Genomic DNA, 56,112 nt, shown 5'->3' with positions numbered 1-56,112 from the left:
TGGTGGGCTCATCCATCAGCAATACATTGGTGCGCGCCAGCATCAGCTTGCCGTAAAGCATGCGGCCTTTCTCGCCACCTGAAAGCACTTTTACTGATTTCTTGGTATCTTCACCGGAAAAAAGCAATCGTCCCAGCATGCTGCGTACTGACTGGTCGTCGTCACCTTGCTGGGTAAATTGCGACATCCAGTCGAACAGGTTGAGGTCTTCTTCAAACTCGTATTCATGATCCTGCGCAAAGTAACCCAGCTTGGCCTTGTCAGTCCATTTCACTTCGCCGTGCTGTGGTGTCAGGTCACCTGCCAGGCAACGCAGGAATGTGGTTTTACCGATACCGTTTTCACCGATAATGGCGACTTTTTCACCTGCTTCAAAGATCAATTCCACATCGTTGAATAATGGGCGATCAAAGCCATGGCTGACTTTCTTTAGCTCTACCGCATTACGATGCAGTTTCTCCCGGTCATCATACTCAAAGCGGATGAACGGATATTGGCGACTGGAAGGCTTGAATTCTTCAATCTTGATTTTGTCGATTTGCTTGGCACGGCTGGTTGCCTGCTTGGCCTTGGAAGCGTTGGCAGAGAAGCGACGTACAAACTCCTGCAGGTCGGCAATCTGTTGCTTGGCCTTGGCGTTATCTTTGGCTTGTTGCGCCCGCGCCTGGGTAGATGCTTCCATGTAATCATCATAATTGCCGGGATAAACTGTCAGCTTGCTGTAGTCCATATCGGCAGTATGCGTACATACCTGATTCAGGAAGTGACGATCGTGTGAGATGATGATCATGGTGCAGTCACGGTTGTTCAGCACATCTTCCAGCCAGCGGATGGTATTAATATCCAAGTTGTTGGTCGGTTCGTCCAGCAGCAGGATATCAGGATTGGCAAACAAAGCTTGTACCAGCAGTACACGCAATTTCCAGCCTGGTGCAACAGCACTCATCAGACCGTTGTGTTGCTCAATGGGTATACCCACTCCCAATAGCAACTCGCCTGCACGGGCTTCAGCGGTATAACCGTCATATTCTGCGTAAACCCCCTCCAGCTCGGCAGCGCGCATATAGTCGTCTTCCGTGGCTTCCGGGTTCATGTAGATTTCATTCTTTTCTACATTGGCTTTCCACATTTGCTCATGGCCCATCATCACTACATCGATGACACGTTGATCTTCATAAGCAAACTGGTCCTGGCGCAGAAAAGCCATACGCTCATTAGTATCCAGCGAGATATTGCCGGCGGTTGGTTCGAGTACACCAGCCAGGATTTTCATGTAAGTTGATTTACCACAGCCGTTGGCACCAATCAGGCCGTAACGGTTACCTTCACCAAACTTGACTGATACATTCTCAAATAATGGCTTGGCGCCAAACTGCATAGTGATGTTGTTGCTGATTAACACGGCGTTTCCCTAAAAAATCCTAAAATATTCTGTGTTTGATGGTACTACTTGAATGTATTGCGGATGACAACTTCATCCAGTGCAAGTTGTCCGCCACGTGGTTTGGCTGGTTGCAAGCCCTTGCCGATGGCAACAAACATTGCGGGAGTATGATCGGCAGGCAGGTTGAGCAGCTTGGCGACAGCATCGAAATCAAAGCCATCCATCGGGCAGGAATCGTAACCCATTGCCTTGGCAGCCAGCATCAGCGTGGTAGCCGCCATGCCGCAGGAGCGCATGGCTTCATCGCGCTGCACCTGTTCCTTGCCACGGTAATAGCCATCAATGGCATTCACCAGATAATCTTGAACCGGTTGATCGGCATTGCGCCAGTAGCGGCGCGGTTCCTTTTCCCAGGCCTTGAGGTCGGCAGTCAGCACGACCAGCAACGAGGCGTCCGTTACCTGTGCCTGATCCCAGCTGGCAGCCCGTACTTGTTTGCGTAGCTCGGGATCCTGTACCAGTACGAAACGCCAGTTCTGGATATTGAAGGCGGTAGGAGAGAGCACAGCCAGCGACATCAACTTTTCGATATCTGCTTCGGGCATAGCATGCGTAGCGTCATATGCTTTGACGGAGCGACGATTTTTAATGGCTTCAATGACATTCATAACAACAGCATTCCTTAATAATGCACTGCGACAATTTCCAGTTCCAGATCGCCAGCTGGACGATGCCAGATTACGCTGTCACCGACTTTCTGCCCGATCAGGGCCCTGGCTAGCGGCGATACCCAGCTGACACGATTGATGGCAATGTCAGCTTCATCCTCTCCCACAATCATGAAAGTGTGATGATTGCCGTCCTCATCTTCCACTGCAACAGAAGTACCAAACAAGACAGTATCAGCAGGCTGGGTACCCGGCTCAACCGGGATGGCAGACTCCAGTCTTGCCTGCAAATAGCGCAGATCACGATCAATCATGGCAAGACGTTGCTGGGCCACAGGGTCTTCCTTGCGCAGAGCAAGAGGTACACGCTCCTGCTCAAGCTTGCTGGCCTGTTGCTCCAGTTGTTTGAGGCCATTGGGAGTGACGTAATTGGGATGTGGGCTGAGCGGCCGTTCCGGCAAGTCTGTGCCAGCGCGCTCCAGGTCATCCTCTTTTACAAATCCACGGCTCATGGCGCACGATCCATAAAACCCTGAATTATAACCCAAACGCTGATTTCTTTGGGATTGGAAGTATCTGTGGCGGATGGTTGTGAAAGGCAAGCTGAGTTGTAGGCAATAAAAAAGCGGCTGCGAAGAGCCGCTTTCGTGCTTACTACCACCAATCTGGCTAGAAGTAATTCAGCCCCAAGGCAGCTTTTACTTCATCCGTGGTGCCTGCGGCTACTTCACGTGCCTGCTCTGTGCCTTCACGCAACAGTTGCAGGATATAGCCCTTGTCTTCGGCCAGTTCTGCACGGCGGGTGCGGATTGGTTCCAGCATTTCCTGCAACACAGCTTCCAGGCGCTTTTTCACAATACTGTCGGCCAGGCCGCCGCGGGTGTAATGGTCTTTCAACTCCGCCACGGCAGCTTTGTCGGTATCGAACGCATCCAGATAGGTAAAGGCGATATTGCCTTCCACATGGCCTGGGTCCTCGATCTTGAGGTGCAGTGGGTCAGTGTAGACTTTCTTCACTGCTTTGCTGACCTCATCGGCAGTGGCGCCCAGGTTGATTACATTGCCCAGTGATTTGCTCATCTTGGCCTTGCCGTCGATACCGGGCAGGCGGCCGATTTCCGGTACCAGAGCCTTGGTTTCCACCAGGATTTCCTCCTTGGTAGCCGGGTTCTTGTACAGTCGGTTGAAGCGGCGCACGATCTCGTTGGTCTGCTCGATCATCGGGATCTGGTCTTCACCTACTGGCACCAGTGTTGCCTTGAATGCTGTGATGTCAGCCGCCTGGCTCACAGGATAGGTGAGGAAACCGGCAGGAATATCGCGCTCGAAGTCACGCAGGCGGATTTCCTCCTTCACGGTTGGGTTACGCTCCAGACGTGCCACCGTGACCAGGTTCAGGTAATAGAAGGCCAGCTCTGTCAGCTCCGGCACCTGCGACTGGATGAAAATGGTGGAAAGCTTGGGATCAATGCCAACTGCCAGGTAATCCAGCGCCACTTCAACCACATTACGGTGGACTTTCTCAATGTCATCCATGTTGTCAGTCAGGGCCTGCGCATCGGCCAACATGACAAATTGCTTGTATTCATGCTGATAACTGACACGATTGCGCAGGCTGCCAACGAAATGTCCAAGGTGCAGGGGACCAGTCGGGCGGTCGCCGGTGAGGATAATGGATTTGGAGCTCATCTGTTCTCTATTCTTTTACATTCAAACGAGTGAGGCAATTATTCCCACTCAATCGTCGCCGGCGGTTTGCCGGAGATGTCGTACACGACGCGGTTGATGCCACGTACTTCGTTGATGATGCGGTTGGAGACTTTGCCTAGCAGGTCGTAAGGCAGTTCGGCCCAGTGTGCGGTCATGAAGTCTGTGGTGACGACTGCGCGCAGGGCGACTACGTAATCGTAGGTGCGGCCATCGCCCATGACGCCAACTGACTTCACTGGCAGGAATACGGCAAAAGCCTGTGAGGTTTTGTCGTACCAGGATTTTCCATCGACATCCTTGGTGTTGCGCAGTTCTTCGATGAAAATATGGTCGGCGCGGCGCAGCAGGTCGGCATATTCGCGCTTGACTTCGCCGAGGATGCGTACGCCAAGACCGGGGCCGGGGAAGGGGTGGCGGTAAACCATGTCGTGAGGCAGGCCGAGGGCTACGCCGAGCTCGCGCACTTCGTCCTTGAACAGTTCGCGCAATGGTTCCAGCAATTGCAGTTTCAAGGTGTCGGGCAGGCCGCCAACGTTGTGGTGGCTCTTGATGGTGTGAGCCTTCTTGGTCTTGGCGCCAGCAGATTCAATGACGTCAGGGTAGATAGTGCCTTGTGCCAGCCATTTGGCTTTGGACAGTTTGGCGGATTCTGCCTGGAATACTTCGACGAATTCACGACCGATGATCTTGCGCTTGGCTTCTGGGTCGTTGACGCCGGCAAGGTCGCCGAGGAATTTGGCGCTGGCATCGACGTGGATGACTTTGACGCCGAGGTTCTTGGCGAAGGTTTCCATGACTTGTTCGGCTTCGTTGAGACGCAGCAGGCCGTTATCGACGAAGACGCAGGTGAGCTGGTCGCCAATCGCGCGATGGATCAGGGCTGCAGCCACGGATGAATCGACGCCGCCAGACAGGCCTAGGATGACTTCATCACTACCGACTTCGTCGCGGATGCGCTGCACGGCGGTTTCCACGTAGTCGGGCATGTTCCAGCTCTGGTCGCAACCGCAAATGTCGTGCACGAAGCGGCTCAGCAGCGCTTTGCCTTGCTTGGTGTGGGTGACTTCAGGGTGGAATTGCACGGCGTAATAGCGACGGTTTTCATCTGCCATGCCAGCGATGGGCGTGGAGCTGTTGCTGGCAATGATCTTGAAGCCGTCGGGCAGGGCGGTAACCTTGTCGCCGTGGCTCATCCAGACGTCCAGTAGGCCGTGGCCTTGTTCATTACTTTTGTCCTGAATATCCTTAAGCAGGGCAGAGTGGCCCTGGGCGCGGATTTCAGCGTAGCCGAATTCGCGCTTGGCTGCATTTTCCACGGAGCCGCCCAGTTGCGCGGCCATGGTCTGCATGCCGTAGCAGATGCCCAATACCGGTATGCCGAGCTCAAATACGCTTTGTGGCGCGCGGGGCGTTTCATCTTCATAGACTGAGTTGGGGCCACCGGAAAGGATCACGCCAGCGGGATTGAATTCACGGATGAAGTCATCGCTGACATCCCAGGAATGCAATTCGCAGTAGACGTTCGCTTCGCGGATGCGACGTGCGATCAATTGGGTGTATTGGGAACCGAAATCAAGAATCAGGATTTTTTGTTGCATGAACGCTCAAACGCCTGGAATAAGGTTAAAAAACAGCCCGGCGTGCCGGACTGGTCTGTAAATTTATGTACTCCTGTGCGGCCAATCCAGCAGGCACTAAGGCCGCTGTTGCAACGAATGCCGGATTGGATGCATGGAGTGCAACTACCATGACTATGCTTAGTCTATGCGGTAGTTAGGTGCTTCTTTCGTGATTTGCACATCGTGCACATGAGATTCACTCATGCCGGCAGCAGTAATCTGCACAAATTCAGCACGGGTACGCATTTCCTCGATGGTGCTGCAGCCGACATAACCCATGGAGGCGCGCAGGCCGCCCATTAGTTGGTGGATCACAGCGAGCACGCTGCCTTTGTAAGGCACGCGGCCTTCAATGCCTTCAGGCACCAGTTTGTCGGCATTACCGTTGTTGTCCTGGAAATAGCGGTCGCTGGAGCCTTTTTCCATGGCGCCGATAGAACCCATGCCACGATAGGACTTGTAGGAGCGACCCTGGAACAGTTCGATTTCGCCTGGGGCTTCTTCAGTGCCGGCAAACATGCCACCCAGCATGACGGAGTAAGCACCGGCAGCAATTGCCTTGGAGATGTCACCGGAGAAGCGGATGCCACCATCGGCAATGAAGGGTACCCCTGTACCACGCAAGGCTTCTTCCACATTGCTCACTGCGCTGATTTGCGGCACGCCGACACCTGCCACGATGCGGGTGGTGCAGATGGAACCTGGGCCGATACCGACCTTGACACCATCAGCGCCAGCGTCAACCAGCGCCTTGGCTGCGCTTGCAGTGGCGATGTTGCCGCCAATGACCTGCACTTGCGGGAAATTCTTCTTGACCCAGTTGACGCGGTCAAGCACGCCTTGGGAATGACCGTGTGCGGTATCGACCACAATTACGTCCACGCCAGCTTCAACCAGTGCGGCAACGCGGTCTTCCGTGCCTTCACCGACACCAACGGCAGCCCCTGCGCGCAGGCGGCCTTTTTCGTCCTTGCTTGCATTCGGGTGGTCAGAGGATTTCTGGATATCCTTGACTGTGATCAAGCCCTTGAGCTCGAAATCGTCATTGATGACCAGAACACGTTCCAGGCGATGCTTGTGCAGCAGGGCCGTGGCTTCTTCCAGGCTGGCGCCTTCGCGTACTGTCACCAGACGCTCGCGAGGGGTCATGATGTTGGAAATGGCCTGGTCCAGATTGGTTTCGAAGCGCAGGTCACGGTTGGTCACAATGCCAACCACCTTTTGGCCGTCGACAACGGGCAGGCCGGAAATCTTGTGTTGGCGTGTCAGTTTCAGCACATCACGTACGGTCAGGTGAGGCTGGATGGTGACTGGGTCATTGACCACGCCGGATTCAAAACGCTTGACGCGTGAGACATGGGCTGCCTGGGCAGCAATAGTCATGTTTTTGTGAATAATCCCCATGCCGCCTTCCTGCGCCAATGCAATGGCCAGAGGAGCTTCCGTCACGGTATCCATGGCGGCAGAAATCAAGGGGATATTGAGAGTGATGGAACGGGTGAGCTTGGTGGCGAGACTTACTTCGCGTGGCAGCACGTTGGAATGTGCTGGTACCAGTAGAACATCGTCGAAAGTAAGCGCTTGTTGCAACAGACGCATAAAATATCTTTCCGGCAAAAGGCAATTATACCGGGTAGTGTCCTTGTGGTAAATCACCCTGATAGTAAGTGGGTTGATATTAAGCTGCTATGCTGCAAATTGAAAAGAGCTGCAATGCCTCTGTGTCGCGTGTCATCGACATTTTTCATGGTGATATTTTCGATGGTAAAACCTGGCCTCAGGTGTCCAGCATGGGTCAACGTGTTCTGACAGCAACTGACGGGGTTGTCTTGCGCGCCCCTTTTCTTGGTGCGGCGTCGCGGCTGGCGCGTTTACGTCTTGCTTCTTTCGGGTCCGCCAACAGTGGGCGGTAAATCTCCACCCGGTCTTGTGCCTGCAGGATATGGTCGGTTTGTACCACCTCGCCGAAAATGCCGAGCTGATTGGTATCCAGTCCGGGAAAGTGATCACTGATGCCTGATTGCAGGACAGCTTGCAGTGCCGTAGTGCCGGGCGCAACCTCAATTTTGAGGATCATCTGCTTTTCCGGCAGGGCGTGGGCTACCTCAACAGGAATACGGGTTGTCATGGTGCTACGTTGTCGGCTTGTTGCACGAAGGCTTCTACAAAAGTGTTGGCGATATGGCTGAATACCGGGGCAATGAGTTTCTCCAGCAGAAAGCTGGAAAACTCGTATTGCAGTTTGAATTCTATTTTGCAGGCATTTTCTGCCAGTGGCGTAAAGCGCCAGAAACCTTCCAGGTGCTTGAATGGACCGTTTTTCAGACGGATTTCCATGCTGGTGGGGAAGGTCTTATGGTTCTCGGTGGTGAAATGCTGTTTCAGGCCGTGATAATCAATATGCAATGTAGCAGCCGTGACAGACTCATCCCGCTGGAGCAGGTCCACGCCGCCGCACCATGGCAGGAAGCCGGGATAGGCCTCGACATTGTCCACCAGATTGAACATGTGTTCTGCAGAGTGTCCCACCAGGACTGTTTTTTCAACCTGTGCCATTCGTCTCACGATCTAGAGTAAAATGCCAATTTTAAGCCATATTTGCCGGCAAGCTGCAAACCTGTGTGAAGATTGGATGGCTCGTCCATCGCAACCGCACCAGCCGACAAATTGTTCTCACTATATAAGTATTACGCCACCATGAGTATCGCCCAGAACAAAAAAGCGTTTCACGATTATTTCATCGAAGAAAAATACGAAGCCGGTATTGTGCTCGAAGGCTGGGAAGTCAAGGCTATCCGTGAAAACCGCATCCAGCTGAAAGAAGCCTATGTCATTATCCAGCGCGGTGAAATCTACCTGATCGGTTGCCACGTCACTCCGCTGGGATCAGCCTCCACTCATGTGCGGCCGGACGCAATCCGCACGCGCAAGCTGCTGTTGCATTCCGAGCAAATTGCCAAATTGATCGGCAAGGTGGAACGTGCCGGCTATACCCTGGTGCCGCTGGACATGCATTACACCCGTGGGCGCATCAAGGTGCAGATTGGCCTGGCCAAGGGCAAAAAACAATATGACAAGCGCAACAGCGAAAAGGAAAAAGACTGGAAGCGCGAGCAGAGCTCCATCATGAAGAAATACGTCAAATCCCAGGCAAATTCCTGATTGCCGCAGCAGTCTGCCTGCGGTTATTTCTTGGCCCGGCGATACAGCCATGGCGGCACAGGCTTGGCATCCTGCCATAAACCCTGTTTATCACGCTTTGCCTGATATTCTGCCTGCGCATAACGCGAGCGATCTTCCGGCTCCTGCTCACGCTCAAAATACTTGTAATGCCAGGCCATGCCTTTCTGGACCTGCTGCAAATTGATGTCCTGACCGTTGTAAATCACTTTCCCGACTATGCGTCCGTAATCATCACGCTTGTTCCAGTCGATAGTCACCACCTTGCCATTGATGGCCCGGTTGAGCGCCACACGCGATTGCTTTCCATACGCCTGCTGCCTCTCCGGCGCATCAATCCCCAATAACCTGACCTTGTGCTGAGTATTGTTCGCTATGATAGTCAACGTATCGCCATCGGCGATATGGATAACCTTGCCGGTGAGCGTGGCAGCCAGGACAGAGGTGCTTGCCAAGCTGAAAAACACACAAATCAGCAAGCGTTGCAGACAATATATATTGGAGCGCAAGAGACGAGAGTAGGGTGTCAACATGAATCATGTCACGTGGGTGAAAGTTGGGAGACAGTATAAAGCAGATGATGTGGGAAAACTGAACCTGATGGTTGTAGCGAACAGGATTAGACTGTATTAAATAAAAAAGCCCGGAATCAGTAATCACGGGCTTTTTGAGAGGTTTTGATGTTGCTTGATATTGGAATATGGTGCCGGGGTCAATCTAACAAATCTTTGAATTCCTTGTGCTGCAATGATCTTGTTGTTTTTATTTTTTGAGTTACCCCCAAAGTTACCCCAATTTTGTCATTGTCACTCTGTTTGCTGGTGGAATATTTTTAACCTGGCAATGCATGAAGTTAGCATCAGAAATAAAAATTCCATCTGCTCTATCCATCCCGATATAACATAACCCCCTTAGTAAAACTCTGTGACTGGAAACTGATCGGGGTTCGAATTACCCGTGATAGGGGAAACACCTAGAAGGACCCGTAAAATATATACAGGTCTGGTATACACATCTATCACCTAAACCCACCAGCAACCGTTCTCAAAAATCCCCGCGCATTTATATTCTGAAGCCCAGGCTTCACACGCGTTTTTCTCTCCTTATTGATTTTTTGAGTCGGGGCAAGTCGGGGCGCTCGGGGCACCGCGTCACTACTGGGTTTCAGCCGCCCCGACTTTCCGGGGCATACTCGGGGCAGTCGGGGCAACATTGCTCAAAGCCGTGCAATGCCGTCCGTCCATTGATTGCGTTGGGTGACACAATCAAGCCTCATCATCGCTATCAAATATCTTGCTGGTGATTCTATAGCAGCGGGTATTGCCTTCACCTGGTAGCCTTTCCTTGCGTGTGTAACCTTTACCATCAGGTATAAGAATTCCCTTGTCCACCAGCAGGCGGCTGATAATACGTTTATCAAACCCCTTGCATATCTCCTGCTCGAACGTAACAGGGAACACGTAATATTCTGTATCTCTGGCTTTCCTCTCATCGCCTTCAGGGTAAGTGCTGCCACTGTATATCGGCTGTCCATTCTCATCCTTGGCATCATAGTGCCGCCTATAGCCTGCTCGGTTCACGGTCTTGGGTGCATGCTGGCTGGTGTCAGATGCAGGCCTGTCCCAATCTGTGAAACGTGCCTCACCATGCAGCTCAAAGAACTGGCGTACTTGGGCCAGCATAGCTGCCTGTTCCTGATTGCCTGCACCGCCACGCTGGGCCAGCCATGCCTTGAAGCACATGGCCGCTGCCTGGCTAGCCTCGCCTGGTTGCCAGCCGGTAATGCCCCATTGCGTGGCCAACTCACCCGCTGCACTCACTAGGCCAAAGCGCAAGGCTGCACGGTAAGCCTGCCCACCAGCATCATCAGGTAAATGGTCCTGATTAAATAACTCCTGCTCCTCCTTAATAGCCCGCTGTACCTCTGTATATTGCCCCACCAGCTTGCTGATAAAGGCCAGGGCAGGGGAGCCGTAATGCTTGACAGCCAGCTCATTCATCACCTTGGAAAATGCAGCGCCACCAGCATGGCCGTGGATCTGTTCAAACAACCCCAGCCCCTTGCCTGCATCTGCTGGAATATCCAGCAAGCGTATCTCCTGGCCTGCCTTGGGCTTCTTGCCAGCCTCTGCCATATGTTCAGCTAGCCCGGCTTCACCACTGGAGATAAACAACAAGCGCCAGGTGGCAGTATCACGCATGGCCCCGGTACGGCCCGATCTCACCTTACCGCTACCATTGGCCAGCATATAAGCCACTTCACCTGCTGCCCTGGGATCAACCTGGCTGATCTCATCCAACACCAGCAGGCAATCACTATGCTGGCTTGCCAGGGCTTCCAGGCCGTTATCGGTAGCTCGCCACCGCTGCAGGAAGTCAGCTCCTCCCCATACAGATGAAGCCACGCGTAATGCTGTGGTCTTGCCTGTAGAACTATCCCCTCGATAATGAAAGCCGCCTGATTCCATGCCTGTGACGTGCAATAACGGCCCGGCAAAGGCCGCTGAGATAGCAAACACCAGCCGGGAATTACCCGCACACAAGCCTGCCAATACTTGCCAATCCACCAGCTTGCCCCGTGTCTTGAATGTGCTAGGGGTAGCGTTCAGTGACTGATACAGGATGCGTTCATCGTCTGTTTGGCCTATGGTTCTATCCGGCATCACAAACACCTGATCATGCCAGCCGGTACGCTCTACGCATCGAGCACGTGCTGTCACATTGGCCGTCTGGATATACCGACTTAATAGATTACGGGATTTGGTGCCTTGTTCAATCAATAGGCCCATGCGGGACAATTCCCGGCGATACTCAGTACCATCCCCGGCCAGCATCTCCATCGGCAAAGCCCAGGCATGGTGTTGGCCATCCGGGTCATCAAACTCCAACAAGCGCCCCCAGCTCTCACTTTTGGCATCCCGGGTAACAGCCGTAATATCCAACCTGGAGCATATCCATAAAGGTGGGGCATCATTGCCAGTATCGGATTTGCCGTAATACCACACCCCCTGATCATTCACATGGAAGCGGCTGCTAGGCGTATCAAGTGCGTCATCCTGCATAGGTGCGGCGGCGCTGGTGGATGCGGATGGAGATGATGCAGGGGCCAGTCTATCCACCAGGAAACCATCCCCACCAGCTAACCCGTCCATACGGCCCGCCGTCCATCCACGTGCTACCAAGTCAGCGGCATCATCCTTGTCCTGTAGCCCCTCGATCATGGCCAGGTTGATATGCTGTACCGTGGTAGCACCTGCCTTGCGTAGCAGCTCATCAACAGCCTGCATGCACTTCAAACCAGCTTCATCATTGTCCCGCCATAACCAGACCTTACGCCCGGTCAGTGGGGACCAGTCCGTTTTACCGGGTGCCTGTGCACCGTTCAGCATCGTGGTGGTGACGGCGGCAGGGAACAATACAGCGGCGGCATCGGCGGCTTTCTCACCTTCACATACAATCACCAGGGCATCAGGCTTACTCTCCAGACCCGGCAGGTTGTACAAAGGCCGGGGACTATCCAGCCCTTGCCAGCGCCATTCATGCTTACCCTGGGCATTCCTGCACCATGTCAGCGGTACAAACTGTTTCCGGTCACTAGACTGGCCAGGCTCAAACCGATAGACCAGGCAAAGCAACCCACCAGTCGTATCACGGTATGCCCACTGCATGGACGGCACACCGTATCGATAATGCCGGGCTGGTGGCTTCGGGACATCAGAAGACACGGGTAACACCGCTTCCCACTCGGGCTTTTTGCTGGTGAGTGATATTTGGGTATTGCCTGCCTTGTGTTGTGGGCTGGTGGCGCGTTTCTGTGAGTCGCTTTTACCGCTATCCATCCCGAGGAACTGGGCCAGTAGCTTGGCAGCTTCCCCTTGCCCGATTCCCTCGATATATGCCACTAGCGACACTAGGTCACCGCCCTTGGCATCATCTGCAAAATCTGCCCATGCGCCGGTATCCAGGTTGATTGAAAACGAACCAGGCTTGCTATCAGCCCGCCTGGGATTCAGGGGCAAGTATTCTCGGCCTTGCTGTTTACCGCCTGGGCACCAGTGGGCCAACACGCTATCGATGCCGGCGAGGGCTGCCGTTTTGACTTGTGCGATAGAGGCCATGCTCAGCCCTCATGGCTGGGCTGGGATGCAGCTATGAAGTCGGTAGCCTCGGCAATGTCATCATGCTTATCTGCAATGCGTTTCAGGCTTTCATCTATAGAGGCCAAGTGCTTGATGATCACGGCTTGCTGGTGGCCGGTATAGCCAGCAGCCATCATGTTTAGAAGGGCGGGTATTAGGGCCTTGGAAGCATCCTTTTTATAATCCTGTACTCGCTTCAAGGCATCGCTATTGGCAACAATATCAGCAGCCTTATTCAACATACGATCTGCTAACGCAGCCGCTTCATGCTCTCCTAGAGCATTGGATGATACGGGTTGTATAGGCTCATCAAATAGGTTCATTTTGAAGCCCCTTCTGCAGCCAGCTTTGCAATCAGGTCATGAATGTCCTCGGCTTTCCATACGGTGGTATTGGCTCCCAGCTTGATAGGTGCAGGGTATTTCCCGGCTTTAACGCCGCTCCACCAAGTAGATTTACCAACAGGGATAACGGAAAGGATTTGGGGCAGGCGGACAAAGCCTGTATTGGGTAGGGTGTTTTGTAGCATCGCTGTTTCCTCAAGTCTTGCAGCATCCGATTGGGCGCCGTGCGATGCTTACTTTATAAACCGTGATTCACGGTTTGCCGGAAAGCGTGAAAATTAAAAGTATTTCTTCTTATATTTGCTCAGTCTATTTCCAATGGTGTCGAAAGCTGTTGGCGTGAAGCGACTCCAGTAAACCAGTTTATTTTCATAATCGACCTCTCTAATGACAGCTTGTTCTGATGATGTATCAGCCATATCTTCCAGTAGTTTTAATATCTGTTTTTTACCCGTATCTTTACCATGCTGTTGCATTAAATTCAGCAATATATTGCCTAATGCATCCAGGCCCTTACCTGATGACGATGAAAACTTCTTCCCCTTCTCTGCCAGTAGCTCAAGGGTATTTGTTTTAAGCTGAATATCAATTACCCATGCTTGCAACAGCAGCACCTTGATAATATCCACCTGTCCAGTAAGCTGGGAGAGGCGGCCAATTGCCATCAGCCGGTCTTGGATATCAGTCACAATTTTCCGCTGATAGGACATTCTGTATTCATAGAAAGCAGCCCGCCCAGCATCTAGCATTCCTAGCTTTGCAATTTCCGATACCTCAAAATCTTGCAATGCTTTACTAAGGCGGTTGAGATTTTTCACTAATATTAATCTTACCTCGCTGAAAAAGTTATAGTCCGTGCTGTCAGAATCTAAGCTGGTGGCGTAATAATCCAAAGAATTGAATATTTCCTGCTGATCAAACAGGCTTAGAAAAAGATTACTCGTGTAGCCTTTTAATGTGTATCCAACCCTCCTGTGTGGCGTGTCTGAATCCTGCCGTCGATCTGGGTCTTTTGACGGATATTCACCACTCCCACGACCTAGAAAAAATTCTTTACTCATAGTATTCCCATCCCGTGTTTGGCCCGGCACTGGCGCCATGCCAATACCGGGTTAGCTGGTGGTTAATCCACAATATCCAAATGCTCCAATAGCTCCCCGGATAACCTCTTGACTAGCAGGCTTAAGGCCAGGGACGAATGCAGCTTGAGCCATTCCGGGGTATTGGCATTCACTGATAGCTGTTCTTCAAGTTCATCCACCAGCAAGTAAGCAATGCTATTGATACGGCATAGATGCTGGTAGGCGTCTCGTATGTTAATAGCCGGTTGAGTATTTGGGTTAAGGAGCAAGGGCCTGTTTACTCATGATCTTTCCCTTATGCTGTCGTGATAGTGATCCACAATCTCAAGCCGGGCTTGCACATCCATAAAAATGCAATGAAGCCCCTCGCTATATCCAGGCCCGGGGATGTCAGAATCATCTCCTCTAGTGATAGCCCTGCTCAGGAATTCGATTATCTTCCGCGCCTCGTTCAGTTTGTCGCCTGAATCTATCCAACCATACTTAGCATTCAGCGTATCAGCGGGGATGTCTTGGTGAGGGGCAGACTCAGTGAGAGCGCCCGGGCATTCAGGGGTAGAATCTACAGCAGCCATGGTGAAACCTCCTACATAGGTTTGATTGTGGTTAGGGGCTGCTGGTGCTCGAATCACCAGCAGCCCCGTTTTTCATACGTGAATCCGCACGTATCACGGTAATGCCCTTTTCAAATCGCTGGTGGATATGCCAGCAGATATAACAGGCGCGTTGTAAATCAGTCGGACTGCATTGAACGGCTTTGAACAATGTTGCCCCGACTGCCCCGAGTATGCCCCGGAAATTCGGGGCGTCTGAAACCCAGTAATGACGCGGTGCCCCGAGCGCCCCGACTTGCCCCGACTCAAAAAATCAATAAGGAGAAGAAATTACCTGTAAAGATGTTGAGAAAGGGTGACAAATTGTCACCGTTATTAAATGACTCTCTCCACCTAGCATCATCATGCTGCCCCCTTAAAATTGATCACTTTTGCACCCGCTTTCAACTCATCCAAATAATCTGCCCATGCCTGCATCATCTCTTTGCGCTGCTCAATAAACTTGGTGCGGTTATAGGCACTGCCCAAAGCATCTGGCACCTTATGCGCTAGCTGGTGCTCGATAATATGCGGGTCGATATTTAACCGTTCATGCAATAGGGTACGAGCCATTGCACGGAAGCCATGGCCGGTGATCTGTGTCTTGGTGTCGTAACCCATACGTTTCAATGCGGCATTGATAGCTGCTTCACTCATTGGCTTCTTGGGATCATGGCCACCCATAAACACAAACTCACCATGGCCAGATACTGGGTGCAGGTCTTTGAGTAAAGCAATTGCCTGGCTAGAGAGTGGCACCAGGTGATCAGTCTTAGTCTTGCTCACCCGGTAACGCCATTCACCGGCCTCTAAATCAATATCTGCCCATTTGGCTGTACGTAGCTCACCAGGACGCACGAAAAACAACGGGGCAAGGCGTAAGGCTGTTTGAACTGTAAACGTGCCTGTAAAGCCATCAATGGCCCTTAACAATTCTGCTACTTGCTTCGGCTCAACAAAGCTAGCCATATGGGTGACAGTGGGAGAGGGGAGAGCGCCTTTTAGGTCTGCTGTAACATCCCGATCAGCCCGGCCAGTTTGCACGGCATAGCGGAATACTTGTCCCGCAGATTGCAAGGTGCGGTGTGCTGTCTCTAACTTGTTCTGATTTTGAATGCGCCTGATACAGTCCAGAATTTCAGGGGCTGTTATATCGGCAATAGGTTTGCTACCTATCCAGGGGAATAGATATACCTCAAGTCTGCGTAAGGTTCTTTGCTGGTGGCTTTCGGATTTGTCAGCCATGTGCAATGTAGTCCACTCTCTGGAAAGCACCTCAAAGCTGTTAGCGGCATTGGACTGCTTACTTTGCTTGACTGCCTTGCGATTCTCACCAGGGTCAATATCTTGTGCAAGCAGCTTTCGGGTTTCATCCCTACGTTCACGCGCCTGGGCTAATGACACATCAGGATAAGTGCCAAGGGATAGCAGCTTCTCTTTGCCTTGGTAACGATACTTGAAGCGCCACCACTTACCCCCAGTTGGGGTAACTTGAATGAATAGCCCGGCTTCGTCATAGAGCTTGTATGCCTTATCACGAGGGCTAGCCTTGCGTATTGCTACGTCATTCAAAGCCATTTTGGGGTAACTCCATATTGGGATAAGTGTGTTACCCCTAAAGTTACCCCAATAAATCGCTGGATGTCAACGGACGGGATTGAACGGTATTAAACAAAAAACCCCGGAATCACTAGGATTTGCCGGGGTTTGGTGTACTGCTCTGCATTGCGTTGAACAGGTATTTGGTGGAGCCGGGGGGAATCGAACCCCCGTCCGCAAGCCCTCCACAGACAGTTCTACATACTTAGCTGTGTTGTTTGATTTAACCTGATGCCCACCAACGAGCAAGCAAACAGCAGGCGAGTTACCTTGGATTTAATGTTGTATTAAGTAACCCAATACAACACGATCCTCTCTAAATGACGCTGCTGCGGGTTACCCCGCCCGGCCGAGAGGCCTTCCGGTGCAGCGTCCAGCCGGGATTAAGCGGCTAGAGCGTAAGTTTCGTCGTTTGCGACTATACTTGTTCTAGTTTATTTACGAGGTGACTAGGCCTCGGTATGCCCTGCGCTGCTTTGCAACCCACGTCGAAACCTGGTCGGCCCCTGATGGTTTGAAGCTACTGCTATGACTGGATTTTGTAATGAAAGTTCTTTGAGCCAGCCAAGAGGCCAATTATAACCGCTCTTTTGGTTTTTCGCCTTGATTTGTCATGCATGGGCCGCTATGTCGTAAACGTAGTTGTGTGAATTTTCAAAGGAAGCAATGAGTTATCAAGCTCATTGTTTAGTGTCATTTCAACTGCTAAGGGTGTGTTAGGCATGTCGCATGGTGTTTTCCGCTCTAGCATTGGGTATAACTCCCCGGTTAATAACGGGAGGTTTTGACATTGTGTGCTGGGTGATCCGCCTCTAGACTGGCATTAGCCTGTCTAGTAGGGCAGGTGTCGATAACGATGAGATAGAAGACGAGGAGTGGTCATGGCAGTGCAGCATTTGAACAAGGGTAATTTCAAGCAGGCTATTGAAGGCAATGCGTTTGTGATTGTGGATTTCTGGGCTCCCTGGTGTGAGCCATGCATGTCGTTTTCTCCCACATTTGAGGCAGCTTCGGATGTGCATTCCGAGATTGTGTTTGCCATGGTGAATATTGATGAGTCGCCCGAGATTGCGCAGTATTTCAATGTAAAACAGATTCCAGCCGTGATGCCGATCCGCAATCAGGTCGTGGTGGATGCGCAGGTGGGGGATATGACTGCCCGTGAGCTGGATGAAGCGATTGCAGCCTGGGGCGAGTTTGATGTGACGGAGATTGACCGCTATTTCAAGGAGAAGCAGGCGGTTTAGATCTTTGCATGATATGGAAAACGCCGGGTATGTCCCGGCGTTTTTTTATGGTTGTGCCTTGAGTTGTTTGAGGTCGTCGATGATCTCCTGCGAGTGGCGGGAGGTATCCACGCTAAGGTATGTCTTGGCGATATTGCCTTTGGGGTCGATCAGGAATGTGTAGCGCTTGGCAATTTTGATGAGGCCCAGATTGGTCAAGGCGCCATAACGATCAGCCACTTTGCCGTCCGCATCGGCAAGCAGGGGGAAGGGGAGGCTGTATTTCTCGGCGAACTTGGCGTGGGAGTCTGAGTCATCCACGCTGATACCGACTACTTTTGCACCGAGTTTTTCAAGCTGGTGCAAGTCATCGCGAAAGCTGCAGGCTTCCTTGGTGCAGCCGGGGGTGTCATCCTTGGGATAAAAATACAGCACCAGCCACTGGTCAGCATAGTCGCTGAGGCGGTGCTGCTCCTTTTTGGCATCAGGTAATATGAAGTCAGGGGCCGGAGTGCCCGGTTTTGGTACAGGCGCTGCATATGCGGAACGAAATACAGCCAGCGCTACCAACCCTAATATGGCAATGAGTGAAAGAATTTTCAGCATGGTTTCTCCTGGTGGGTGCGTTCACTTCCTGCATATCATGAGATGCAAGTATTTGAAATTTCAGGTTATCAGTATAGCGTATCCCGCTATGCATGGCGGGGCAGGAATAAAGGATTTGAGCGGCCGGGCAAAAAAGTTGTAGTGGCCTATTCCCAAATACGGAAAATCCTGTAGAATGCGCGCTCTCAGTAAGGCACGGGTGATTAGCTCAGTTGGTAGAGCGTCGCCCTTACAAGGCGAATGTCGGCGGTTCGACCCCGTCATCACCCACCACCGTCCTTGTTGAGACAAGTCGTCAGGCATGACAACCTGATGCAGAGTTATGGAGCGGTAGTTCAGTTGGTTAGAATACCGGCCTGTCACGCCGGGGGTCGCGGGTTCGAGCCCCGTCCGCTCCGCCAGAAAAAGCGAACTTCAGGGTTCGCTTTTTTATTCTTGAGAAAGTTGCAAGAGTAAAAAGTGCATGTAAAATGCACACGCTTCACAAGGCACGGGTGATTAGCTCAGTTGGTAGAGCGTCGCCCTTACAAGGCGAATGTCGGCGGTTCGACCCCGTCATCACCCACCACCGTCCTTGTTGAGACAAGTCGTCAGGCATGACAACCTGATGCAGAGTTATGGAGCGGTAGTTCAGTTGGTTAGAATACCGGCCTGTCACGCCGGGGGTCGCGGGTTCGAGCCCCGTCCGCTCCGCCAGAAAAAGCGAATCTTCGGATTCGCTTTTTTATTTGGCCTATGCGTCATTTGACTGATATCCGCGTTTGAATGCTTGCGGCAAGATATAGATAGACAATCGCAGGCCCTGCATATGCATTCATCCATTTTCTTATTCATATTCTTGCTGTTGCCAGGCATTGCCGTGGCTACGGAATGGGAACCCTTGATCGAGAGTCAGGCTACCAGTTTATCTATAGACTCGGATTCCTATGCTGAGAATGGCATTTACTCTTCCATGCTGGCGAAACTGGAAACTGAAGGCGTACCGCGCACAATCAAGCACATGAGGCTGGAGTTTGATTGCAGGAAGCAGTTGTATCGCACACTGGAAACAACATTTTTTGATGCGCAAGGCAAGCTGTTACGCCAATCCTCCAACCGCACTGCACTGCAGCCCGTGCAGCTGGATGAGCATGCCAACGTGATGGCTGACCTGGTATGTCAGGTGCGACGCATGGTCAATCCATTGCCCTGATTGCGGTAAAACCGTGGCACCAGGAAGTTTAAAATCAAGCAGGTTTTTCCTGTGAATTTGACTGTAACAGCACAACATGCTCGACATGAGACGGGTTAATGCACTACACTAGAAAGGCTGTAGCGGATTGCTTACCTTTTCTACAGCAAGTTCTGAGATGTGTTGCGGTTTCCTCACTACTCCCGCCACTAACGCCACTTCTAAAAATTGACAGTGGTCAAACTTTCCTTATGGCAAGCCTCACACCGGACAGATGTTTTGTCCTGCGATGACTTCCCTCTCTGGCAAGATGAGTGGAATCAGTCATCTCTATTGCGTAGCCTAGGCTACTTTGAGTATTTAACATGAATTTATCAGGAACCCAACCGTTTACGGTCGGGCGTTATCTTATTACCCCTATTTCGCGAGCAGCTGAGAGCGGACGCTATATCTCGTCCATATCCATCAGTAGCGGAAAGGGCACGGCTAGTCATTGTCGTATTTTTAGCTTCAGTCGTGAGTTCAAGACGCGAGAGAAAGCGTTGTTGCATGCTGCAGAGCAGGGTCAGCGTTGGCTGGCAAATCCCCTGGCATTTGCATAACGAATATTGAATGAATAAATTAAGGAGGCCTTGTGGCTAAAGAAGAGTTGATAGAAATGCAAGGGAAGGTAGACGAAGTTCTACCTGATTCACGTTTCCGGGTGACGTTGGAAAATGGACACATGTTAATTGCCTATACCGGTGGAAAAATGCGCAAGCATCATATTCGTATCCTGGCAGGTGACAAAGTGACTGTAGAGCTTTCTCCATACGATCTGGGCAAGGGACGTGTTATTTTCAGGCATATCGAATCCAACGGTCCTAGGCCGGCTAGACAGGGCAAGTCATTTTCCAGGTAAGTGCATAACTGATGACAATTACTTGTCGGTAAGGCATATAAAAAATTCGTAAAAAATCAATTATTAGTTGACATGCGGGAAATAAAAACGTAAAAACTCAACTAAGGCGTTTGAACTTTGATTTTTTACAGAATTTGAAATACAAACTTTTGGGCCGCCTCCCCACAAATGAATGAATGGAATGCGTTATGGCAACAGGTACAGTAAAATGGTTTAACGATAGCAAGGGTTTTGGTTTCATTACTCCTGATGAAGGCGGTAGCGATTTGTTCGCCCACTTCTCTGCGATTGTTAATGAAGGTGGTTACAAGAGCCTGGCTGAAAACCAACGCGTCAGCTTTGACGTGACTGATGGACCTAAAGGCAAGCAAGCTAGCAATATCAAGCCTGAGTAATATCTCTGATTAGCGATTAACATTGAATGCTGGTGCATTTCAATGTTAGCTGATTGAAAGCCCGGCATAGCCGGGCTTTTTTACGTATATCTTAAGGAGATATCTATGACCGAGTCATGGATATCCTGACCCGGTGCGAAGTCTAGGTATTATCCTTGACTGTCTGTGTTGAGCCATTGGTTTTCACGGATTCAATACCTTTATCGCGGCTCTCAACTGAACTGTAGAGCTGACTGGTACCGATCACTTGTCCGTTAGCTGCTTTAAGATTGAAGTAAGGTTTGTCATTAGACGCGGTCAGTCTTTCATACCGGGCATCATTGGGACTGTTTGTTCTAACAGACTCAATGCCATTTTCAGCCGACGGCTTTGCTACGTACTGCTCACTCGTCAGAATGATTTCACTATTGCCAGCCTTGAGAACAAAGCTGTATTGACCATTCTTTTCACTTTTGTTGATTTCGAACCATCCAGCCATTCTATCCTCCTGAAGTAACACACAAGATTTTAAATACGACTTTTACTCAAGCTCAATCGCAGCTTGTGAAACATAGTATATATAAAAAACAAGTATAGGACTTGCGGAAGTAAAGATGTGGAGAATTGTTGAGATATGAGTCGCAATGAGCGTCATTGAATAGTCATGAACAAAAACCCGGAATCACTAGGATTTACCGGGGTTTGTTGGACGGTGTTGAACTGCTTTGAATTCTAGGATGGTGTCCCCGTCAGACACCATTGACACCGTATTTGATGGGTTTTGAGGATGTGTGGGTAATTATTGGGGAATGGATCAGTTGTGATCCTTTTCAAGGAATCGAACATATTTCCATATTGCTTCCTGGCATGCAGTAAGTTGCTCAACTATTTTATCTGCTCTGGCGGCTTCACTGTAAAGAAATTCAGAAGCCTCTCCCGAAAGTTCGCATCCTGCTGTTGCATTAAGTCCGCCGGTGGCGCCGAGGGCTGCGGCGGTGATACCTCCAACACTGCCGGTTGCCTGGTAGGGGTCGCGCAACTTGATAGTGCCATTGCGCACACCAGCGATAAAGCGAGTCTTGTCTTTTTCAACATTGGTGATTTTCTCCTGGTAATAGCCGGAAACCTTGGTGAGTGCTGTAGCAAGATCGCGTTCAAGTTGCCGGTATTCTTCGGACTTGGCCAATCCGTAGATGAGTTGTTGGGTTACAGTTTCTGCATGTTCGGTTTCGATAGATTTGATCTGCGATGTGTACCGCCAGTCTTGCACTGTCCATGCTGCGATCGCTGAAAGTACAGCAGATAATCCGGCTGCGATGGCGTAGCCTTTCCATCCGACTATTGCGCTGATAGACATTTGGCATGCCTTTCAAGTTGGCGTGTCCAGACTCCAGGACAGCGCTTGTTGCCTGGCGTCGAACAGTCATACCCTCCGCTGTACTTATACAACAGCAAAGAGTCACAGGATGCGCGGTACTGACCAGCAAGCAGATTGCGCCTCATGCTGGATTTACTCCAGGCACCTGTGCCGTACTGATAGACCCAGTCCATGTACAGGTCATACTCTGCCTGGGACAACGCAACACCCGGCAAGCTGGCGCGAAAGATGGTTTCCTCTTTGCTGATATGAGTCTGGGCTTTGATCAGTGCGCGCACTGGTGTGGTGGTGTCTCCTGACTTAACTGCGCTCCCATCCTCATGGTACGTACTGCCAAAACCTAGAGTAGGGCGGTCATTGACCGTTGGGATAATGGCCTTGTCTGTATACCCTTCACTTACCACCAGGCCGATAAATGCACTGGCGGAAAGAGTGAGGGCGGCAACGAGAATGCGCGGACTAGCCATTGCGGAGACTCTGTACCTTCTTCCACACCCATTCGCATATCAAGATCAAGGAGTAGACGGCGGCGAGGAAAGCAGCGAAGTCAGCCCAAGAGGTAATCCCGACTGCTGCCCAGACGGAGATTACCTTGATTACTGGGTGGGATATTTCAGTGTTGTCCATGGGTTACCTTAAGGTAAGGTCACACCGCGATCGGCCATGATCTGCGCTGAAATATTCATTAACCCTATAGCATCACTATCGCTTAGATATTCAGAGTAAGCCGCAAAAAGCCCAACGGTTCCTGTTGTGCCCGTCTTAACTCCAGCCGCAACAGATGCATCAAGCGCATTAACATATATGGGCACCGCCACATTTTTTGCACGATTCGTCAAAGCCGCCTGCGTTACCGTGCCTGAGCGAGTAATAGTTGAGACTTCTGAGTTTTTTATACGAAGCACCCGACTTGTCCATGCGCCGATGAGCTGAGATGTTATGGTAACCGCCTGATTAGGTGATGCGAGGCCAGTTGCAACAGCAAGCGTTCCTGAATCGCTGGTAGTAGAAATATTTCTAAAACCTAGGAAGGGAGCAGTCGCAGGCGTCATATTTGATACAACCGAGAACGCAACGCCAGCACGCTGAACGAGATTGCAACAGATAAGAATCGAAATTTCATCTTGTTCTATCACGTTCGTATTAATCACTCGATCTACAGTATCGAGTACTGCGCCCTCTGCGCTGAACGTTCCACTGAAGCCAAGAGTGGTATTGCCCGACTTGTCTTTATTTGAAAGCATGTCGTACACGGCCAGGGCAGATGGACGCACAAGCTGCATAGCAGGATCAACAAGCGGCAGGTCGCTGTTGTTGATGACTGTGTCTAGAATAAGACGCATGGTTAAATCTCCGTTAATTTTATGAGTGATATCTGTGCAAGTGAGCAAGCAGCACTTGCAGCTTTAGTCTTGACAGTTAATTGAGTAATGCCATCTGGAACCACGAACTCGTAGCTGAAATACCCTAAATCGGATATGTTCGTTTTCCAATTTCGGATACCAGCAAGATTTGTAGTTGACGACGAGTCACCAGCCACGACGTAACAATCAAACTGACTGGCCGTCTTCGCAAAAAAACCTAGCTGCATGCGTTGACCTGTAGTTGCAGCAACAGTTAGATACGATTCCTGATCTGAAAATGTCCAGACATTACCCTTCACCTCTGCATCAGTTTCAATGACTGATGTTCCCTCCGTGGAAATAGTCCAATCCGTAGGGTTGATACCATCGTTTGTCAAAAACAGGGCGTTTTGAATCAAATTCTGAGATAGCCCGGCTGCGATCTGTTCATCTGCTCGCGCAGTCCAAGTAGTCGCTGTCCAGTCTTCCAAGCCTGCTATGAGAGCATCACCCATAGCACTGGCACCGGTGCCATTCGGATGCGATACATCCTGGTTATAGCCGCTGATCCAGTCACCAGTCAGAGGATCTACTGTATATCGATGCAAGTCTACAAAAGGCAGAGCGTATTGCTTGGCATAAGCGCGTAGCCACGCATTCAGTCGATGCTCTGCTATACGTCGAGTGTTATTAGATGAGTTGCCATGAGCACTCATTGTGCAAACCACCGGAATGATTCCGGCTCTACGAAGTTGCAGAAAGATGCTCTTGAATGCAGGGATCGTCACTGTGTCAATATCAAGACCTTGAACAATGTCGTTACGTCCGCACATGACAACACAGAAGGTGGGTTTTGCTACAATGGCATTTGGCAAATGTACATTTTTAACCTGTGTGACTGTGTACCCACCAGTGGCTGAAATGCCTGTGAGCCGGAGCCTGCCTTTGGTTTTCATGGAGGCCCATGCATGCCAAGACTGGTCATTAAGACAAGGGGAATAACTAGTGCCAGAAGCATTGGCGCCAGACCAGGCCACGCCGTAAGCAGTGATACTGTCGCCGATGGCAAAAAAATCACCCGACAAGGGTCCCCGGTGATTGTGTAGCGGAAAACCGAGGTATAGCTTCTCCCCAGTTCCTGGCAGTGTTGCCCACAGCACACGACCGTTTCGATCCATTTCCAAATGCGGATAAGGGTCGCTCGACTCAGAGCCAACAATTCGATCAAGGCCATTAAGCACGATATTTGGAGACTCCACTCTTACCGTTTCTGCTCCTCCTGGCATAGTAGTGACTCCAACATCAGTTATATAAAATGGTGTTTTCCCCGCGGCATCAACAATTTCATACGGGTGGACAGACTCAGTTTGAGAATTGATTCCTTCGGTTCTGCTGTCAACGCCATTGACGCGTACAGTTAAATCATCGACTTCCGCTCTCGTGGCGGTCTGCCATTCAGAGCGCGTCCAGTCCCCAACCCCCGTTCCAGTAGCGACCCACACACCATTAACTGGGTTTTCTGGTGAGTCATTCGGGTCATTGGTGACAACAACACGCTCTCCGATTTCCACAGGAGTTGCCGCCATCATCGTGGCTTCATCTATAAAAGACCGACCGGAAGTTGCTTCCGCCCGGCTAGCTGCATCCTCGGCTTGTGCAGCGGCATCCTCAGCGCGTATCGCATCCAGAAGCGCATTAGCCTCTGAAATCGCTGCCTGCAGCGCAGAGTTCTCCGCAGCTCCCGCACTATTACTGGCCGCTTCAATTGCAGCTTGCAGTTGTGCCATTAATGCATCTGGGGTTGCATCTTCATCCGATGATATCGGTACCTTGATCGCGCGGCTTAAACCTTCGGCAAGCTGCTGAATCAGGATGGTGAGTCGATCAAGAGAGGCGTTCACCACTTGCGGATAAAATCCACCTTGATTGGTGATGTCCGTTGGCTGGAGGTTTGGCAGTTTGCTTGTGATTGTCAGCAGAAAATCATCATCCAGAACCGATGTCAGGATGATAGTTCCACCGGGCGAGACATTTTGGTTAGCGTTGAGAGTGACTGAATAGTCTGACCCATCGCCAGCAAGCGTACTTTCTACCCCCTCGGGAGTAGTGCGGATAACCAGCAAGTCAGATGCAGAGAATACTTTGAACGCAAATGGGAACTCGGTGGATATCCCATCCCCGTCATAGGGGCCAGCTTTTCTGTTCTCGCTTGATATTGTCACGTTGATACTCCAGGAAGATGCCTGTGTAGGCTATCTCCTGGGGGGTGAGATACGCGCACCGCTTATTGTCGGTATCCGAATAGAAGTGCTCTTGTGCTATCTGTTTCCCCCTCTTGCAGTGCAATGGCTCCTGTAATAGACCTATTTACCTGTGCGGCAGGTAGTCCCGCCAGGGAGCCAACAACATTAACCAGCGCTTTCCTAAAGGCGTCATCAAATTCACCTTGGCTGGCTTGTTGAGCAAGTTTCAGTGAGTCACTGATTACCCTGAGGCCTGCAGGGCCCTGATAGTTTCTTGCCCCTTCAGCGCCGGTGATGATTTTGGATACTTCACTGAACTCTCTGGCAATAACCATCATTCCCATTAAGTAACTGATTTGTTCAGCGGCAAGGGATCGGGCAATTTTTTCCATATCCCAATCATCGTCACCGCCTGGTGTTAGGGCTTCTTTCATTGCGAATCCAAGTGCCGATGGAATGACATAGAGCAACAGGTAATCAGCAGCCAGCCTTGCACGCTTGGCAGGAGTGTTGGCTGTCATAGTCTTGGCAATACCAAGATTAAATGCTGTATTCATGAATGAATAGAAAACAGTAAATAACCTCGCCATAGGGCCGCCACGTTCTATCGCTGCAAGGTCTTTAGTTTGACCGCCCCCTTGAGAGTCAATCACTGCCTGATCTGCAAGTTGAATTGCTCTGGTTTCTACATTGCCATCCGCAATAGCTTTCTCGTAAGCTCCCCACCAAGTGGGGACATCTACAGCCATCTGAAAACGCATCATCAGAAAATAGGCATAACGGCCCACGTATTCATTGAATATAGTTTGCCCTTGAACCCGATTGCGCAACTCGTTCAGCTCGCGGAATCTTGTGCGTGAACGGTTTGCCATAAAATCTGACATATCGTTTACCTGGCGGGAGAGGACGACAGGATTTGCAATATATTTTGCAATACCGCGCCCCATCCATGCGGGGCCAATACGCACGATAGATTGAGTTAAACCTAGTACCTGCATGGCTGCTGAAACGATGTTAAATCCAAGACCAGAAACGCTCACACCTTGGCGCAATCTTGATGCTGCTGCTTCTACAGCGTTAGCCGCACCTCTTTCACCTTCAGCGATGTCCTGCACCCAGGTCTTGAATTGTTGCTTGGCCTCAGGTCCATATGAGTTGCGCATCGCAGTATCGATGGAATGTGAGCGCAATAAACGGTTGGCATCAATCAACCATTCGTGCCATGCCAGATCATGGATGACATCGTTCACCCCTGAATACACCCCATCAATCGTATACAACAGCGGACGGCCCTGTACTTCATCAACACGTGATTTTGTGAAGCTGCGACGAGTTGTAGCTGTTGTGAAAGCTCCTTGCAACTGACGTTTTGCGGTTTCTGCATCTGCGTTTTCTTCGGCTCGTTGACTGGCCATTGGGTCATATTTGATAGGGTAATATCCACCCTTTATGTGGATTGTCTTGCCATCTGCAGTGGTGATATTAAAAGGTCGTGGCTCCACCCAGTCTGGTTCTTTACCGTAAATCCTTCTTTCTTTGGCTGCGATTTGAGGTCTGTATGATTCGATGTAATCCCATATTGACTGCACTGCCTTCCAGTCACTTTCGGTCAAGGATTGTAAAATTGGTGCCACCTGGTCGATTGTCCAGCCTTCACCGCCAAGCAGACGTTGTGTGTTTCCCTCATTTCCCATGTTCAATGCAATGGCAAACACCGACTCTTTGGTCAATCCGCGATCAATGGTTGTGTAGTGAGCCTTGCGCCTCATGGAACCAGCCTTGAGAACGGGGGCCATAATTTCAGTCAGCCGCTCAGTGGCTTCCGCCCGCATGGTGGTTTCCATGTCCCCGCGCTCATTCGCTGAGCGGATGAAGTATTCCCACACAGGACCACCATCTCTGCCACCGTCCATCACATATGCCCAGGTTGCGGCTTTGATATGTGCTGCCCAGAATCGCTTTAGGCTCTGAATAATGCGTCCAGCATTGGTGGTGGCACTTCTGGTATCGGCTTTTTTGCCCGTAGCATTGGCAGATATGCCGGCGGCAATCTCATCACGTACTGCTTCATATGCACGGTTATCTGCTGCTGTGAGCAACTTATGCTTGAGCCTGCCCAGGTGTTCAATCTGTTTGACGCTATCAACAAGGCCTCGGAATTCTTCAAGCGTCATGTTCTTGTATGACGTTCTGAATGCTTCGTTGATCAACTCTTGTGGTATATCCGGCTCTATTCCGGCTTCGCGCTGAGAGTTGATCCACTCAGCCAGGCTGACCCTGCGATCAACTGAGCGGTTGCTTTGACCTCGACGTAAATCGAAACGCTCAAGTAATGCATCAATCTGGTCAGCATAATCAGCGTCAAGGCTCTTGATATTGCCGTTGAAATTGTTCAAATAGCGCAAGCCTTTATCAACCTCTTCCTGGGCGTTGTACGCTGCTTTTGCGGCATAGTTCTGGATCAGTTGGTTACGTTTTTCTGTAGCAGCCGTAGCAACGTCACCAGACCTCAACGCACGTTCAGCATTGCGAGCGGCCCTGGTTTCTGCGTTGGTGTATTGACCTGGCTTGATGTTGCGTATCTTAAGCCTGGCAATCATGTCCTGGGCCAGCTGTCGTGCAGCTGATGCGAGCACCTTTCTTGATCCTGATGCCTTGGCTAACGTATTGGCTTCTGTGGTCAAGTATCTCGCGCGTACTTCATTATGGATGGCTGCATCTGCTGCGCGCGCAATGGATTCCGGGTCGGATAATTCCCCATGCTGCTGCAACATTCTGGCATTGGTTTCTGTATTTACGGCTTCGTTAAAGGCAGGCGTCTCCAACAACTCGCGCACCAGTTGGTCACCCGAAGTAAAGCCGAACAGGTCTGCAACGATATCTGGATGCAGGCCATCATTTGCCAGCATGCCATATGAGCCATAGCCCAAAGATTTCCACTCAAGTGGTACCAGGTCGTTTTCCGGGTACATGTCACGCAGGGCGGGGATTGAGAGTTTATTGCCGCCTGGGACTTTGACCGATTCCCCATCCTGGCCCACCATCTCACCATATTTCAGCCACCGCATGGCGCGGAATATCGGCATGGCTTCCAGTTCTTCCTGCACTTCCTTCCTAATGCCTTTTCGCACAGATGCGGCCTGCCGGTTAAGGCGCTTGATGGTTCTATCCTTGAGCGCATTTGTCCAGGACATATCACGTATGCTCTTGGCTTGCAGCTCCTGAATAGCCTGGTTGGTAGCGTCAACTCCGAGCAGCTGATAGTTGGAATATTCCTCAGGTGACATTCCAGACTCTTCCTGATTGGCAAACAATGGCATCATGCTTCGGCCTTGCTCAGCCAATGCAATCTGCTCATTGGTGGCCATCATGCGATCAAATACACTGCGTACCTCTGGCGTCAATTGCACATCCAGAGCTGCAACATTCTTGTAGACGTTGATCATCCATGCGCGGAACCGCTGGAATATGCCTTGCAACTCCAAGTTTGGTGCGCGACCTTCATATAAATAGGCCTCGAATCCACGCGCGAATTTCTCATGGCTTGGCCTTTGTTCTTCGATTGACATACTGTTCCAGGTGGCGATGTTGCTGACATCAAACCACTTGAGTAAAGTCTCGGCATCATCCAGGGCAGATTGCTCACCAGTAGTGAGCGTTTCTCCTGCAGCCTGTTTTCCTTGAAGCTGGGCAGCAATATCGAACTTTGCTTCCAGGAAGAAGTGGCCAGACTCATGCAGGAAAGTGGACAGGTCGGCATTCTTGAGCAGGGCAATGGTATTGGTGGCTGGACTGAAGGCACCGCGCGGGCCTTGATAAAATTCATTGCCAAGCTTCTTGACAAGATTATCTCGTGTGATTATATTTCTCGCATTACGGGGATCACGTTGCATGGCAATTAGCGCCGGAGACGCCCCGTTTGAAACCCTCGCTTTGTCGAGGGTTTCTTTATTTCTAGCGTATATTTTTCCTTTTTGCGATAACCCCGCAGCTATCCAATTCGCTACCCGTTGCTCGGCGGTTTGTGTTGGTGCGTTGTCAATAGGTGTGATAGTTCTAATGCGCCCGTCACGCACGCCTACTGCAATACTAGATCCGCTATCCGTTTTTTCATCTAATATTACAGTTAATCCACCCTCTCTGTGCGGCAGCACAAACACCGGATCAGCCAGTAAAGTTGGCAGATTCTCAAACACGGAGAGGGGAACGTCAGGATGTTTTTCACGGATGGCCAGCAAGTACCGTGTTGGAATATCCAGTTTGGAACTCCCAATCCCCATTTCCTGCAGCACAGCAGGTGTATCCATCCTCGGGGCATAGTCTAGGTTGTTCGCCTGCACACGACCTAGTGCGGCCTTCCATTTCTGCATGGCTTGCTGAGTAGGGGAGATGGGTGATTGATGCAGAATATTAGGGTCGTTAGGGTCGAACGTGCCCCGGTTTCCGGTAGCGGATTTGATTTGGTTGGGTTTGAATGCTATGTAAGTTTTTGTACTCCTACCCATAGACCCGGCATCGTTCTCCACAATCAGACCATCATATGGTTGCGAAGAAAACCACTGGTTAACCATATCCTTCTGTTCCGTAGCGACAGCCCTAATTTCTGCCTCCCATTGAGCAATGGCTTCATCAAACTCTTGTTGGCTTTCCTCTGTTTCTGTTGCCCAGTCTGTCCTGGGGTCATCTTTCCATTTTGTATTAATTTCTTTTTCTTTTTCTACCAGTGCCCCATATCCTTCTATTTCTTGAGAATACAGTCTAGTTAGCGCTTCTCGATTAGCGATAGTTAGAGGATTGCGCAGTGCGAGATAGACCGGCATTTGTACCTGTCCAGAATTCGATACTCCTATGCTGCGCGGGGTTGGCTTGAAAAATGCCCCGGTTGGCATTTCACCATCCCCGGCTGATCGGATACCGTCCTCTATGCGAAACTCACTAAAGTCAGCATCCGTCTCGTGATACACCACCAGCGGCTTGCCATCTGCATCCACCACCTTACTGTCGCCGAACCATTCGCGGAATGCTGGGGCGTCTTGAGATTGCTCAAACTGAGGCCCCGCAACATTCTCAGCCACAATGTTCAGCTTGTATTGGCTGTACATTTCTTCAGGGGTAATGCCCATCCTTGCAGCTTCAACGGCATACCAGTTTGATACCATGGATGCATAGGCATCGTTTACCTGCGGTGTGAACCTGGCTGCGCTATCAAGCTGAGCTTTGAGGTCAGCTTTAACTGTTTCCGTGGATGCCCGAAAAATATCGGTATTGCTTTCCTCGTTGATCGCTGCCTGCATTTCCTCTTGCAAGGCAGGCAAACCGTTTTGTAAAAATTCCTGCGCCTCAGCGCGACTGAAACCTTCAGGCTGCGTCTTGAGATCGTCAAGCAATAGTGCAGAAAATTCAGATGGGGCAATCCTTGCTGTGTACTCTTCAACCGGGATGGCTATTTGTCCGCCTGTCTGTACGGCTTCATCCAATTGCGCTGCAACGGCAGGGGAGATTGCTGCAACTTGATCCGCAATGCCGGACTGCATCAGGGTATTGGCATCGATGAATATTTGCTGAACCGGGCCATCTTCTGCAGCCTGGGCAATAAACTGCTCGAATGTTTCAGTGTCACGCGCCAGAACTTTGCTAGATGCTGCCAGATCATTCAGGCCCTCAATAAGCTGTGCGCCTTGTTCTGCCTGGATGGCTTGCGCTTGTCTGAGGCGCAATTGTTTTCCGCTTGTGACAGCAACATCCATGACTGCTGTTGGAAGTTCGCCGATTGCTTCGGCAAGCACTGAACTGGCGCTGATATCTTGACCTGATGCAACTGACCCGACTGCCTCACCTGCAGCCCCGCCGGCTGCTTGAATCCCGCCTTGTGCTGCAACATTGCCAACTGCAGATGGCCTGATTCTTACGCCTGCCAGTCCGGCTGTTGCTGCATCAAATGCACCGACCACACCAGCTTTGATTAATGCCTGGTTGCGCAGCTCTGCAAATTCAGGCGTTGCAACAAACTCCTGAACCGCTGCTGGGTCATTCACATCAATACCTGCAAACTGGATGCCTTCCGCAATTGCTGTACCGTATTCGGCATTGGCAGAGGTGGTACCCGTGAGCGCCGCAAGTCCGCGAGCACCTCCAGCCACACCGCCTCCAATGATAAATGGGAGGGAGGGTGTCAGCAGGCCGGTAGACTCCAGCACAATGTTGGTTGCGATAGAGAACGGGCTTGATGCAAGACTTGAAAATGCTTCGCGCCACCCATTGGCCGAGTAGAACTGTGCCAAGCTTCCTGTTGGCACCAAACCCTTTAATTGTTCGCTTCGCTGAGTAAACTCCACAGCATTTTCTGACAAGCGGGATTGTTGCGCCTGCCGTAGCTTTTGAAGGGCTTCTGGATTACTGCCGGCACCGGAAAACAATGAAGCATAGGGATTGTTTTGATCAACGCTGCCTCCACTTTCGACCTGGTCAATCAGCGATAGAATTTGGGCAGACTCATCAATGTTTGATGCATCATTACCTTGCAATCCAGAGGTCAGCCCGCGCTTGAAAGACCTTAATAATGTTTCGATACCCGAAAGATTGGCAGTGTCATCCTGTGCCAATTTTGCAAATTCAGGGTCGGATATCTGCCTGGCAAGAATAGGGGAGGCCGCGAGGATTGCTTGATTCTCACGTATACGTGCACGGCGCTCGAACTCTGGCAAATCTTTCTCTACCGACTCAGGTGCAAGTCCAAAAGTCTGGCTCAACTTCTTGGCCTTGGCTGCATTGTCTGGATTGATTCCGCTGACAACATCCAGCACCAGTCCAGTGCGTTGTTGTCCTGCATCAATGTCCGCGTCCATTAACTGGTCATAGATATCTACTTGCGGAATGGCTTGCTCTGGAGTGGGAGCTTTATTATCGCTATCCATTAATGAATCATATATATCGGTCATTTGGGTTTCCCTGCACGTACCCAGTAATCAGCAATGGCTTGTTCTGTCACTGGCATGTTTCGTTGTTGTAGTTTCCTGATGATGGTGATGCGCTGCTCTGTCGGGATGCTTGATGTATAAATTTCTTCGTTACCAATATTCACGTAGGTTTTGGCTTGATCATTCGGAGTTATTGCAATGACGGCTTTTTGTGGGTCCGATCCCCACTCATCAACAAACACAATGTTCTTTTTCTCCTCTTGCAGCAGGCGCGACAAGTCATCCTGGGTTGCCTTTTTACCAGTAGTTGCCTCATGGATTTTTATCTTGTCCTGCATGCGTTGGGCAAATTCCAGATACTGACTATCTTGTGCCTTGGTTGTTTTAGTCCCGCTCTGTGGCAAGATGCCAAGTTCACGAGCTGTGCGGTTCATTAGGTCTTGTGTGGTATAGACTTGCAGACCTGTGACATCCTTTGACTTGATGCCTCGTATCATCTCGTCTGCCTGACGGATGTCTGAGTCCGAGAAGTATTGACGGTAATCACGCAGCAATGTCACTGGGTCCATCGCTTCCATTTCTGCAGGTGTCTTGTTCACGAATTCAAGCCACTTGGATACATCAGTGCGTTGTGGGGAGCCATTTGCGATATGTTGTCGGATGGTTGCTACATCTCGGCCATCCATTGAGGCGTAAAGAGAAGGGGGGATGCGCCGACCTGCCGCGAGCAATTGCCAGGCTTGGTCTGCCGCATCCTTCTGTGCACGCTCGCGCAGAGTCACACGCTCAGCGTCAATATTTTTGATTCGCGAAACAACATCATCCTCATCTTTCCCGGATAGTTTTTCGCGTGCCAACGCCAAGGCCTTTGATACATCGCCACCGGCTTCAGACAGGAATTGCTCTGTATACGCTTGCCCCCTGGCTTCCCGTTGTCCTTCCTCCAACACCTTCATTGCATTTGATCTGGCTTGCAATGACATAGTGGCGCTGTTCTTGTCGTAGTATTCCTTGGCCAGGTCTACGCGGCCGCTATCAGCCAGGCCGTTAATGACACCGGCATGCAGAGGGGTCAGGGCCTCCATCATTCTGGCTTCCCGGATGTCCTTGTCACCAGCCAGGCCTTGCATATTTAACAATTCATCTACGGATGCGGAGATTGCATTCTGAGATTGAGCGACAGCCTCGGCATCGCCATACAAGAGGGATGCGCGATTCTGTGCGGTTTCGATGCGGGACTGTATCCCTTCAACCTGATAAACCTTTTGTTGCTGCACCATGTGCTTGGACAGCTTTCCGTACAGTTGCTGGCTTACCTGATTGGCTTCCATACGAAAACGTTTTTTCTGGTTGTCCGTTTTCATGTTGGATTCAATTTCGGTAGCACGGTTATTGAGCTGTTCCACAAACTCATCCGGCAAACTCTTTCCATCCGGGCGGTCAAGCGCGTTCTTTCCCTGCAGTTGCAGTGCTGATAACTCAAGATCAGTAGAGGATTTCATGAGGTCATTCATGCCCTCTGTGTTGATCGAGTCATCAACCTCACGCTGCATATCCAAAGCAACCTTGGATAACTCGCCACCGGACTGCATCATCCCGCGAGCCATCTGTTGTGTTTGCTGACCGGCAATGTCCGGCAACTCCGGTGTGGAAATTCTTACTTGCGGCAATATATCTGGCGTTGCCTGGAAACTATCGTAGGTAGGCACTCTTGGCATAAACGATCCCCTTATCCCAACCAGGTGCCGTCAAGGGCGCCTGACTTTTTCATCTGGTACCAGGAGCTGGCCACTGTTCCGGCGCTACCAAGTAATGATGATGCGCCAGCTCCCCAAGGGCTTATCGCATCGGCGCTGGACCGCAATGTATTGGCCTGCAGTTCATAGTTGATAGCTTGGCTGCGGTATCCCCAGGCGCTTTGTATCGCGTTGGTCTCGATAGTGTTCTTGTCGATGTCCTTCATGATGTCGGTTGAGGCCTGAAGCTCGGCGGCACTTCCAACACCAAGATCAACACCATTGGCGGCAATCCTGGCTCGCTGAGCGCCTTTGAGCTGTCCAGCCTTGAGCGTCAATGCGCCAACTTGTTTCTGTCCTTGATTGATAGCAGATTGCGCAGTGCGCTCTGCAAGTCTGGCATTGGTTTCCGCAAGGATGGCCTGCGTGTCGAGATTGGATTGCTGTGTTTTTGCGCTGAAAAAACTACCGATGCCAGATGCTGCTGCACCTCCGGCTTGCAGTCCCAAAGAGGACATTGCTAATTGAGCTGTGGAAAATCCCATGGGATATCGTCCAATCTGTGGTTGATGATTGAACGATACCCACTGGTTACAGAGATACGCGCACTATCCCATTGTCACTTCTGCAGTCAGGGAGACAACGGTCAATGGCAATGGGTCGCTTTGTCGAATCATGATTTGTCCACCTTCATTCCAAGACGGCGATAATGTAATGGAAACCTCGGCGCTTTTCAGGGCAGGTGGACTGCCCCATGGCTCATTTGTACGCTGCTTGTATTCTGTCAATGAATTTTCGTCAGGGCCTGCAAATACGCCCGAAGAATTAATCACCCGCAGCCAGACCTTGTTGATGTTCTTGATGTGCCCTTGCCCGAAGCTGCCATCCTGCAGCTGGACAGTCAAAGGTAGTGTCTTGAAGTCACTCTCAATGGGCAATCCGATATGCACAATACTGGCTTCGACATCCAAAGTAATACTGCCGCCAGTGACTACGCGCTGAGGATGTACCGCGCCATCCGCGAGGATATTGACTGTCTTGCCTTCTATGTAATCAAGGCCTGAGATGACATCAGAAGGGGGGCCGGAATAAGTCGAGCCGCAGTCAACGAAGAAAGCGTCTTGCTTATCGGTAAACAGACGCGAATGCAGCCGCTCAATATACCGCACAGACTGACCATTGATTTCACGCCGAATGACACAATACAAGACATCCTCACCGCCTTCCGCTACCGCTGCGCAAGACTCGAATATGCCGTCCGTATCATGCTGATGCCAGGCGCCAACTTGCTGCTCTGGAACATATGTGAGGCCAAGCAATTTTCCAGAGGATGACACAAACCACATGATCGGTTGCGGGGCCTTGGCGTAGGCCATATCAAGTATTTCATAATTGTCGAACAGGTGAGATGACCGCAATGAGAGATCGCCAGTGACAAAGCCGTTTGCCTGCCAGTTATAAGCCAGCTCTCGCACATGACCACCACGTGCGGCGCCGTATATCAACGTATTGTTGATGATAGATGGCTGGACATTGGATGCCCCAACGTAGGACTGTGGGCTGACGCTGATTGTGCTGGGTGTAATGGCATCGGAGTTAACTGATCCTACTCGCCATTCTGCAGATGAAGTCAGCAGAAGAAGCTGAGTCATTGGGACAATATGCCGGATGGTATTTGCTTCCCTTGCCGCTACGCGAAAGGAGATTCGATCATCATCGCGCACCGGCAGGGAGTAAGACATGTTCGCCTCAGTTCCGGATTTCGTCATCCATATGTTCTGGGGCTTATTCGCAGATCCAGCGAAGCATCTGCGCTGTTCAAAATATGAGACTGCGCCTGGATAGTCATCACCACCCAGCACAGCATCACCGAATACAGCGCCGGAACCACCTGCTGCATTTGACCAGGTGATCACTGGCGATGAGTAGTCTTGTCCAGGATTGACAACATTTACACCCACAACTTCATTGCTGCTGTTAATGATGGGAACAAGTAATGCACCACTGCCTGTCGTATCGGTGACCTCAAGGGCAGGGGTATTCGTGGGTATATCCTCTATATAAGCGATGCATGATGCGCCGGAGCCAGAACCTACGGCATCTGAGAAAGTGAATGTTGGGTTGGTGTACCCGGAACCAGGCGTAAGGACTTTTACGCTAAAAATCGGAGAGCCAAACCCTGATGAGGTAGCTTGGAATGTAGCGCCAGTGCCAGTGGGATCGGAAACGGTAAGCACCGGCGACCGGTAATTGTTACCTTTGTTTGTCATGGTGATTTTGGTTATGCCGCCACCTTTTATCTCCGTGCCGTAACCGCTACCGCCGTCCAATACAGGTACCGACTCAATCCCACCCGCAGCAAATGTGGGGTCATAAATTGGTGGCGTTTTACTCATGTCTGGAGCGATATTGTCATCGACGATGCTGTTACCATTGGTCTGACCTATATATCCGTAGATGCCACCTTGCAGCTTGTACACATTGTATGATGTCGCACCAGATACAGCATCCCACGAGACCGTCACGGTCGCTCCAGTCTCGAATAAATTACCCTCGACGCTAGCTTCTACAGACTGTTTCGACTCTCCTGTACCGTAAGTATCCAGAGCAGTGACAACGTAGTAATACGTATATTTGTCCTCGGTACTTCCGGTTTCCACTGCAAGGACATTCTGTGGTGGCTGAATGGACGGGTTAAAGTTGATTTCTTTCAGCTCCCATTGAGTAGCACCAAGGCGGCGCAATTCGCTGGGCGCGTACTCCTGGTGTGCAAGGGTTAATACATCAGCAGACTGAACATAGTGAATGTCAAACAGGTCTTTCTCTGCGTAAGGGCTGGCCAGCTCCAAGGGAGTGATGCCATCATCATCCATGATGGTTGCGCCATTGGTATGGAAACGGAAGTAACCTTCGCCCATTTCTATCACCATGGTCTGTGTGGAGGAGAAAGTAAACGGGATCAAGCGTACAGCCTTCGAGGAGTCCTTCACCTCACACACATAAGCAAAGCCTGGGCGATTCTCGGCGGGCCCTTGTGGCTTTATCACGAAGTTTCGGCACTTGGCTAATCCTGCTCTGTAACGTGCATCATCAATGCGACCGTACATCTCTGGACTGACTTCACCGCCACCGAATGAAATTTGCGGGATTTTATATGCCATTTAACGCCTCCCCAAGAAGTCACCACATTCAACCATTCCGCGAGCGGCCATCCAATCAGGGATATGCCGAATGTCCTTTTGCACTTGGTTGGCTTCGGATGTTCTTGCTTGCCCCAGAATCAGCATGAAAGACTGGTAGCATTTCTGCGCCATGGATGCACCTTCGGCGCCTTTGATAATTGGGCCGGCAAGATAAGATGCCAGGAGCCAGGCAAGGGCATCGGTGAACAGGGGAGGGAACTTTGTGGTATCAATTACGCGCTCTGTATAGCGTAGCGTTGCATCTTCCAGATCGGTGAGAATAATAGATGCCCCGCTGGCGCTACCTTCGGATTCAAAAGGAACACTGTCTTGATCGCTGGGGGCATGTTGAGGCAGGACAGCGAGCAGCCTGATCACGTTTGCAGGCTCTGCATAGGCGAATCTCCAGTTCCAGCTATTCACAGTCAATCGAGATAACAGCGTTCTGCGTTTCGAAAAATTCCAATCATGCACTTCCAGCATGGAGTCACGTGCGATTGGATAGAAGCGTTGGCAATGTTCAGCCTGCATTGATCCTTCTGGCGGATCGATACTGGCAATCGTGGCATCATCTCCAAGCCTGGCTAGTGCCAAATTGCAAATCTCTACTTCTGAGGCCATGGTGTACCCTCCTACAAAAACAGGGGCATGAGAGCCCCTGTGTTGAATTGCTGACTACTGGTTAAGCGCCAGTGTCTTTTTTGGTCTTGTCTGACTGGGCAGTGGATTGTTTTGGCTCATCAACTGGTGCAAACCATGACGCCTTCACTCCATCTTCAACTTCAAACGTTTCACCAGTACGGATGTACTGAGCTGGACTGCCGGGAGACTTGGGGTGGTACCCATTACTTAAAGCGATAACTTTCATGGCGCCTCCTTACGCTACAGTAAAGCCAGATGGACGAGCGATGTTGCGCTGCACATCCAAGCTGAGGTAAGCATCGAAGGTGCCACCAGTCAGCGCTGCAGTTGCCACACGGAAGGCCACACGAGTGTAACGCTTCAGGCCGACAGGCAAGGGCGCCTGCCACAAGGTGGCGCCAGCAGTTAAGCCTGCCAGGGCTACAGTTGGCCCAACCTGTGCATCACTGAATGTTGAGTTGTCATCCGAGTGCTGCAGCACCGGGGTGAGTGTTGCAGCACCACCAGAAGTAGCGGCATCACGGACACTGACGTTCAACCACAGTTCGCGCGCCAGGCCAATATCAGATGATGCTGCATTGCCTGCGTCATAAACATTGGAACTAGCAGTATCACCAGTGGCTGTAACAGCCTGTGCCGTTGCGAATTTGGCTTCTTTATCTAACATACCCATTTGCATTTCTCCTTTATACAACGCGTGCTTCGGTGGACAGGATCTGATCAACCGTCAGCACTGGAACACCTTGGAATAACAACTGACCACCGCTGATGCCTTGGCCTTGACCTGCTACGGAGCCGGGGGCTACGTGTCCGTATTGATCGAGGGCGGCGGCGAAGGAAAGAGCATTCTGCGATTTGTCCAACGCGCCAACAGACAACATTTCCTTGACTGTTCTGCTGGCCAAGAAAACAGGCCGACCCATACCCATACTTGGAATTCGCGCCATAGCCTTGATCATCAGTTTGTTGATCCAGGTGGCTGCAGTGATGGCTTGAGTGCCAGACTGTGCGATCAGATCGGAAACATCCACGTTGGCAATACGCACTGCATAACGCCAGTCTTTGACGTGCAGTCCGAATTTCCATTTCCAGAGCTCTGCCAGTGCACGGTACTTGTCACCGTTTTCATCCTCAGCATCAATTTCGCCCAAGTCTTTATGCTGCAAGCCAGCTTGAGAGCCTTTAGGATAGATGCCATGGATAGTTTCATCGCCCAGAACGAGCAACCAGATTGATGTGTTATCGGAGCCAGTACCGCCGGCGTCGATAATATTTGCACCAGCCTGAGCTGACTTGGAGTTATAACGAGGAGTTAGACCCATGATGCCTTCTGGCTCAATGGACGAATCGCCATAGATGAGTTGTTGCGCCCAAGTCTGATTGATGGATTCGACAAAAGCCACAGCTTCTGAGGCGCGATATTCATTGGCGTTACCGTTCAGTGCTGCAAGATCAACGTCAATCTCGCTGCGACCTTCTGCCATAGCGCAGACATCCTCAATGGTGGCGCGTCCAGACTTGCTGACTTTCACGCCCTTGTAGAAGCTGCGCAGGTAGACGGTTGGCAGGCCAGTACGTACTACGCCTTTGTGCCCGGTTGGCAAGTTGCCTTCCCGGTATGGAAGAAATGATAGAACTTCGTTGCTTTGTGCCAGAAGCTCCGCGACTTTTGCAACTTTGCCATCAGGGCCAAAAGATTTGGCCACATCGACAATGGTACTGTGGTTTTTTAAGGGTAGAGTTGCCATGTTTAATTTCCTTGTGGGTTATCGTAAAGGATTTCTGCAGTGGATTTCTGGGAGTGCGCAGCAGGTTTGCCAGCAACAAATCCATCCTCGCTGAACAACTTGCCGATGCGGACGAAAGTGCGGATGACCTCGGGATGATCACCAAGGCCGGACTCGTTCAACAGAGTGGTCAGTTCTGGCGATCCAACGTGCTTGATGCCACGTTGAGCAATGGCAAGGTTTTCGTTCAGCTTGTCGCCGCCGATTTCCTTGTCTGCCTTTACTGTCTCTACCCATGCAGCGCGAGCCTGTGAGAGTTGCTGCACTTGCTGTTGCTGGATGACAGGAGCCATCTTGTCGAGTACCTTCTGCGCATTGTCCTGGCTGAGGTTCAATTCTTTCGCTACCTCCGAAAATGCAGAGATAACGCCCTCATCGAATGCCTGGCCTTCCGGAGCCTTGAAGTCATATGACTCTGGTGCACCTTCTGGCTTGCCTTCCTCAGCTCCGGCAGCGGCTGCAGAATCTGCACCAGTGTCAGCTGGTTGCTGATCAGCAGCTTGCTGTTGGCCTTCTTGGTTCTGGGTTTGTTCAGTCCCTTGATCGGCCTGTGTTGATGCGTCCCCAGCCTGCGTGGAATTGTTGGCAGTGTCAGTCATCAGTGTTTCTGTCGTCATTTGTGTTTTCCTTGACCATGACGGAATAAGATTCCGGGCACAGCGCATGGATTTTTGCGATGAGAGACAATCCGAGATTGCGGTTTCCCTCGTTAAAGGCCATCGTCATTGAGTTGGCGTTAAAGCTGAGTCGAAAAACACCACACCTCTCAAGCCATCCCCACACGATCCTGCGGCCTCGCTTACTTTCCATGAGCCACTTAAAATCAGCGACCTCCTGATCAACAGCCACCTTGCGTTTACGCTCGGCGGTTTCCTCTATCTTCTGCTGTCCGTTGATGTCATTAGGGTCGTAATCATTCATAGGGGCTACTCTAAAACCGAGGCGAATAGATACGCGCACCCCCTGTTAGGTGTAGCCGGAGAGTGCTCGTGTAATGTCAGTCAATGCGTTGTCGTCGTCTGTGCCTGCACTAGCCAACTTCTGTGCTGTATCAGCGCCTTGGTTCAGCATTGCCGCCTGTTGCATTTGCTGCTGTTGCTGTGCGCGTTGTTCACGTATCAATGCGACTTGTTCACCTGGTACAATCAGCTCGGGGTCTACGCCCAGCATGTCCGCATAAGCATCTGCCCATTTGTCGGCATCAAACTTGTCGAGCACCTCGGGCTTCATGCCTGCCACCACGCCGATGCTGCTGACATAACGATCTACGGCATTTGTTGCAATCGCACGCTGAGCCTGGGCAAGCATGCCGATATACTCGACATTCAACTCGCGTCCTTGCAGTTCTTCCGGAGGCGGAGGAATCAGGTTGTTTTCCACCAGGTTTGAAAATGTGACATCAATCAGAGGGTCGAGAATTTCATTGCCGATGCGCTCAGTGACTGGGCCTAGCATCAGCATCTTTTCTTCGTGACGCTCCGCAACCTCGGTGGCTGTCATTTGTGGGTTTTGACTGCTGGCCAGCATCAGAAACAAGTCAACATAAAAGCAGCTGTTAATGCGTTGCCGAACGTCCTGGATATCAGCAAGCAAGTGAGAAAGATCGAGATTAACTTCGAAGGCGGAGCGGATACCGCCATTAGGATTTGCTGGGTCAACGTAGCTGACACCACCAGGCAAGGTGTTGATTGTCTGGTTGACCATGGAAGTGGGGACTTGCAATGGAGGCTTGGTCTTGTAATCGATGCCCTGAGCCTTGCGGAGCTGCTCGTGATACAGCTGTTTGATATCGCCAAGAGCTTCCATGCCTGGGCTATTGCCGTAGATGTCTCCACCCGTGGCCAGCCAGCGAGGGGAAAGGGCAGGAAGGTTGCGGAATCCACTCTCACTTAGCACTTTGCTGCTATCTCCACCAAGTTCGAAATAGACAGACTGCCAAGGCATGTTCTTGGCATCACGTCTGCCATGTTCGCGATCCATGCGTGGTTCGATGGCATGGATTACAGGTACCCATGCATCATAGTTGTGAGTGTCGTAAAGTCTTTGCACGGCGGTGCTGCAGTTATCTTTGCCGAACTGACGCACCATCTGAATTGCTGTCATCTGGAATTCACGGTACAGAGTATCTACGTCACCGCGATAATCCGTTGCGATTGCAAATTCGCCGATGGTCAGAGGGTAGTGATGGATGATCGAGTCATAGTCCGATAGCACGATGTTTGAACTTGTGCCGAATGCTCCCAGCTCCTCATACATCGAGTGCAGCGCACGATAGGTATTGGACTTGGCAAACACCATCTGCATCATGCGCGTGACTTCTGCCAGCCATATCTTGACGTTGTTCGACTCGTCCAACTGAGGGTCGAGTGTAGTTAACCGGAACCATGGACGGGCAGGGCTGGTAAGGCCGGCCATCATGCCTGCGCCCAACACGCGCAACGCCCTGGTAGTCGTGCTGTCCAGGATCTGATTGTGTTTCTTTTCGCCTCGGTTTTTGTCGGTTACAAAAAATCGACCGTTGCGTGGCAGCAGGTTGTCACTGATCTCCTGCCAATGATACATCCAGCTTGAGCGCTCGTTTTTAAGCGCTCCCCATCTGGATATCATTTGCTGACGTTGTGTAAGTTCAGCCATGTGTTAACCACCAAGCAGCGTGTTCTTGCCCAAACTCAGCGCCGAATTATCGACGCCTTGAGATCCGGTCAACATCGTGCCAGAGACACCACCACGAGCGGCTTGCTGTGCGGCGCTCAGTGAAGCCAGTGGATTAGCACTTTTCTGGTTTGCACGATTAGTTGCTTCGTCGGCTGCTTTTTCTTGACGAGCCGCTGCAGCAGCTGCCTCACGGCGTGACGCTCTGGCTTCCGATGCTTGGGAACTACCGTTGACAAGAGAAAGGGCAGAAGCGATAGATGTGATTGCGGATATTGCGTCAGACATGACTGTCTCCTGAGTTTGAAAATGACTTGAAGAAAACCCGGTTTGTCAGATTGAATCCCTTACGCTCAATCAGTCTGTCCAAAACACCATTCAGCGGAGCGCTGACGTAAAAGCCTATGGCGCCAAGTTCCCTGGCTTTTTGTTCAGCAATTGCCATGAGTTTCAGCCCCGCACCTGTATGACGATGAGATTTAGAAACGAAGTAGGATTCAGTGGAGGCTAGAAGCTTGCCAAAATGCGGGTAGATGCTGGCAATCATCACAAGGAAGCCGATCAGATGGTCGCCGTCGAAGGCTGCGAATATGTGCAGCAGTCCAGCGCTTTCCATTGTTCTGTAACTGTCATAGTGGACTATGGGGGCGCCAAGGTCCGGAATAGCAGCCTCTGATGCGTACTCGGAGAATAGCTCCCCAAGATTCGGAGTCGCGAGCATTTCCGCTACAGTGCATTGCCTGATTGTGATTTTGTCCATGCCAGCAAGATAAATCCATGCCTGGCAGATACGCGCACCGTTACGCGTAAGGGTCGTAGTCGCGAGGCTGTTGGTTGTCTATCCCGAGTTCGCGAGCCAGCCTTTCCTGACGCGTCAGTTGCTGAACCGGATAAGCAAACGATAGCGCCAGGGCATCTGCGCGGTTCGGTGAAGGGATGCCGCGCGCTTTCATTTCCTTCTTGGATTCAATCTGCAGCTTTCCATCGAGGCGCGGCACAATCTCTGGTGCCTGCAACTCATCACGCAACACCGGATCATCCGGGATGGCACCGCCTTCTTTCAGCCAATCCCGAATGGCTTTCCACATCTCAGCGCGTTTGTTGATGCAGCCGATATCCCCTGACTGACCAGCAAACCATACCATCACCCAATTGCGCCGCATTCCACGCCCAGCTGAGACAATGCCAGTACCGAATCCGCCATCGATAAACACCGCATCAGCCTTGTGTTCATCCTCGTACCGCGCCACGATCTGTGCGACTACCAGGTCGTTATCGTTCTTCGCCATCTTGTGCAGTATCTGAAACATCAGCCCCTGGCGCATACCAATCACCAGCTCATCATCACCTTCCCATGCCGGATCAACCGTGATGATAACGGGTGCAAAGCGGTACTGGCTTGCCTGCAGCTGTTTGCCATACGCCTCTGTTACATCGTTCTCGCTGATGAACTGACGTGAGGACATGCTCGGAAACATGCCGCGAACACGCACCTTCACGAAGTCACTGTCAAGGCCGTAATCCTCAACCCACTTTGCAATCTGCTCCTTGTTCGTACCTTCCACGTCACGACTGTCGATCTGTTTTGCCAGCCATCGATGACGGTAGCGGCGGAAGCATTCGCGGAAGCGTCCCACGTTTCGAGTGGGATTCCCAAACGCAATCCAGATGATCTCTGTGCCTTCATCTGTCAGCGCGCCCTCGGCGACCTCCCAGACTTTGTCCGAGATTGCGGATGCCTCATCGAATACCAGCACGATGCGCTTGCCCTTGTTGTGCAGGCCGGCGAAAGCCTCGGTATTGTGTTCGCTCCATGGCACGAAGTCTGCGCGCCAGTTCTTAGTGTGTTTGGTGTCGCGTGATGCAACGCTGGTTGCATTGACATCGAACCAGTTTGACGTGATTGAGAGACGTTGCCACTTGCCAACCTCTGGTGATGTCTTGGTGCGCAGCTGAGTGTCAGTATTGGCTGTGATCACCACCTTGCAATCCTCACAGGTGCTTAAAGCCCAGTTCACTACCATGCCGATGAAAGCTGATTTCCCGATACCGTGGCCTGATGCCCGAGCAATCATGATCGGGTTGAATCTCGTAGCAGGATTGCGCAATGCCTGGCCTACCTCGTCCAGCGCCTCGCGTTGCCATGAGCGCGGGCCGGAATAGTCTGCCAGCTCACCGTGACCCCAGTCGTAAGCCATCATTGCCCAGCGCAGCGGATCCTTATCGCAGGATGCAGCGAGGTCGATAATCTCGGCATCAAGATCACTCATCGACATTGCTGCGGTCCCGTGCGCGCGCCAGTCGGTCTGCTAGATTGGCGGTGAAATTCAGGTCTAGTCGATCTTTGAAAATCCCAAAGTGACGCCCAAGCAATTCCAGGTTCTTCACCTTGTCCGGCCATTTGATTTTCTTCAACACACCAATGACAACACGATCTTTCCCGGCACCTTCGACCATCTCGGCCAGATCAAATCCACTGAGATACTGACGCCATACTTTAGGCCAATCGTGGATTGGTTTGAGTTGCATATCAGGCGTCATGATGTCCAGAGCATCCATGTTGTCGATCTCAATCAAGCGATTGACCACGTAGTCGGCATCAACCTCAACACGCTCGACGCGCTCTGTCTTCAACTTCTCAATCTCGGCTTGAATGTCAAGTTTGGTCAACAGCTGAGAAGCAATCTGTTTTGCTGTTCTATCGCTATACCCGGCATCAATCGCGGCGCGGGTTGCGTTGAAATCCTTGATGTATTCTTTGCAAAACATTTTCTGCTTGATGTTTAACATCTCACACCTCAACCTTCTTGTGCTTCGCTGCAAACTGGCAGCGCTTATGTCCCTTGATAAAATCCCTGATAGTGCTTTTTGGAATTTCCATTTTTCGTGCAATCTCCAAGTAACTCATTCCCGAATCTCGTAACTGGAAAACCATGCCAACTTCCGTGTTTGAGTATTTTGCGTTGTGATGATCTTCTCCGATTCGGTACCCATGTTCATTCACCGCTATCAGCCTGGTCATGATTCACCTCCACCTGAAAATACTTTGGCCACTCTCGCTTGACTCGCTCAATGGCTTTATCAACCGCAATGCGCCTACTCAGCCCCCCCGGGGTGCTTGTTCTTGCAGCTTCTTTCAGAATTTCCTGAGCCGCATGAGGTAAAGCCGGCTTGTGGTTCATAGCAACACCTCCTGCACTCTGGCCGGCGCCATCTCCCGAATCACGATTTCCACTCGGGCATCACCATCGGGTTCCATACGCTCAAGCACAATTCGCCGGTGCTTCTTGTCGTCAACCCAGGCGATGCCGTTAAGCGCATCCGATAGCACCTTCTCGCAATTCCCGAGATCGATGCACTGCACCGTATCGTCCCAGGTTTCCGGATCCAGTCGCATGCGCTTTGCAGCATCGAGGGGGCGCTTCGGATAGAGCTTGATCGTTAGCTCAATACGCCCCGTGAAAGGCTTGCGAATACCCGCCTCTTTGCACATCCATGCCACAGTCCGCTTGTAATCCTTGGCTTCCTGGCTGAGGGTTGTGACCGGGGCCTTGAAGCCCTTGGGCATGAAAGTTCTCCAGTAGCGATTGCTGGAAACAGGGTAGGGCAGAGTCAAGCTGATCATTGCGCCCCCCATCCCAGTTGCTCCCGCAGTTTCGCGTAATTGGCGTGATGCTCCGCCTTGCGCTCCGGTGTCGCTTTCGGCTTCGGCAGAAGCAACTGAGCCTGTCCGAAAACCACAGGCTTGCGGTACTCCCTGCAGCGTAGCCTGAACTCGTCGCAGCTTGGCGGAAAGTCGTAATCGAACCCCAAGCCATAGGCGATCTGGTCTGGAGTCATCCCTCCCAGCTGCTTGGCCCATGTCCGCATCGCAGTCTCAACGCCCATGTCCCTGGGGTGGTCCTGACCTTGAACCGTGATCAGCTTTCCAGTCGCGAATTTGTTCAAAAACGCATTGCCAAATCTCCCGTGTAGCACCGTGAAAACCTTGCGTACCACGTTCATCGGCATGTCATGTGAGTTGTGCATATTCGCCTCCTGATTGCTCGTCCTGGATTGGGTCGTGAAGTGAATTGGCGGCTATCTCCGCTCGGGTTCTTCGGTCTGGCGGTGAACGTCCAGATTGCCGCTCCTGCGTGGATTTCAGCGATTTCACGAAAGCGTGATCCCACTCGTTCTGCGATCGCTGGATGTTCTGCCGGGTGTACCAGTACGTCCTGAATTCCTTCAGGCTGCTGTTCGAGGTGTTGGGCGTAATGCTGACCCCGGACATCTTGCACAGCGTTTCAAGCTGATTGCTCGGTACCCAGTCGGGATGCATGGAAAATTTTTCGTAGTCAACAGGGGGAGGGGGCGGATTTGAAGTTTCCCTGGTGATAGTCTCACTAACCTCTCCTACTTCCTCTCCACTCCCTTCCTCTCCATTCCTATTCCCCTCCTCTCCATTCCTATTCCCCTCCTCTCCATTCCTCTCCGGGGGTAATCGTTCGTCGAACGTTCGACGAGTGGCAATTGATTTCTCGTCAAAAGGAGGGTGTTTTACGGTAGGACGATCTATCTTCTGATGTTTTTTCCAGCCTGTAACGTGGTAGAAATCCTTATTTTCTGCGGTGTACAGGACTATCAATTCATTCGCTACCAATTCGTCGAGCAATAGCTGAACGTTCGTCGAGGTAATATCGTCCGAAGGGAAGATTTCAGCCTTGAGAGTTTTTGCACTAGCGGTGTGATTTCCTGCGTCATCACAAAAGTTCCACATCCCGATGAATAACAATCGAGCCATCGGCGAGCATTCGATGATCTGTTCTGATGTCCAAAACTCTGGTTTTATTGAGCGGATTCTTGCCATGTTATTTCCCCTCCAGGACGGAGTAATATCGGTGTTTCATAATGTCCCCATAGTTGAACCGGACACATACGTGCGAGGGGAGGGCGTTAATGCGCGTCTCTCCATAGCGGGTGGTCGGTGATCAATCAAAAAAACTCTTGCGGCTCCATGTAGCGCACCGTAGGTGGTGACGCCGGGAGGTATCCCTTGCTTCATACTGGCGCCGTTGCGGATAGCTTCTGCGCCCAGCCTTGAGCTCTGCAAGCGCACCTGCCTGGAGTAACTGGGGTCGCGCTTCAACCCCATGCGATACGCTTTGCTTTGGATCGAGCCTGGGCTGTGCCTTGTAATGTGCCTGGCTATCTCATGCAGGGGAGTGTTGGGCCATGCCTGGATCAGGTAGCTGAGTTCTTCATCAGTCCAGGGGATGCGGTTGCCTGAATGTGTGTGGAAGTCGGGATTACTCATCACCACTCTGTCCTTGCTGGCTCTTCAATCGTTTTGCTTCCGCAATGACCGCATTCATGGCATCGGCTCCCTGAGCATCCCGGAGTTTCCGTAGCCACGCCTTGGCATCTGCTTTTGAGATCATGTTGATGTGCTTCGCCTGGCACTGGGTGCACGACATGTTGAATGTGTGTGGTTTTGTGCATTGCGGGCATGTCACGCGACCCTCCTGATCAGCAGGTCATCATGCTTGTGACACGCCCGGAACAACGCCGCTGCGACCAATGGCGATACTGAATTACCGCACATCTTTACTTGAGCGCTCTTGCTGAACTTTCTGCCGTCATGACCGTGGGTGATGATGTAGCTTTTCGGAAAACCCTGGGCCGAATAAAGCTCATGCGGCTCCAACATGCGCAGGGTGATGTCAACAATCACATATGGTTCGCCCTGGTAATACACAGTGACCAGCGCCAGGCGGTCTTTCGTTGTGATTGTCGGCGCCGGTTCGTCCAGGCTGCTTATGTTGTCTGTGCCGTAGTAGCTCATCAGGAAAGCCGAAACACGCAATGCGCGGGCTTCGTCCTCTTTTGAGAGGTGGCATTCCACTAAACCATGGTGGCCACCACCGCAGGTCATGGTTTTAACGGGCTTATTGATATCGGCTCCGTCCATGTTGTTACGCATGGTTACCATGCTGGCGGCCACCAAACCAAGAGAATGTGCAGCACCAGCTGGTCTTTTTGAATTTCCACCGGCTGTAATTGTTGGCAATGGATCAGCGAGATCAGCTCCCACATTGTCGAACTTCATTCGAGCCAGATATGCCGCTGCCAGTGCCTGACCGTTGCTGGTAGTGATTGCGCCAATCGGTTCTTCAGCTGATTTCGTGCCACTTCCCCAGCGTTGCCCCTTACCTGGTTGCCCTTCGCCATGTCCTGCTTGCACCATCACCGGAGATACAACCGTAAATTCCCCACCTTTGGCGGTTGTGATAGTGGGCAACGGGTCCTCCATCGATCGCACGCCGCCGCCATTGCTTTGCGTGATCTGCACCATGATAGGATTGGCTACACCGAATTCCCGGCGTGTAGTCATGGTTCGCAGGGGTTCGTTGATATCAAAAATGCAGGAGCCGTTCGCCTTCGTGTTGCTGGTCTGGATGATGAAAGGCTCAGGGTTGTCCAGCACAAACCGCTTGATGCCCTTGGCAATACGGCGCATGGTCGCTTCCGCCAGAGGCTTTTTCCGGTCGAAGATCGTTTTGCCGGGAATGCTCCAGTCGATATGCTCATGAGCTGCGCTCCACTTCTTCTGTCCCTTTGCAGGCTTTTTGAAATGCGTTGCTTCCGGGAATTCCACTGGCAGGCCATCGCATCGGGCGATCATGTATAACCGCTCTCGTGTCGTTCCAGCGCCATAGACGCAAGCCTTGCTTGCCTCGATCTTGACTTCGTACCCCATGCCTTCCAGCACGGAGACAAAGCGCCGCCAGGTCTTGCCTTTTTGTTTCGGGTCTGGCACCAGGTACTGAAACTCACGCGGAACACGCTCACCTGGCTCAGCAACACTTCCGTCCAGTTTCACAACGCGCCTTGTCATCTTGCAGCGCTTAGCTACCAGCGGTCCCCATTGGAGCATCTGCACCACGTTTTCCAGAGAGATGACATCCGGCTTAACTTGGCCTGCCCAGCGGTTGACCACCCAGGCCAAAGCCCGGCGCTTTTCGTTGCGCGGCTGTCCACCTGCCGCCTGGCTGTGGTGTGTGCAATCTGGCGATGCGTGCAGATGCCCCACCGCTCGCCCCTGCGTCACTGTGCGAGGGTCAACCTCAAACACGTCCGCGATGAAATGGCGCGTATCAGGGTGATTAACCCTGTGCATGCTCAGTGCGTCATCGTTGTGGTTGATGGCAATATCCGGGTTGCGACCAGAAGCCAGCCGAACACCCTCCGAGAACCCACCGCCCCCGGCAAAAAGATCAATGATCAGCTTTTGATGGATATCGAGGTTTTGCTGTAAATGATGAGTTCGCATCACTTATCACTCCCCGGTAAATCCGAAATAAACGCTATGAACATGACGACAACAATCAGCATCAGTAGGCCGATGGCTAGTTGGATGGGGGTCATTTGATCTCTCGCTCTCTGCGTATGGGGTAGACTTTCGCACGGCCTTTCCCAGTGTTTTTCCGTACGCGCTTAGCAATTGCTTCACTCAATAATTTGCTGGCGGCTTCGTCCACGGTGAACCCATTCATATCTGCATACGCCTGCACAATTGCCAGCTCTTTTTCCGACAAAGGCAAAGACAGGCCCTTTTCAGTCACTTTTGAGGTCCCTCTCAGGCCACGGATAGGGACTTTTCGTGGACTTCATTACCACCACGACCTTGCATAGAATTCATTCCACCAAAGAGAACATGCCGCGCTTGTTCCAATAGCATCTCTCGACACATGGGCGCGGCTTCTTCTCCGGTGTAGTTCACCAACGCTTCAATCAATTGAGCTTCAGAGGCGTTCAGGCGAATCTTCACCACCTTGTCTCTAATTTTTGAAGGGTCTGAATACATGGCTTTACTTTCTAATCAATGTTTGAAAAAGGTGGCAGCTTGCCTTGGTGATACGATTGAGTTTCCACACACAACCAAACACCAAGGAAGCCACCATGACAATGTGTCCACACTGCTCATCACTTATTTCTCACGTGGTAATCGAGGGAATCGACGGAAAAGTGCTCGGAGGAAAAACTTTCCGATGCATTTCCTACTCATGCCCGATTTGCAAAAAAGCGATAAACGTGGAGATGGATCCAATTGCTCTACGGGCCAAGGATCCGTTGCGGAAGTAATTTCGTGACACCCGCATACATCCGGAGGAGTAGAGGGATCCATCCCACACACCGGATGGTGTGCGCTATATATGCGATCAATTCTTGGCGATAGCTTGTGAGGTCTCATGAGATAGCCTTTGCTAAGCAGCAGAAATGGCTAATTTCTTAGCTCGCTCATACTCAAGAAAATCAATTGCAGTAACTTTGCTGCTAACTGCAGACTCAATGGCGTCCCAGTACTTGGATGGCACGCTATCTCTGCTTTTCCACATGGATACCGTGGTTTGATTTTCCCCAATAGCTGCAGCCAGGCTGGAAACACCACTACAGATATCTATGGCGCGAAGTAATGGATTTTGAATATTTGACATTGCATTCCCTATAACCACGTTATGTGATTAATTAAATCACGAAACGTGGATGTGTGGCAACACATTAAGTGATAAAAATCAAACTATGGAAATTAAAGAAAAAATTAAGTACTACAGAAAGCAAGCCAAGATCAGTCAGGAGTTGCTGGCAGAGCGGTGTGGATGGACTTCTCAAACAAGAATATCCAACTACGAGAAGGGCATAAGGGTGCCTGTGCTGTCGGACTTGAGGAAAATTGCTGCAGCCCTTGGATATCCATTAACCGTTTTTGTGGATGAAAACGTTGAGGCTGGGCCAGATTTTAAAGGGAAGGTTCCATTGATTAGCTGGGTTCAAGCGGGGAGGTGGGAGGAGATTGTTGATAATTTCCAACCCGGGGATGCGGAAGACTGGCTTCAATGTCCAGTAGGACATAGTCCGGCAACATTCGTCTTGCGTGTGAGGGGGGATTCAATGTTCAACCCACATGGCAGACATTCGTTTGCCAATGGAGATTTAATATTCGTTGATCCAGACAGGACTGCTGAGAATGGAAGTTTGGTGGTGATTAGGCTTGATGACAGCAAAGAAGCAACATTTAAGATGCTGATGATTGAGGAAGGTAGGAAATATATCAAGCCTTTGAACCCTGATTGGCCAGACAAAATAATGGAAATAAATGAGGATGCCAGCATTTGTGGAGTTGTCATTTTTCAGGGTAAGAAAATATAAATTCTATTTTTTGGGGGGTGATTATGGAAAAGAATGAATATTTGATTAGAAATGTATTCCGCGTTGCTTTGCTCTTTAGCTTGTGGTGGATTGGCTATGAAATAAAGAATGAAATTCCTTCGACTTGGGGCGTTGAGCAAGAGATAAGAGGGGTGGCTATTGAAGTTGGAGACCTAAAATATAGGTTAGATAATATAAATAACTCAATAATAATGAACCATTAATGAAATTTAATTAATATTCTCGGGGAGAAGAGATGATTGACCAAGAACAAAAACAAAAGGAAGTATGCGGCGTAATAATGCCAATTTCTGAAATTGACGGCTGCAATTCGAGTCATTGGCTCGATGTCAAAGATATTATATATGATGCTATAAGAGACTCTGGATTTGAACCTAATCTAGTTAGCGATGCTACTGATGTAGGGTTGATTCAAAAGCGGATTGTTCAGAATCTTTATGAAAATCCTATAGTTGTTTGTGATGTTAGCGGGAAAAATCCAAATGTTATGTTTGAGTTGGGTATGAGGCTAGCATTTGATAAACCAACGATCATTATAAAAGATGATAAAACATCTTACTCATTCGATACCGCTGGCATTGAACATCTTGAATATCCAAGAGACTTAAGATTCGCCAAGATTACTGATTTTAAAGAAAAGCTTTCTGAGAAAATACAAGCTACTTATAGCAAGTCAGAATCTAATGATGGATATACAACTTTTCTTAAGAACTTTGGTGAATTCAAAGTTGCAAAAATAGATCAAAAAGAAGTGCCTATCCAAGACTATATTCTTGAAGAATTGCAAAGTATTAGGGCTGCTATATCTAAATCGGATAAATCGAGAATGTTTAGAGGTAGTTATTATCCAATTATGAAAGTGGTGCCTATTACATTTGATGTATCAAATGAATCAAATATGGTGAGGGCTAGGATTTTATCCTGGGCTATATCGCATCCTGATGTTGATGATGCTTTATTGGAGAATGATGGAATTATTACTGTATTGCTGAGAAGTAATTCAAGTGTTTCACCGGAAAGTTTCAGCATTTTGTTTAAGAATATGATAATTACATTACGTACTATTAATTTTGCAAAAGGCTCTTCTTTTAATGAAAAAGGAAAGGATAAGAAAGAATAGCTTTGAGTCGATAGATTTTAATTGCATTATGAGAATAAAGGCACTGAAATTAATATTATATCTATTGATATTTTTTTCTTTCTCCTCCTACGCCGCCACCCTCACCGGCAAAGTCATTCGCGTATCCGATGGAGATACCATCGTTGTGCTTGAAGGCATCACACAACACAAGATCAGGCTTGTGGGCATAGATGCGCCAGAGAAGAAGCAAGCATTCGGCAATAAATCAAAAGAAACCCTGGCTGATGCAGTCGCAGGAAAAACCGTGGATGTGGACTACAACAAGCGCGATCGATACAAGCGGATCATCGGAAAGGTGATCTACCGAGGCCAAGACATGAACTTGCGCCAGGTGCAGATGGGCATGGCCTGGCATTACAAACAGTACGAGCGCGAGCAGGATGTAGAAGATAGATCACGGTATGCGCAAGCTGAGTATCTGGCGCAGCGGGATAGGGCGGGGCTGTGGAGTGATAAGGCTCCGGTGCCGCCCTGGGAGTTTAGAAAGAAGCCATTAGAGAAATAGGTTTTTTGGGGAGGCAATATGAAAGCACCTGGTGAAGAATTAATTATTCGGATGTGGGATACCATTACAAGGGATTGCATTGGTGGTCTTCTCAAACCATGGCAAACCAGGCGAATGGGCAAAGCCAACACCGATGTTTTGATTGATGAAAAACGAGAATTAGCCCAACTAGAAAAAGATTTGAAAACTATCCAGTCACCATGTTTGTTGACGGATAGCTCCGGCAGTGATGTTCAGCAAGAGAAAATAGAACCAACTTTGGATTTGGTGAAGTTTGAACAAATGTCGAACAATCTGGCTTTGCAAAGAAATCTAAAAGAGGAAATCAATATTTCAAAAGCAATTTTGATTGCTGAAGAGAAGTTAAGCCAAAGTACGAGTGAGGCTAACGACAAGGAAGTTGAGTCAGACTGGATGTACTCCTGGAGGGAAAAGACAAAAGGCATCTCATCTGAAGAAATGCAGCGGCTATGGGGGAATGTATTGGCGGGGGAAATAGTCAGGCCAGGTACATATTCATTGCGAACATTGGAGTTACTGAAGAATATTAGTAAAGATGAGGCCGAAGTTATAGTTCAAATGGCACCTTTCGTTTTTGATAATTCTATATTGCAAGGGTGTGATGACACGCTAAAAGAATTTGGCTTAGATACCGACAAACTATTACTTCTTCAAGAGATCGGGGTTCTCGTTGGTGTTGATTCTATAGGGCTGACCATTAATTATGGTTCTCGGGATGAGAATAAATTTGTTAATGGTATGAAGTTTGGCAACAAGTTTATTGTTGTTCGCGACTCTGATCCTAAAAAAACTTTAACTTTGAGTGTTATCTCTTTGACTAGGCAGGGGATTGAAATAATGAGCTTGTGTGAGTTTGAAGAAAATGTGAAAGCAATGGATGATTTAGCGAGAAGAGTCAAAGAAAAAGGATTTCAGGTTTATATTGCAGAAAAAGTAACTCATCCGAATGGTCGAGTAACACTTAAAAATGAAACCCCATATGTTTTCAGTAATTGAATTTTTTTGATGCCAGGATAGTCCCGTGAGTGATATTGATGATTTAAAAAAGTTGGTTTTGTCTCAACAGAATAGCATTGATAAGATTATTGGTCAGAATATGGCATTACGCACAGCGTTGCTTGCCCTGATAGCATCCCACCCAGACCAAGAAAGATTTACGGCCATATTCTCCCAAATGCGAGAAATCTCAATCGCAAAATCACTCTACGTTTCTGCGCAAGATGCCTCACTCTCCGAGGCCGAGCTTTGGTTGGACGTATTTTCTCAACGAGCGCCGGGTCCACAATAAGGCTCGGATCAATTCCAAGCAAGTGCTCATATTCATTCATCATGACCTCCGATAAAAAATACATGGTGCTGTGTACCCTTGTTCGCGCCAATAAAACCGTAGGTATCTTCGCGGTCGAGTTGGAGTTTCAGGACGGTAAACCTTTTGCTGTGTTCGAAGGGCCGGATCAACCGATTCTGGTCTCATTAAACCCGCAATACCTGCACCAGACTCAAGGTTGGCAAGAAACGACTCATATGTATGAGGTGCCAATCCAAGACCCGCGAGAATATCATTGAACATCATCCACACCTCTGGCCCATGGCCTAGATAGACCACACTGCTACGTTTTATATTTGCGCTCATCTTCGCTAGCTGCGGTTTAATCATTTTCTGAAAAGCTGGTCGCAGAAGAGTGGTTGCGCAACATAGAGCGCCTGCGAGCTGAATCTTCTTTAGCTAAAACTTGGAATCTCGCTTCAGAAGCTAATGCTATAGCTCTAGAAGCCAACGCCCTAGCATCTGGCGCTAATACTCTTGCTTCAGAAGCCAATGTCACCGCCCTGGAGGCCAACTCTTTTGCTCGGGAGGAAGCCTCTGTTGCCCGCAAAGCCTTATTGCATGCACGGATTGCAAATATATTGGCGATAATTCCAATTATCGCAACAGTAAGTAACATCATCTTCCGATAGTCAGTCAGCAGCTCAATCAGTAGCCCGTTCATTTCATCCTTCCCCAGCCCTCACCCGAGGGCTTTTTGTTGTCTGCAGGGTATGCGCTGGTCTGAGTTTAACAGTAAATATCACACATTCTGAAAAAATATCACGGTATGTGTTGACAATAATAATCACGTTGTGTGATTATTTGGGTGTCGAATAAATCACACACCGAGACCCCCATGAACCTAAATCAAGCAATCGCAAGACAAGACACAGCCGGGTACAACCACTGCAAAGGTTATAGCGCGAGTGAGGAATCCCGCATGAATTCCCGCCTGGACTATCACACGCTGGACGTTGAGGCCGAGATTCTGAAAGACCCAAGAATGGTGGCTCGGGCTATGGAGTTGTTCGACCACAGCGATGCCTTTCACTTTGATTCACTGATCTCCAACTTGATGAGCGTACGCGGTGACAACCTAGTTATTGCGCGAGAAGCCATCGCAGAGTTTCTGCGCAGCAAACTCAAGTCATACATCAGCGACATGGTGCAGAAGAGGGTGGATGCGGAAATGGAGGGGGAATAGTAATGACTACAACCACGGGAGGAGTAGCAATGATTCAGATCAAGCATAGATTTACGGGCGCTGTCTTGTGTGAGTTCGAAACAGGAACATTGCAAGAAGCTGTCGTTAAAGCTGTCAGCAGCGGTGCCGACCTGCGCGGTGCCAACCTGTACGGTGCCGACCTGTACGGTGCCGACCTGCGCGGTGCCGACCTGTACGGTGCCGACCTGCGCGGTGCCGACCTGTACGGTGCCGACCTGCGCGGTG

At 50.5% G+C, this 56,112-nt stretch carries 62 protein-coding genes, 4 tRNA genes and 1 other RNA gene (1 of these 67 only partly in view); 19 read left to right on the top strand and 48 right to left on the bottom strand.

The features are described 5' to 3' along the window. The 8 genes from CHB59_RS04010 to CHB59_RS03975 all read right to left on the bottom strand — a co-directional run. Positions 1-1,402: the 5' portion of an ABC-F family ATPase gene (locus tag CHB59_RS04010; RefSeq protein ID WP_089374953.1), read on the bottom strand. The gene continues 194 nt to the left of window position 1, outside the view; 1,402 of the gene's 1,596 nt are visible here — the first part of the coding sequence; the start codon lies at positions 1,400-1,402; its stop codon lies off the left edge, out of view. Between the two features lie 44 nt (positions 1,403-1,446). Then, positions 1,447-2,052, bottom strand: coding sequence for a nitroreductase family protein (locus CHB59_RS04005; RefSeq protein WP_089374952.1), 606 nt, complete (start codon positions 2,050-2,052; stop codon positions 1,447-1,449). 14 nt (positions 2,053-2,066) lie between these two features. Beyond that, on the bottom strand, positions 2,067-2,564 hold the full coding sequence (locus tag CHB59_RS04000; protein ID WP_089374951.1) for a GreA/GreB family elongation factor: 498 nt from the start codon (positions 2,562-2,564) through the stop codon (positions 2,067-2,069). Between the two features lie 157 nt (positions 2,565-2,721). Further along, positions 2,722-3,741, bottom strand: a complete 1,020-nt coding sequence (gene trpS, locus CHB59_RS03995) for a tryptophan--tRNA ligase (RefSeq protein ID WP_089374950.1) — start codon at positions 3,739-3,741, stop codon at positions 2,722-2,724. Positions 3,742-3,779: 38 nt separating this feature from the next. After that, positions 3,780-5,360, bottom strand: coding sequence for a glutamine-hydrolyzing GMP synthase (gene guaA, locus CHB59_RS03990; RefSeq protein WP_089374949.1), 1,581 nt, complete (start codon positions 5,358-5,360; stop codon positions 3,780-3,782). Positions 5,361-5,519: 159 nt separating this feature from the next. Then, complete coding sequence (guaB, locus tag CHB59_RS03985; protein ID WP_089374948.1) at positions 5,520-6,980, bottom strand: IMP dehydrogenase; 1,461 nt, start codon at positions 6,978-6,980, stop codon at positions 5,520-5,522. A 196-nt stretch (positions 6,981-7,176) separates the two neighbouring features. Next, the gene (locus CHB59_RS03980; RefSeq protein WP_089374947.1) at positions 7,177-7,509 is read right to left on the bottom strand and encodes an RnfH family protein; all 333 of its coding nucleotides are present in this window, start codon (positions 7,507-7,509) and stop codon (positions 7,177-7,179) included. Continuing rightward, entirely contained in the window at positions 7,506-7,937 is a 432-nt protein-coding gene (locus CHB59_RS03975; protein WP_089374946.1) for a type II toxin-antitoxin system RatA family toxin, read from the bottom strand. Before CHB59_RS03975 ends, CHB59_RS03980 begins: the two co-directional genes overlap by 4 nt. Positions 7,938-8,078: 141 nt before the next feature. Here CHB59_RS03975 and smpB point away from each other — a divergent pair, with 141 nt between their 5' ends. Further along, on the top strand, positions 8,079-8,543 hold the full coding sequence (smpB, locus tag CHB59_RS03970; RefSeq protein WP_089375130.1) for an SsrA-binding protein SmpB: 465 nt from the start codon (positions 8,079-8,081) through the stop codon (positions 8,541-8,543). 23 nt (positions 8,544-8,566) lie between these two features. Here the strand turns inward: smpB and CHB59_RS03965 are convergent, their stop codons facing one another. The 8 genes from CHB59_RS03965 to ssrA all read right to left on the bottom strand — a co-directional run bounded on the left by CHB59_RS03965 (position 8,567) and on the right by ssrA (position 16,825). Continuing rightward, positions 8,567-9,094, bottom strand: coding sequence for a thermonuclease family protein (locus tag CHB59_RS03965; RefSeq protein ID WP_245835027.1), 528 nt, complete (start codon positions 9,092-9,094; stop codon positions 8,567-8,569). Positions 9,095-9,826: 732 nt separating this feature from the next. Then, positions 9,827-12,679, bottom strand: a complete 2,853-nt coding sequence (locus tag CHB59_RS03960) for a DUF927 domain-containing protein (RefSeq protein WP_089374945.1) — start codon at positions 12,677-12,679, stop codon at positions 9,827-9,829. A gap of 2 nt (positions 12,680-12,681) precedes the next feature. After that, positions 12,682-13,023 (bottom strand): hypothetical protein, encoded by a 342-nt coding sequence (locus tag CHB59_RS03955; protein WP_089374944.1) that lies wholly within the window; start codon positions 13,021-13,023, stop codon positions 12,682-12,684. Beyond that, positions 13,020-13,229, bottom strand: coding sequence for a helix-turn-helix transcriptional regulator (locus tag CHB59_RS03950; protein WP_089374943.1), 210 nt, complete (start codon positions 13,227-13,229; stop codon positions 13,020-13,022). The genes CHB59_RS03955 and CHB59_RS03950 overlap by 4 nt, the downstream gene beginning before the upstream one ends. Before the next feature lie 93 nt (positions 13,230-13,322). Next, the gene (locus CHB59_RS03945; RefSeq protein WP_089374942.1) at positions 13,323-14,105 is read right to left on the bottom strand and encodes a hypothetical protein; all 783 of its coding nucleotides are present in this window, start codon (positions 14,103-14,105) and stop codon (positions 13,323-13,325) included. Between the two features lie 62 nt (positions 14,106-14,167). Further along, positions 14,168-14,311, bottom strand: a complete 144-nt coding sequence (locus tag CHB59_RS11710; RefSeq protein WP_179212066.1) for a hypothetical protein — start codon at positions 14,309-14,311, stop codon at positions 14,168-14,170. Between the two features lie 771 nt (positions 14,312-15,082). Further along, entirely contained in the window at positions 15,083-16,297 is a 1,215-nt protein-coding gene (locus tag CHB59_RS03935) for a tyrosine-type recombinase/integrase (RefSeq protein WP_089374940.1), read from the bottom strand. 165 nt (positions 16,298-16,462) lie between these two features. After that, positions 16,463-16,825, bottom strand: a transfer-messenger RNA (tmRNA) gene (gene ssrA, locus CHB59_RS03930). Between the two features lie 374 nt (positions 16,826-17,199). Here ssrA and CHB59_RS03925 point away from each other — a divergent pair. Next, on the top strand, positions 17,200-17,565 hold the full coding sequence (locus CHB59_RS03925) for a thioredoxin family protein (protein WP_089374939.1): 366 nt from the start codon (positions 17,200-17,202) through the stop codon (positions 17,563-17,565). Positions 17,566-17,610: 45 nt separating this feature from the next. On the opposite strand, the gene CHB59_RS03920 is transcribed toward CHB59_RS03925, so the two are convergent. Then, complete coding sequence (locus tag CHB59_RS03920; RefSeq protein WP_089374938.1) at positions 17,611-18,150, bottom strand: peroxiredoxin; 540 nt, start codon at positions 18,148-18,150, stop codon at positions 17,611-17,613. A gap of 197 nt (positions 18,151-18,347) precedes the next feature. On the opposite strand from CHB59_RS03920, the gene CHB59_RS03915 reads away from it, so the two are divergent. From CHB59_RS03915 to CHB59_RS03880, 8 genes are all read left to right on the top strand, one after another. Continuing rightward, a tRNA-Val gene (locus CHB59_RS03915) sits at positions 18,348-18,423 on the top strand. Positions 18,424-18,474: 51 nt separating this feature from the next. Continuing rightward, positions 18,475-18,551 (top strand) — tRNA-Asp (locus tag CHB59_RS03910). A gap of 91 nt (positions 18,552-18,642) precedes the next feature. Continuing rightward, positions 18,643-18,718 (top strand) — tRNA-Val (locus tag CHB59_RS03905). Positions 18,719-18,769: 51 nt separating this feature from the next. After that, positions 18,770-18,846: transfer RNA gene (locus tag CHB59_RS03900), tRNA-Asp, on the top strand. A gap of 163 nt (positions 18,847-19,009) precedes the next feature. Next, entirely contained in the window at positions 19,010-19,342 is a 333-nt protein-coding gene (locus CHB59_RS03895) for a surface-adhesin E family protein (RefSeq protein WP_143738688.1), read from the top strand. Positions 19,343-19,686: 344 nt separating this feature from the next. Beyond that, positions 19,687-19,923 carry a hypothetical protein gene (locus CHB59_RS03890; protein ID WP_089374936.1) on the top strand — a complete coding sequence of 79 codons (237 nt, stop codon included), beginning with the start codon at positions 19,687-19,689 and terminating at the stop codon, positions 19,921-19,923. Between the two features lie 32 nt (positions 19,924-19,955). Further along, positions 19,956-20,222: a translation initiation factor IF-1 gene (gene infA / locus CHB59_RS03885; RefSeq protein WP_089374935.1), complete on the top strand. Its 267-nt coding sequence runs from the start codon at positions 19,956-19,958 to the stop codon at positions 20,220-20,222. Between the two features lie 188 nt (positions 20,223-20,410). Further along, entirely contained in the window at positions 20,411-20,617 is a 207-nt protein-coding gene (locus CHB59_RS03880; RefSeq protein WP_089374934.1) for a cold-shock protein, read from the top strand. A 142-nt stretch (positions 20,618-20,759) separates the two neighbouring features. Here CHB59_RS03880 and CHB59_RS03875 read toward each other — a convergent pair whose 3' ends face one another. The 30 genes from CHB59_RS03875 to CHB59_RS11630 all read right to left on the bottom strand — a co-directional run bounded on the left by CHB59_RS03875 (position 20,760) and on the right by CHB59_RS11630 (position 50,953). Beyond that, positions 20,760-21,095 (bottom strand): YegP family protein, encoded by a 336-nt coding sequence (locus CHB59_RS03875; RefSeq protein WP_089374933.1) that lies wholly within the window; start codon positions 21,093-21,095, stop codon positions 20,760-20,762. A gap of 315 nt (positions 21,096-21,410) precedes the next feature. Continuing rightward, entirely contained in the window at positions 21,411-21,953 is a 543-nt protein-coding gene (locus CHB59_RS03870) for a lysis system i-spanin subunit Rz (protein ID WP_089374932.1), read from the bottom strand. Continuing rightward, the gene (locus CHB59_RS03865) at positions 21,935-22,441 is read right to left on the bottom strand and encodes a lysozyme (protein ID WP_089374931.1); all 507 of its coding nucleotides are present in this window, start codon (positions 22,439-22,441) and stop codon (positions 21,935-21,937) included. Before CHB59_RS03865 ends, CHB59_RS03870 begins: the two co-directional genes overlap by 19 nt. A gap of 168 nt (positions 22,442-22,609) precedes the next feature. Continuing rightward, positions 22,610-23,317, bottom strand: a complete 708-nt coding sequence (locus CHB59_RS03860; RefSeq protein ID WP_089374930.1) for a hypothetical protein — start codon at positions 23,315-23,317, stop codon at positions 22,610-22,612. A 2-nt stretch (positions 23,318-23,319) separates the two neighbouring features. Then, complete coding sequence (locus tag CHB59_RS03855) at positions 23,320-25,539, bottom strand: SGNH/GDSL hydrolase family protein (protein WP_089374929.1); 2,220 nt, start codon at positions 25,537-25,539, stop codon at positions 23,320-23,322. A 62-nt stretch (positions 25,540-25,601) separates the two neighbouring features. Continuing rightward, on the bottom strand, positions 25,602-32,498 hold the full coding sequence (locus CHB59_RS11635; protein ID WP_143738687.1) for an ADP-ribosyltransferase-containing protein: 6,897 nt from the start codon (positions 32,496-32,498) through the stop codon (positions 25,602-25,604). Further along, positions 32,495-34,195, bottom strand: coding sequence for a hypothetical protein (locus CHB59_RS03845; RefSeq protein WP_089374928.1), 1,701 nt, complete (start codon positions 34,193-34,195; stop codon positions 32,495-32,497). The genes CHB59_RS11635 and CHB59_RS03845 overlap by 4 nt, the downstream gene beginning before the upstream one ends. An 11-nt stretch (positions 34,196-34,206) precedes the next feature. Then, positions 34,207-34,731, bottom strand: a complete 525-nt coding sequence (locus CHB59_RS03840; RefSeq protein ID WP_089374927.1) for a hypothetical protein — start codon at positions 34,729-34,731, stop codon at positions 34,207-34,209. A gap of 90 nt (positions 34,732-34,821) precedes the next feature. Next, on the bottom strand, positions 34,822-37,374 hold the full coding sequence (locus CHB59_RS03835; protein WP_089374926.1) for a phage tail protein: 2,553 nt from the start codon (positions 37,372-37,374) through the stop codon (positions 34,822-34,824). Beyond that, complete coding sequence (locus CHB59_RS03830) at positions 37,375-38,016, bottom strand: phage connector family protein (RefSeq protein WP_089374925.1); 642 nt, start codon at positions 38,014-38,016, stop codon at positions 37,375-37,377. A 61-nt stretch (positions 38,017-38,077) separates the two neighbouring features. Further along, positions 38,078-38,263 carry a hypothetical protein gene (locus CHB59_RS03825; RefSeq protein WP_089374924.1) on the bottom strand — a complete coding sequence of 62 codons (186 nt, stop codon included), beginning with the start codon at positions 38,261-38,263 and terminating at the stop codon, positions 38,078-38,080. Between the two features lie 9 nt (positions 38,264-38,272). Next, entirely contained in the window at positions 38,273-38,710 is a 438-nt protein-coding gene (locus CHB59_RS03820) for a Bbp16 family capsid cement protein (protein WP_089374923.1), read from the bottom strand. A 13-nt stretch (positions 38,711-38,723) separates the two neighbouring features. Next, positions 38,724-39,785 (bottom strand): major capsid protein, encoded by a 1,062-nt coding sequence (locus tag CHB59_RS03815; RefSeq protein ID WP_089374922.1) that lies wholly within the window; start codon positions 39,783-39,785, stop codon positions 38,724-38,726. A 2-nt stretch (positions 39,786-39,787) separates the two neighbouring features. Then, positions 39,788-40,441 (bottom strand): hypothetical protein, encoded by a 654-nt coding sequence (locus tag CHB59_RS03810; protein ID WP_089374921.1) that lies wholly within the window; start codon positions 40,439-40,441, stop codon positions 39,788-39,790. After that, positions 40,416-40,745 (bottom strand): Bbp19 family protein, encoded by a 330-nt coding sequence (locus CHB59_RS03805; protein ID WP_089374920.1) that lies wholly within the window; start codon positions 40,743-40,745, stop codon positions 40,416-40,418. The genes CHB59_RS03810 and CHB59_RS03805 overlap by 26 nt, the downstream gene beginning before the upstream one ends. Positions 40,746-40,790: 45 nt before the next feature. Then, on the bottom strand, positions 40,791-42,458 hold the full coding sequence (locus tag CHB59_RS03800) for a portal protein (protein ID WP_089374919.1): 1,668 nt from the start codon (positions 42,456-42,458) through the stop codon (positions 40,791-40,793). 3 nt (positions 42,459-42,461) lie between these two features. Beyond that, positions 42,462-42,764 (bottom strand): hypothetical protein, encoded by a 303-nt coding sequence (locus tag CHB59_RS03795; RefSeq protein WP_089374918.1) that lies wholly within the window; start codon positions 42,762-42,764, stop codon positions 42,462-42,464. Then, a complete protein-coding gene (locus tag CHB59_RS03790) occupies positions 42,757-43,236 on the bottom strand; it encodes a GNAT family N-acetyltransferase (RefSeq protein WP_089374917.1) in 480 nt (159 codons plus the stop codon). Before CHB59_RS03790 ends, CHB59_RS03795 begins: the two co-directional genes overlap by 8 nt. A 40-nt stretch (positions 43,237-43,276) precedes the next feature. After that, on the bottom strand, positions 43,277-44,746 hold the full coding sequence (locus tag CHB59_RS03785; RefSeq protein ID WP_218816205.1) for a terminase: 1,470 nt from the start codon (positions 44,744-44,746) through the stop codon (positions 43,277-43,279). Next, positions 44,739-45,266, bottom strand: coding sequence for a terminase small subunit (locus CHB59_RS03780; protein ID WP_089375128.1), 528 nt, complete (start codon positions 45,264-45,266; stop codon positions 44,739-44,741). Before CHB59_RS03780 ends, CHB59_RS03785 begins: the two co-directional genes overlap by 8 nt. A gap of 206 nt (positions 45,267-45,472) precedes the next feature. Continuing rightward, positions 45,473-45,658: a hypothetical protein gene (locus CHB59_RS03770; RefSeq protein WP_089374915.1), complete on the bottom strand. Its 186-nt coding sequence runs from the start codon at positions 45,656-45,658 to the stop codon at positions 45,473-45,475. Beyond that, entirely contained in the window at positions 45,655-46,101 is a 447-nt protein-coding gene (locus CHB59_RS03765; RefSeq protein WP_089374914.1) for a RusA family crossover junction endodeoxyribonuclease, read from the bottom strand. Before CHB59_RS03765 ends, CHB59_RS03770 begins: the two co-directional genes overlap by 4 nt. After that, complete coding sequence (locus CHB59_RS03760) at positions 46,098-46,454, bottom strand: hypothetical protein (RefSeq protein WP_143738685.1); 357 nt, start codon at positions 46,452-46,454, stop codon at positions 46,098-46,100. The genes CHB59_RS03765 and CHB59_RS03760 overlap by 4 nt, the downstream gene beginning before the upstream one ends. 34 nt (positions 46,455-46,488) lie before the next feature. Next, positions 46,489-47,325, bottom strand: coding sequence for a DnaT-like ssDNA-binding domain-containing protein (locus CHB59_RS11705; RefSeq protein ID WP_179212065.1), 837 nt, complete (start codon positions 47,323-47,325; stop codon positions 46,489-46,491). Positions 47,326-47,361: 36 nt separating this feature from the next. Continuing rightward, complete coding sequence (locus tag CHB59_RS03750; RefSeq protein ID WP_089374912.1) at positions 47,362-47,772, bottom strand: SANT/Myb-like DNA-binding domain-containing protein; 411 nt, start codon at positions 47,770-47,772, stop codon at positions 47,362-47,364. Continuing rightward, complete coding sequence (locus CHB59_RS11855) at positions 47,765-47,896, bottom strand: hypothetical protein (RefSeq protein ID WP_281252010.1); 132 nt, start codon at positions 47,894-47,896, stop codon at positions 47,765-47,767. The genes CHB59_RS03750 and CHB59_RS11855 overlap by 8 nt, the downstream gene beginning before the upstream one ends. A gap of 71 nt (positions 47,897-47,967) precedes the next feature. Further along, positions 47,968-49,788 (bottom strand): DNA cytosine methyltransferase, encoded by a 1,821-nt coding sequence (locus CHB59_RS03745; protein ID WP_089374911.1) that lies wholly within the window; start codon positions 49,786-49,788, stop codon positions 47,968-47,970. Between the two features lie 91 nt (positions 49,789-49,879). Continuing rightward, positions 49,880-50,080, bottom strand: a complete 201-nt coding sequence (locus CHB59_RS03740) for a hypothetical protein (RefSeq protein ID WP_089374910.1) — start codon at positions 50,078-50,080, stop codon at positions 49,880-49,882. A 14-nt stretch (positions 50,081-50,094) separates the two neighbouring features. Continuing rightward, positions 50,095-50,322 carry a hypothetical protein gene (locus CHB59_RS03735; protein WP_089374909.1) on the bottom strand — a complete coding sequence of 76 codons (228 nt, stop codon included), beginning with the start codon at positions 50,320-50,322 and terminating at the stop codon, positions 50,095-50,097. 400 nt (positions 50,323-50,722) lie between these two features. After that, positions 50,723-50,953, bottom strand: a complete 231-nt coding sequence (locus tag CHB59_RS11630) for a YdaS family helix-turn-helix protein (RefSeq protein WP_143738684.1) — start codon at positions 50,951-50,953, stop codon at positions 50,723-50,725. Between the two features lie 85 nt (positions 50,954-51,038). Here CHB59_RS11630 and CHB59_RS03730 point away from each other — a divergent pair, with 85 nt between their 5' ends. Genes CHB59_RS03730 through CHB59_RS03700 form a run of 7 tightly spaced genes read left to right on the top strand, consistent with a single transcriptional unit; the run spans position 51,039 to position 54,919 of the window. Further along, on the top strand, positions 51,039-51,665 hold the full coding sequence (locus tag CHB59_RS03730) for a LexA family protein (RefSeq protein WP_218816204.1): 627 nt from the start codon (positions 51,039-51,041) through the stop codon (positions 51,663-51,665). 23 nt (positions 51,666-51,688) lie between these two features. Continuing rightward, positions 51,689-51,889, top strand: a complete 201-nt coding sequence (locus CHB59_RS03725; RefSeq protein WP_143738683.1) for a hypothetical protein — start codon at positions 51,689-51,691, stop codon at positions 51,887-51,889. Between the two features lie 32 nt (positions 51,890-51,921). After that, positions 51,922-52,806 (top strand): hypothetical protein, encoded by an 885-nt coding sequence (locus CHB59_RS11695; protein WP_179212064.1) that lies wholly within the window; start codon positions 51,922-51,924, stop codon positions 52,804-52,806. Then, on the top strand, positions 52,778-53,332 hold the full coding sequence (locus CHB59_RS03715; RefSeq protein ID WP_245835026.1) for a thermonuclease family protein: 555 nt from the start codon (positions 52,778-52,780) through the stop codon (positions 53,330-53,332). The genes CHB59_RS11695 and CHB59_RS03715 overlap by 29 nt, the downstream gene beginning before the upstream one ends. Positions 53,333-53,350: 18 nt before the next feature. Next, entirely contained in the window at positions 53,351-54,349 is a 999-nt protein-coding gene (locus CHB59_RS03710; RefSeq protein ID WP_089374907.1) for a DUF2806 domain-containing protein, read from the top strand. Positions 54,350-54,374: 25 nt separating this feature from the next. Further along, on the top strand, positions 54,375-54,641 hold the full coding sequence (locus CHB59_RS03705) for a hypothetical protein (RefSeq protein ID WP_089374906.1): 267 nt from the start codon (positions 54,375-54,377) through the stop codon (positions 54,639-54,641). Positions 54,642-54,682: 41 nt separating this feature from the next. Continuing rightward, the gene (locus CHB59_RS03700; protein WP_089374905.1) at positions 54,683-54,919 is read left to right on the top strand and encodes a hypothetical protein; all 237 of its coding nucleotides are present in this window, start codon (positions 54,683-54,685) and stop codon (positions 54,917-54,919) included. 83 nt (positions 54,920-55,002) lie between these two features. Here CHB59_RS03700 and CHB59_RS03695 read toward each other — a convergent pair whose 3' ends face one another. After that, complete coding sequence (locus tag CHB59_RS03695) at positions 55,003-55,344, bottom strand: hypothetical protein (RefSeq protein WP_089374904.1); 342 nt, start codon at positions 55,342-55,344, stop codon at positions 55,003-55,005. A 258-nt stretch (positions 55,345-55,602) separates the two neighbouring features. Here CHB59_RS03695 and CHB59_RS03690 point away from each other — a divergent pair, with 258 nt between their 5' ends. Both CHB59_RS03690 and CHB59_RS03685 read left to right on the top strand, forming a co-directional pair. After that, the gene (locus tag CHB59_RS03690) at positions 55,603-55,866 is read left to right on the top strand and encodes a hypothetical protein (RefSeq protein ID WP_089374903.1); all 264 of its coding nucleotides are present in this window, start codon (positions 55,603-55,605) and stop codon (positions 55,864-55,866) included. 29 nt (positions 55,867-55,895) lie between these two features. After that, positions 55,896-56,112, top strand: a 217-nt coding sequence (locus CHB59_RS03685; RefSeq protein WP_143738682.1) for a pentapeptide repeat-containing protein, incomplete at its 3' end; no start/stop codon positions are given.

It is taken from the genome of Methylobacillus rhizosphaerae (assembly GCF_900187985.1).
In the GTDB taxonomy this organism is placed as follows: Bacteria; Pseudomonadota; Gammaproteobacteria; order Burkholderiales; family Methylophilaceae; genus Methylobacillus; species Methylobacillus rhizosphaerae.
Note: the sequence above shows the minus strand (reverse complement) of the source record. Positions and strands in the feature narration are given on the sequence as shown.

What these genes read in the sequence shown, in the direction of transcription:
- CHB59_RS04005 (WP_089374952.1), bottom strand. Translation starts at nt 2,052, where the DNA reads ATGAATGTCATTGAAGCCATTAAAAATCGTCGCTCCGTCAAAGCATAT.
- CHB59_RS04000 (WP_089374951.1), bottom strand. Translation starts at nt 2,564, where the DNA reads ATGAGCCGTGGATTTGTAAAAGAGGATGACCTGGAGCGCGCTGGCACA.
- trpS (WP_089374950.1), bottom strand. Translation starts at nt 3,741, where the DNA reads ATGAGCTCCAAATCCATTATCCTCACCGGCGACCGCCCGACTGGTCCC.
- guaA (WP_089374949.1), bottom strand. Translation starts at nt 5,360, where the DNA reads ATGCAACAAAAAATCCTGATTCTTGATTTCGGTTCCCAATACACCCAA.
- guaB (WP_089374948.1), bottom strand. Translation starts at nt 6,980, where the DNA reads ATGCGTCTGTTGCAACAAGCGCTTACTTTCGACGATGTTCTACTGGTA.
- CHB59_RS03980 (WP_089374947.1), bottom strand. Translation starts at nt 7,509, where the DNA reads ATGACAACCCGTATTCCTGTTGAGGTAGCCCACGCCCTGCCGGAAAAG.
- CHB59_RS03975 (WP_089374946.1), bottom strand. Translation starts at nt 7,937, where the DNA reads ATGGCACAGGTTGAAAAAACAGTCCTGGTGGGACACTCTGCAGAACAC.
- smpB (WP_089375130.1), top strand. Translation starts at nt 8,079, where the DNA reads ATGAGTATCGCCCAGAACAAAAAAGCGTTTCACGATTATTTCATCGAA.
- CHB59_RS03965 (WP_245835027.1), bottom strand. Translation starts at nt 9,094, where the DNA reads ATGTTGACACCCTACTCTCGTCTCTTGCGCTCCAATATATATTGTCTG.
- CHB59_RS03960 (WP_089374945.1), bottom strand. Translation starts at nt 12,679, where the DNA reads ATGGCCTCTATCGCACAAGTCAAAACGGCAGCCCTCGCCGGCATCGAT.
- CHB59_RS03955 (WP_089374944.1), bottom strand. Translation starts at nt 13,023, where the DNA reads ATGAACCTATTTGATGAGCCTATACAACCCGTATCATCCAATGCTCTA.
- CHB59_RS03950 (WP_089374943.1), bottom strand. Translation starts at nt 13,229, where the DNA reads ATGCTACAAAACACCCTACCCAATACAGGCTTTGTCCGCCTGCCCCAA.
- CHB59_RS03945 (WP_089374942.1), bottom strand. Translation starts at nt 14,105, where the DNA reads ATGAGTAAAGAATTTTTTCTAGGTCGTGGGAGTGGTGAATATCCGTCA.
- CHB59_RS03935 (WP_089374940.1), bottom strand. Translation starts at nt 16,297, where the DNA reads ATGGCTTTGAATGACGTAGCAATACGCAAGGCTAGCCCTCGTGATAAG.
- CHB59_RS03925 (WP_089374939.1), top strand. Translation starts at nt 17,200, where the DNA reads ATGGCAGTGCAGCATTTGAACAAGGGTAATTTCAAGCAGGCTATTGAA.
- CHB59_RS03920 (WP_089374938.1), bottom strand. Translation starts at nt 18,150, where the DNA reads ATGCTGAAAATTCTTTCACTCATTGCCATATTAGGGTTGGTAGCGCTG.
- CHB59_RS03890 (WP_089374936.1), top strand. Translation starts at nt 19,687, where the DNA reads ATGAATTTATCAGGAACCCAACCGTTTACGGTCGGGCGTTATCTTATT.
- CHB59_RS03880 (WP_089374934.1), top strand. Translation starts at nt 20,411, where the DNA reads ATGGCAACAGGTACAGTAAAATGGTTTAACGATAGCAAGGGTTTTGGT.
- CHB59_RS03875 (WP_089374933.1), bottom strand. Translation starts at nt 21,095, where the DNA reads ATGGCTGGATGGTTCGAAATCAACAAAAGTGAAAAGAATGGTCAATAC.
- CHB59_RS03870 (WP_089374932.1), bottom strand. Translation starts at nt 21,953, where the DNA reads ATGTCTATCAGCGCAATAGTCGGATGGAAAGGCTACGCCATCGCAGCC.
- CHB59_RS03865 (WP_089374931.1), bottom strand. Translation starts at nt 22,441, where the DNA reads ATGGCTAGTCCGCGCATTCTCGTTGCCGCCCTCACTCTTTCCGCCAGT.
- CHB59_RS03860 (WP_089374930.1), bottom strand. Translation starts at nt 23,317, where the DNA reads ATGCGTCTTATTCTAGACACAGTCATCAACAACAGCGACCTGCCGCTT.
- CHB59_RS11635 (WP_143738687.1), bottom strand. Translation starts at nt 32,498, where the DNA reads ATGACCGATATATATGATTCATTAATGGATAGCGATAATAAAGCTCCC.
- CHB59_RS03845 (WP_089374928.1), bottom strand. Translation starts at nt 34,195, where the DNA reads ATGCCAAGAGTGCCTACCTACGATAGTTTCCAGGCAACGCCAGATATA.
- CHB59_RS03840 (WP_089374927.1), bottom strand. Translation starts at nt 34,731, where the DNA reads ATGTCCTCTTTGGGACTGCAAGCCGGAGGTGCAGCAGCATCTGGCATC.
- CHB59_RS03835 (WP_089374926.1), bottom strand. Translation starts at nt 37,374, where the DNA reads ATGGCATATAAAATCCCGCAAATTTCATTCGGTGGCGGTGAAGTCAGT.
- CHB59_RS03830 (WP_089374925.1), bottom strand. Translation starts at nt 38,016, where the DNA reads ATGGCCTCAGAAGTAGAGATTTGCAATTTGGCACTAGCCAGGCTTGGA.
- CHB59_RS03825 (WP_089374924.1), bottom strand. Translation starts at nt 38,263, where the DNA reads ATGAAAGTTATCGCTTTAAGTAATGGGTACCACCCCAAGTCTCCCGGC.
- CHB59_RS03820 (WP_089374923.1), bottom strand. Translation starts at nt 38,710, where the DNA reads ATGGGTATGTTAGATAAAGAAGCCAAATTCGCAACGGCACAGGCTGTT.
- CHB59_RS03815 (WP_089374922.1), bottom strand. Translation starts at nt 39,785, where the DNA reads ATGGCAACTCTACCCTTAAAAAACCACAGTACCATTGTCGATGTGGCC.
- CHB59_RS03810 (WP_089374921.1), bottom strand. Translation starts at nt 40,441, where the DNA reads ATGACGACAGAAACACTGATGACTGACACTGCCAACAATTCCACGCAG.
- CHB59_RS03805 (WP_089374920.1), bottom strand. Translation starts at nt 40,745, where the DNA reads ATGAATGATTACGACCCTAATGACATCAACGGACAGCAGAAGATAGAG.
- CHB59_RS03800 (WP_089374919.1), bottom strand. Translation starts at nt 42,458, where the DNA reads ATGGCTGAACTTACACAACGTCAGCAAATGATATCCAGATGGGGAGCG.
- CHB59_RS03795 (WP_089374918.1), bottom strand. Translation starts at nt 42,764, where the DNA reads ATGTCTGACGCAATATCCGCAATCACATCTATCGCTTCTGCCCTTTCT.
- CHB59_RS03790 (WP_089374917.1), bottom strand. Translation starts at nt 43,236, where the DNA reads ATGGACAAAATCACAATCAGGCAATGCACTGTAGCGGAAATGCTCGCG.
- CHB59_RS03785 (WP_218816205.1), bottom strand. Translation starts at nt 44,746, where the DNA reads ATGAGTGATCTTGATGCCGAGATTATCGACCTCGCTGCATCCTGCGAT.
- CHB59_RS03780 (WP_089375128.1), bottom strand. Translation starts at nt 45,266, where the DNA reads ATGTTAAACATCAAGCAGAAAATGTTTTGCAAAGAATACATCAAGGAT.
- CHB59_RS03770 (WP_089374915.1), bottom strand. Translation starts at nt 45,658, where the DNA reads ATGAACCACAAGCCGGCTTTACCTCATGCGGCTCAGGAAATTCTGAAA.
- CHB59_RS03765 (WP_089374914.1), bottom strand. Translation starts at nt 46,101, where the DNA reads ATGATCAGCTTGACTCTGCCCTACCCTGTTTCCAGCAATCGCTACTGG.
- CHB59_RS11705 (WP_179212065.1), bottom strand. Translation starts at nt 47,325, where the DNA reads ATGGCAAGAATCCGCTCAATAAAACCAGAGTTTTGGACATCAGAACAG.
- CHB59_RS03750 (WP_089374912.1), bottom strand. Translation starts at nt 47,772, where the DNA reads ATGAGTAATCCCGACTTCCACACACATTCAGGCAACCGCATCCCCTGG.
- CHB59_RS11855 (WP_281252010.1), bottom strand. Translation starts at nt 47,896, where the DNA reads ATGATCTCAAAAGCAGATGCCAAGGCGTGGCTACGGAAACTCCGGGAT.
- CHB59_RS03745 (WP_089374911.1), bottom strand. Translation starts at nt 49,788, where the DNA reads ATGCGAACTCATCATTTACAGCAAAACCTCGATATCCATCAAAAGCTG.
- CHB59_RS03735 (WP_089374909.1), bottom strand. Translation starts at nt 50,322, where the DNA reads ATGTATTCAGACCCTTCAAAAATTAGAGACAAGGTGGTGAAGATTCGC.
- CHB59_RS11630 (WP_143738684.1), bottom strand. Translation starts at nt 50,953, where the DNA reads ATGTCAAATATTCAAAATCCATTACTTCGCGCCATAGATATCTGTAGT.
- CHB59_RS03730 (WP_218816204.1), top strand. Translation starts at nt 51,039, where the DNA reads ATGGAAATTAAAGAAAAAATTAAGTACTACAGAAAGCAAGCCAAGATC.
- CHB59_RS03725 (WP_143738683.1), top strand. Translation starts at nt 51,689, where the DNA reads ATGGAAAAGAATGAATATTTGATTAGAAATGTATTCCGCGTTGCTTTG.
- CHB59_RS11695 (WP_179212064.1), top strand. Translation starts at nt 51,922, where the DNA reads ATGATTGACCAAGAACAAAAACAAAAGGAAGTATGCGGCGTAATAATG.
- CHB59_RS03715 (WP_245835026.1), top strand. Translation starts at nt 52,778, where the DNA reads ATGAAAAAGGAAAGGATAAGAAAGAATAGCTTTGAGTCGATAGATTTT.
- CHB59_RS03710 (WP_089374907.1), top strand. Translation starts at nt 53,351, where the DNA reads ATGAAAGCACCTGGTGAAGAATTAATTATTCGGATGTGGGATACCATT.
- CHB59_RS03700 (WP_089374905.1), top strand. Translation starts at nt 54,683, where the DNA reads ATGACCTCCGATAAAAAATACATGGTGCTGTGTACCCTTGTTCGCGCC.
- CHB59_RS03695 (WP_089374904.1), bottom strand. Translation starts at nt 55,344, where the DNA reads ATGAACGGGCTACTGATTGAGCTGCTGACTGACTATCGGAAGATGATG.
- CHB59_RS03690 (WP_089374903.1), top strand. Translation starts at nt 55,603, where the DNA reads ATGAATTCCCGCCTGGACTATCACACGCTGGACGTTGAGGCCGAGATT.